The 57671-nt window shown below is 37.6% G+C and carries 52 protein-coding genes, 2 pseudogenes and 1 other annotated feature (1 of these 55 running past the window's edge); of the genes and pseudogenes, 44 read left to right on the forward strand and 10 right to left on the reverse strand.

Translation table 11 applies throughout. The features are described from left to right. Positions 1-151 precede the first annotated feature (151 nt). From FF105_RS07720 to FF105_RS07770, 11 genes are all read left to right on the forward strand, one after another. On the forward strand, positions 152-1306 hold the full coding sequence (locus FF105_RS07720) for an ABC transporter substrate-binding protein (RefSeq protein ID WP_290046569.1): 1155 nt from the start codon (positions 152-154) through the stop codon (positions 1304-1306). Next, positions 1293-2183 (forward strand): carbohydrate ABC transporter permease, encoded by an 891-nt coding sequence (locus tag FF105_RS07725; RefSeq protein WP_147651695.1) that lies wholly within the window; start codon positions 1293-1295, stop codon positions 2181-2183. Before FF105_RS07720 ends, FF105_RS07725 begins: the two co-directional genes overlap by 14 nt. 211 nt (positions 2184-2394) lie before the next feature. Beyond that, positions 2395-2994 (forward strand): carbohydrate ABC transporter permease, encoded by a 600-nt coding sequence (locus tag FF105_RS07730; protein WP_228934287.1) that lies wholly within the window; start codon positions 2395-2397, stop codon positions 2992-2994. A 10-nt stretch (positions 2995-3004) separates the two neighbouring features. Continuing rightward, on the forward strand, positions 3005-4105 hold the full coding sequence (locus tag FF105_RS07735; protein ID WP_228934289.1) for an ABC transporter ATP-binding protein: 1101 nt from the start codon (positions 3005-3007) through the stop codon (positions 4103-4105). A gap of 1 nt (position 4106) precedes the next feature. After that, on the forward strand, positions 4107-4952 hold the full coding sequence (locus tag FF105_RS07740) for a metallophosphoesterase (protein ID WP_147651690.1): 846 nt from the start codon (positions 4107-4109) through the stop codon (positions 4950-4952). Positions 4953-5198: 246 nt separating this feature from the next. Beyond that, a complete protein-coding gene (locus FF105_RS07745) occupies positions 5199-6845 on the forward strand; it encodes a peptide ABC transporter substrate-binding protein (RefSeq protein WP_147651688.1) in 1647 nt (548 codons plus the stop codon). Further along, a complete protein-coding gene (locus tag FF105_RS07750) occupies positions 6835-7662 on the forward strand; it encodes a serine hydrolase (RefSeq protein ID WP_167497537.1) in 828 nt (275 codons plus the stop codon). Before FF105_RS07745 ends, FF105_RS07750 begins: the two co-directional genes overlap by 11 nt. Continuing rightward, positions 7646-8296 carry a M15 family metallopeptidase gene (locus FF105_RS07755; protein WP_290046570.1) on the forward strand — a complete coding sequence of 217 codons (651 nt, stop codon included), beginning with the start codon at positions 7646-7648 and terminating at the stop codon, positions 8294-8296. Before FF105_RS07750 ends, FF105_RS07755 begins: the two co-directional genes overlap by 17 nt. Before the next feature lie 19 nt (positions 8297-8315). Next, positions 8316-9746 carry a Sapep family Mn(2+)-dependent dipeptidase gene (locus FF105_RS07760; protein ID WP_147651682.1) on the forward strand — a complete coding sequence of 477 codons (1431 nt, stop codon included), beginning with the start codon at positions 8316-8318 and terminating at the stop codon, positions 9744-9746. Then, positions 9743-10843 carry a dipeptide epimerase gene (locus tag FF105_RS07765; protein WP_148423879.1) on the forward strand — a complete coding sequence of 367 codons (1101 nt, stop codon included), beginning with the start codon at positions 9743-9745 and terminating at the stop codon, positions 10841-10843. The genes FF105_RS07760 and FF105_RS07765 overlap by 4 nt, the downstream gene beginning before the upstream one ends. Then, positions 10833-11636, forward strand: a complete 804-nt coding sequence (locus FF105_RS07770; protein ID WP_148423878.1) for a serine hydrolase — start codon at positions 10833-10835, stop codon at positions 11634-11636. Before FF105_RS07765 ends, FF105_RS07770 begins: the two co-directional genes overlap by 11 nt. A gap of 6 nt (positions 11637-11642) precedes the next feature. Here the strand turns inward: FF105_RS07770 and FF105_RS07775 are convergent, their stop codons facing one another. The 5 genes and pseudogenes from FF105_RS07775 to FF105_RS07795 all read right to left on the reverse strand — a co-directional run bounded on the left by FF105_RS07775 (position 11643) and on the right by FF105_RS07795 (position 17024). Next, positions 11643-12620 carry a LacI family DNA-binding transcriptional regulator gene (locus FF105_RS07775; RefSeq protein ID WP_147652052.1) on the reverse strand — a complete coding sequence of 326 codons (978 nt, stop codon included), beginning with the start codon at positions 12618-12620 and terminating at the stop codon, positions 11643-11645. A gap of 61 nt (positions 12621-12681) precedes the next feature. Then, the gene (locus tag FF105_RS07780; protein WP_147651675.1) at positions 12682-12924 is read right to left on the reverse strand and encodes a hypothetical protein; all 243 of its coding nucleotides are present in this window, start codon (positions 12922-12924) and stop codon (positions 12682-12684) included. Between the two features lie 11 nt (positions 12925-12935). After that, positions 12936-14348, reverse strand: coding sequence for a glycoside-pentoside-hexuronide (GPH):cation symporter (locus FF105_RS07785; RefSeq protein ID WP_147651673.1), 1413 nt, complete (start codon positions 14346-14348; stop codon positions 12936-12938). A 21-nt stretch (positions 14349-14369) separates the two neighbouring features. Beyond that, a pseudogene (locus FF105_RS07790) lies at positions 14370-16063 on the reverse strand (alpha,alpha-phosphotrehalase). Between the two features lie 364 nt (positions 16064-16427). Further along, positions 16428-17024 (reverse strand): hypothetical protein, encoded by a 597-nt coding sequence (locus FF105_RS07795; protein WP_290046571.1) that lies wholly within the window; start codon positions 17022-17024, stop codon positions 16428-16430. A 162-nt stretch (positions 17025-17186) separates the two neighbouring features. Between FF105_RS07795 and FF105_RS07800 the strand changes: the two genes are divergently transcribed. The 15 genes and pseudogenes from FF105_RS07800 to FF105_RS07870 all read left to right on the forward strand — a co-directional run bounded on the left by FF105_RS07800 (position 17187) and on the right by FF105_RS07870 (position 33549). Next, the gene (locus FF105_RS07800; RefSeq protein ID WP_168441505.1) at positions 17187-20045 is read left to right on the forward strand and encodes a mucin-binding protein; all 2859 of its coding nucleotides are present in this window, start codon (positions 17187-17189) and stop codon (positions 20043-20045) included. A 69-nt stretch (positions 20046-20114) separates the two neighbouring features. Continuing rightward, positions 20115-21488, forward strand: a complete 1374-nt coding sequence (locus FF105_RS07805; RefSeq protein ID WP_147651663.1) for a class II fumarate hydratase — start codon at positions 20115-20117, stop codon at positions 21486-21488. Between the two features lie 15 nt (positions 21489-21503). Then, positions 21504-23111 (forward strand): malolactic enzyme, encoded by a 1608-nt coding sequence (locus tag FF105_RS07810; RefSeq protein WP_147651661.1) that lies wholly within the window; start codon positions 21504-21506, stop codon positions 23109-23111. Positions 23112-23229: 118 nt separating this feature from the next. Further along, a complete protein-coding gene (locus FF105_RS07815) occupies positions 23230-24081 on the forward strand; it encodes an NAD(P)H-binding protein (RefSeq protein ID WP_147651659.1) in 852 nt (283 codons plus the stop codon). Positions 24082-24170: 89 nt separating this feature from the next. Next, positions 24171-24605: an Rrf2 family transcriptional regulator gene (locus FF105_RS07820; protein ID WP_147651657.1), complete on the forward strand. Its 435-nt coding sequence runs from the start codon at positions 24171-24173 to the stop codon at positions 24603-24605. 173 nt (positions 24606-24778) lie between these two features. Then, the gene (locus FF105_RS07825; protein ID WP_148423872.1) at positions 24779-25636 is read left to right on the forward strand and encodes a DUF2721 domain-containing protein; all 858 of its coding nucleotides are present in this window, start codon (positions 24779-24781) and stop codon (positions 25634-25636) included. A gap of 13 nt (positions 25637-25649) precedes the next feature. After that, complete coding sequence (locus FF105_RS07830; protein ID WP_168441494.1) at positions 25650-25820, forward strand: hypothetical protein; 171 nt, start codon at positions 25650-25652, stop codon at positions 25818-25820. Beyond that, complete coding sequence (locus FF105_RS07835) at positions 25816-27123, forward strand: glycosyltransferase family 2 protein (protein ID WP_147652050.1); 1308 nt, start codon at positions 25816-25818, stop codon at positions 27121-27123. The genes FF105_RS07830 and FF105_RS07835 overlap by 5 nt, the downstream gene beginning before the upstream one ends. A gap of 20 nt (positions 27124-27143) precedes the next feature. Then, positions 27144-28292, forward strand: a complete 1149-nt coding sequence (locus tag FF105_RS07840; RefSeq protein WP_147651653.1) for a glycosyl hydrolase family 8 — start codon at positions 27144-27146, stop codon at positions 28290-28292. Further along, the gene (wecB, locus tag FF105_RS07845) at positions 28285-29388 is read left to right on the forward strand and encodes a non-hydrolyzing UDP-N-acetylglucosamine 2-epimerase (protein ID WP_147651652.1); all 1104 of its coding nucleotides are present in this window, start codon (positions 28285-28287) and stop codon (positions 29386-29388) included. Before FF105_RS07840 ends, wecB begins: the two co-directional genes overlap by 8 nt. Positions 29389-29640: 252 nt before the next feature. After that, positions 29641-29763, forward strand: coding sequence for a hypothetical protein (locus FF105_RS07850; RefSeq protein WP_004913832.1), 123 nt, complete (start codon positions 29641-29643; stop codon positions 29761-29763). A gap of 145 nt (positions 29764-29908) precedes the next feature. After that, positions 29909-31282, forward strand: a complete 1374-nt coding sequence (locus FF105_RS07855; protein WP_168441493.1) for a sugar porter family MFS transporter — start codon at positions 29909-29911, stop codon at positions 31280-31282. Between the two features lie 24 nt (positions 31283-31306). Continuing rightward, a pseudogene (locus tag FF105_RS07860) lies at positions 31307-32326 on the forward strand (polysaccharide pyruvyl transferase family protein). 69 nt (positions 32327-32395) lie between these two features. Beyond that, positions 32396-33052: a sugar O-acetyltransferase gene (locus FF105_RS07865; protein ID WP_228934291.1), complete on the forward strand. Its 657-nt coding sequence runs from the start codon at positions 32396-32398 to the stop codon at positions 33050-33052. Between the two features lie 23 nt (positions 33053-33075). Next, positions 33076-33549 carry a GNAT family N-acetyltransferase gene (locus tag FF105_RS07870; RefSeq protein WP_168441492.1) on the forward strand — a complete coding sequence of 158 codons (474 nt, stop codon included), beginning with the start codon at positions 33076-33078 and terminating at the stop codon, positions 33547-33549. 25 nt (positions 33550-33574) lie between these two features. On the opposite strand, the gene FF105_RS07875 is transcribed toward FF105_RS07870, so the two are convergent. Then, a complete protein-coding gene (locus FF105_RS07875) occupies positions 33575-34144 on the reverse strand; it encodes a GNAT family N-acetyltransferase (protein WP_147651644.1) in 570 nt (189 codons plus the stop codon). Positions 34145-34251: 107 nt separating this feature from the next. Next, entirely contained in the window at positions 34252-34782 is a 531-nt protein-coding gene (locus tag FF105_RS07880) for a GNAT family N-acetyltransferase (RefSeq protein ID WP_147651643.1), read from the reverse strand. A gap of 126 nt (positions 34783-34908) precedes the next feature. On the opposite strand from FF105_RS07880, the gene FF105_RS07885 reads away from it, so the two are divergent. After that, positions 34909-36111 carry an ATP-binding protein gene (locus FF105_RS07885; protein ID WP_290046572.1) on the forward strand — a complete coding sequence of 401 codons (1203 nt, stop codon included), beginning with the start codon at positions 34909-34911 and terminating at the stop codon, positions 36109-36111. Positions 36112-36189: 78 nt separating this feature from the next. Here FF105_RS07885 and FF105_RS07890 read toward each other — a convergent pair whose 3' ends face one another. Further along, the gene (locus tag FF105_RS07890) at positions 36190-36870 is read right to left on the reverse strand and encodes a YjjG family noncanonical pyrimidine nucleotidase (RefSeq protein WP_147651639.1); all 681 of its coding nucleotides are present in this window, start codon (positions 36868-36870) and stop codon (positions 36190-36192) included. Between the two features lie 90 nt (positions 36871-36960). On the opposite strand from FF105_RS07890, the gene FF105_RS07895 reads away from it, so the two are divergent. The 3 genes from FF105_RS07895 to FF105_RS07905 all read left to right on the forward strand — a co-directional run bounded on the left by FF105_RS07895 (position 36961) and on the right by FF105_RS07905 (position 39359). Beyond that, the gene (locus FF105_RS07895; protein WP_290046573.1) at positions 36961-37635 is read left to right on the forward strand and encodes a cyclic nucleotide-binding domain-containing protein; all 675 of its coding nucleotides are present in this window, start codon (positions 36961-36963) and stop codon (positions 37633-37635) included. Positions 37636-37697: 62 nt separating this feature from the next. Further along, positions 37698-38207, forward strand: coding sequence for a GNAT family N-acetyltransferase (locus FF105_RS07900; RefSeq protein ID WP_290046574.1), 510 nt, complete (start codon positions 37698-37700; stop codon positions 38205-38207). A gap of 138 nt (positions 38208-38345) precedes the next feature. Beyond that, positions 38346-39359 carry a zinc-binding dehydrogenase gene (locus FF105_RS07905; RefSeq protein WP_290046575.1) on the forward strand — a complete coding sequence of 338 codons (1014 nt, stop codon included), beginning with the start codon at positions 38346-38348 and terminating at the stop codon, positions 39357-39359. A gap of 143 nt (positions 39360-39502) precedes the next feature. On the opposite strand, the gene FF105_RS07910 is transcribed toward FF105_RS07905, so the two are convergent. Beyond that, positions 39503-40837 carry an amino acid permease gene (locus FF105_RS07910; protein WP_290046576.1) on the reverse strand — a complete coding sequence of 445 codons (1335 nt, stop codon included), beginning with the start codon at positions 40835-40837 and terminating at the stop codon, positions 39503-39505. Between the two features lie 106 nt (positions 40838-40943). Here FF105_RS07910 and FF105_RS07915 point away from each other — a divergent pair, with 106 nt between their 5' ends. The 10 genes from FF105_RS07915 (at position 40944) to FF105_RS07960 (ending at position 52092) form a co-directional block, all read left to right on the forward strand. After that, the gene (locus FF105_RS07915; RefSeq protein ID WP_290046577.1) at positions 40944-41849 is read left to right on the forward strand and encodes a LysR family transcriptional regulator; all 906 of its coding nucleotides are present in this window, start codon (positions 40944-40946) and stop codon (positions 41847-41849) included. Positions 41850-42102: 253 nt separating this feature from the next. Further along, the gene (locus tag FF105_RS07920; RefSeq protein WP_290046578.1) at positions 42103-44793 is read left to right on the forward strand and encodes an HAD-IC family P-type ATPase; all 2691 of its coding nucleotides are present in this window, start codon (positions 42103-42105) and stop codon (positions 44791-44793) included. 401 nt (positions 44794-45194) lie between these two features. Beyond that, positions 45195-46382 carry a tryptophan synthase subunit beta gene (gene trpB, locus FF105_RS07925; protein ID WP_290046579.1) on the forward strand — a complete coding sequence of 396 codons (1188 nt, stop codon included), beginning with the start codon at positions 45195-45197 and terminating at the stop codon, positions 46380-46382. Next, on the forward strand, positions 46375-47400 hold the full coding sequence (trpD, locus tag FF105_RS07930) for an anthranilate phosphoribosyltransferase (RefSeq protein ID WP_168441484.1): 1026 nt from the start codon (positions 46375-46377) through the stop codon (positions 47398-47400). The genes trpB and trpD overlap by 8 nt, the downstream gene beginning before the upstream one ends. After that, positions 47397-48185, forward strand: coding sequence for an indole-3-glycerol phosphate synthase TrpC (gene trpC, locus FF105_RS07935; protein WP_168441483.1), 789 nt, complete (start codon positions 47397-47399; stop codon positions 48183-48185). Before trpD ends, trpC begins: the two co-directional genes overlap by 4 nt. Continuing rightward, entirely contained in the window at positions 48182-48757 is a 576-nt protein-coding gene (locus FF105_RS07940; RefSeq protein ID WP_168441482.1) for a phosphoribosylanthranilate isomerase, read from the forward strand. The genes trpC and FF105_RS07940 overlap by 4 nt, the downstream gene beginning before the upstream one ends. Beyond that, positions 48754-49539 (forward strand): tryptophan synthase subunit alpha, encoded by a 786-nt coding sequence (gene trpA, locus FF105_RS07945; protein ID WP_168441481.1) that lies wholly within the window; start codon positions 48754-48756, stop codon positions 49537-49539. Before FF105_RS07940 ends, trpA begins: the two co-directional genes overlap by 4 nt. Further along, complete coding sequence (trpE, locus tag FF105_RS07950) at positions 49517-50881, forward strand: anthranilate synthase component I (protein WP_290046580.1); 1365 nt, start codon at positions 49517-49519, stop codon at positions 50879-50881. Before trpA ends, trpE begins: the two co-directional genes overlap by 23 nt. Further along, positions 50878-51462: an anthranilate synthase component II gene (locus FF105_RS07955; protein ID WP_168441479.1), complete on the forward strand. Its 585-nt coding sequence runs from the start codon at positions 50878-50880 to the stop codon at positions 51460-51462. The genes trpE and FF105_RS07955 overlap by 4 nt, the downstream gene beginning before the upstream one ends. Positions 51463-51555: 93 nt before the next feature. Further along, complete coding sequence (locus tag FF105_RS07960) at positions 51556-52092, forward strand: VOC family protein (RefSeq protein ID WP_233610738.1); 537 nt, start codon at positions 51556-51558, stop codon at positions 52090-52092. Between the two features lie 53 nt (positions 52093-52145). Here FF105_RS07960 and FF105_RS07965 read toward each other — a convergent pair whose 3' ends face one another. Continuing rightward, complete coding sequence (locus FF105_RS07965) at positions 52146-52460, reverse strand: SemiSWEET family transporter (RefSeq protein WP_114667003.1); 315 nt, start codon at positions 52458-52460, stop codon at positions 52146-52148. A 197-nt stretch (positions 52461-52657) separates the two neighbouring features. After that, positions 52658-52900: a binding site (T-box leader), on the forward strand. 207 nt (positions 52901-53107) lie between these two features. On the opposite strand from FF105_RS07965, the gene FF105_RS07970 reads away from it, so the two are divergent. The 4 genes from FF105_RS07970 to FF105_RS07985 form a co-directional block, all read left to right on the forward strand. Beyond that, on the forward strand, positions 53108-54007 hold the full coding sequence (locus tag FF105_RS07970; protein WP_168441477.1) for a methylenetetrahydrofolate reductase: 900 nt from the start codon (positions 53108-53110) through the stop codon (positions 54005-54007). Between the two features lie 42 nt (positions 54008-54049). Next, on the forward strand, positions 54050-56341 hold the full coding sequence (gene metE / locus FF105_RS07975) for a 5-methyltetrahydropteroyltriglutamate--homocysteine S-methyltransferase (protein WP_168441476.1): 2292 nt from the start codon (positions 54050-54052) through the stop codon (positions 56339-56341). A 158-nt stretch (positions 56342-56499) separates the two neighbouring features. After that, a complete protein-coding gene (locus FF105_RS07980; RefSeq protein WP_168441475.1) occupies positions 56500-56940 on the forward strand; it encodes a MarR family winged helix-turn-helix transcriptional regulator in 441 nt (146 codons plus the stop codon). Then, positions 56930-57671 carry the 5' portion of an MFS transporter gene (locus FF105_RS07985; protein ID WP_308738171.1) on the forward strand. It continues 596 nt past the right edge of the window, so 742 of the gene's 1338 nt are visible here — the first part of the coding sequence; its start codon is at positions 56930-56932; its stop codon lies off the right edge, out of view. Before FF105_RS07980 ends, FF105_RS07985 begins: the two co-directional genes overlap by 11 nt.

Genomic DNA, 57671 nt, shown 5'->3' on the forward strand with positions numbered 1-57671 from the left:
TATAAGCCTAACATTTTGCAAAACCAATGTGAAGACATCGGCTTATTTCAGTAGTACTTTATTATCAATTGCATCATAAGAAAAAGAAGCTAAATGCATTGAAACACTTGACTTCTGGTAGAAAAAAGCTGTCAAAATATCATATTGGCATGTGAATGCTCAGACGCAAGGTGGTGCTTCAGTTGACACCCTTGTCAAAGATTTTAACAAAACGCACAAATATATTAAAGTTACAGCTAAATATAATCCAAATATGTATCAAGGTTTGATGCAAAACCTACAATCCGCCCAGGCGTCAGGAAAAGTGCCAGATATTGTTCAAGTGGGTTGGGCTTATACGAATTATTTTGCGGATAATTTTAAATATTTAACACCGACAAGTGCACAAAAAAAATTTGATGCAAAAAAAACTTTTATTAATACAACATTTTCTAAACATACACTATCTTTTGCAAAAGATAGCAAAGGTAACTTGGTTGGCTTACCTTACTCTCTCAGCACGCCAATACTTTATTATAACAAGACGATGCTCAACAAATATGGCGTGGATCCTAAATCCCTGACAACCTGGGAAGGCGTAAGTGCTGCAGCGAAAAAAATCAAATCTGCTAGTGGTAACTATGGTCTCTATATTCAGGAACCTGGAGATACATGGGCACAACAATCGTTAATTCTTAGCAATGGTGGTAAAGTCGAAAAAAATGGGAAAGCTTCATTTGCCAGCAAAGCGGGTATTAAAGCCTATCAGTTTTATCAAGATATGGTAAACAAAGATAAAACAGCTTTACATACACCATGGGCACAAGATGTTGATGATTTTGTTAATGGAAAAGTTGCGATTGCATACACAACGGTGGCGCAAGCGTCTCATATTAAACAGAGTGTTAATTTTGATGTTGCAGCTACTGTGGCACCGCATTTCGAAGGACATAAGTCAGTTGTTCCTGTAGGCGGATCTATGCTGGCAATTACCGCTCAATCATCTGTGCAACAAAAAGCTGCTTGGACTTTTGAAAAATATATGTATAAAAATAGTTCCCTAGTGACATGGAGCAAAGGCACGGGTTATCTTCCACCCACTAAGAGTGCATTAAAATCGACAGCATTTAAGTCATATTTGACTGATAATCCAATGCTGAAACCTGCTAGCAGTCAATTGACAACAGCAGTTGCGTGGACATCGTTTCCTAAAAATGGTCTTGATGCAGAACAAACTATGATTGATGCTAGGGATAAAATTCTATCAGGAAGTGATGTTAAAACGACTTTGAAAGACGCACAGGAAAAAATAAATGCACAACAATAATCAAAAGAACAAACTACTCACAACTGTGTATCTGTTACCAACAGTAGTAATATTGTTGGTTTTTATGATTATTCCTATCATTTACACATTTTATTTAAGCTTTTTTGATTGGAATTTGATTGCACCAAACAAAAATTTTGTCGGACTTGAAAACTATATTACGATTTTTACGGATGCAGTGAATCGCAAAGTTCTCATGAACACGTTTTTTTATATCATACTTTTATTGATATTAAATTTCATAGTGCCATACTTCATTGCGATTATCGTTCAATTTTTTATTGGTAAGATGAAAGGGCCTTATAAAGTTATTTTCTTTATACCAAGTATATTTTCGTTAGTTGTTGGTGCTATGTTGTTTTCTTGGATAATGAATCCTGTTTCGGGTCCATTAGCTGATGTTATGAAAATGATTGGGTTGTCGATTCCAAATTGGACAAATTCTGGTGGAATGGCGATTGTAATCGTTTGTTTGATTACCAATTGGAAAGTATTTGGTTACAATTTTGTGCTATTGCTAACGGGATTAGGTGCTATTCCCAAAAATTTAATTGATGCGGCTAAGATTGATCGTATACCAAAGTGGCGTGTTATCTGGAATATTGTTTTGCCACTCAATAAGAGTATTGCGTTATACGTTTTAATTTTAACAATTGTGCAAGGTCTACAATATGTGTTCACACCAATAAGCGTTATTACGCAGGGTGGACCGTACTATGGCTCATCCAATATCTTATATCATACGTATTTGAATGCTTTCGTGCTATATAAAACTGGAAATGCCTCTGCATTAGCAATTTTAACGTTTATGGTTTTTCTCGTTTTGTTATACATTGAAATGAGATTTGTGGAGGGAAAATCAAAAAAATATGCTTAAAACCAAAAATAATTTATGGCATGTATTGCTGATTATAATATCGATAATTCTCATTTTGCCTGTGATATTTATGGTCTCCAATTCATTTAAATCGTTGCAAGATTCTTATCATTCGATGCTACAAATAATTCCGGATCACTGGACATTAGCGAACTATAAAACACTTTCCAAACAAGTTCATTTAATATCGATAATTTGGAATACTTTTTTTATGGCGACGCTGGTGACTTTAGGAAAAATTATAACCGGTCTGTTGTCAGCCTATGCATTTAAATATTTTTCTTTTTCGGGTAAAAAATGGTTATATTTAATTTTTGTTTCAACCATATTTGTGCCATTTACCGTTGTCATGATTCCGAATTATCTTGTGATTTCAAAAATGAATTTATTAAATACGGCATTTGGTGTTGCCTTACCACAACTGGCTGATGCGACAGGAATTATGTTATTTTTAAACGCTATGGACAAAATTCCGATCAGTTTAACTGAGGCGTTAAAGGTTGATCATATTCCTGCTTATAAAATTTTGAAGGATATTGTCATACCAATTATTCGACCAAGTATTATTAGTATTGGTGCCATATTCTTTATTAACTCGTGGAATGAATATGTTTGGCCAACACTGATTTTAAAGGATAAAAATAGTTTCACACTACCTTTAGCTTTACAAAATTATATATCCAGTGAGGGTGGCACTAATTTTCCATTAGCAATGGCATTATCAACGATCATCATTATTGTGCCGTTACTGATTTACATGGTTTTCCAAAGGTATATTTTAAACAGTATTAGTAATTCAGGATTGAAGTAGGAAAATAATTATGTCAACTAATCAAGCAATTCAATTAAACAATGTAACAAAACGTTTTAAAAAAACGACTGTCATAAATGAACTAAATTTAGTTGTTCAAGAGGGGGAATTTTTAGTGCTATTAGGCCCTTCTGGTTGTGGAAAGTCTACCACACTTCGCCTCATGGCAGGATTAGAACAAGTTACCAGCGGTAGTATTCTGATTAATGGGAAAGATATTAAACAAGCAGATCAATTTGAAAATAATTTTGCAATGGTGTTTCAAGATTACGCGTTATATCCCAATATGACAGTTTATCAAAATTTGGAATATGCTTTGAAAGTTCATAAAGTTCCTAAAGCAGAACGTGAGGTTCGCTTGAATAAAATATTAGCTACTTTGAATTTAACTGACTATCAGGATAGATTACCAGGACAACTTTCTGGCGGTCAAAAACAGCGTGTCGCATTAGGACGAGGTATGGCGAAGAAGAGTAACATTTTTCTACTTGATGAGCCCTTATCGAATATTGACGTTCAACTAAGAGAAAAGGCGCGTGATGAAATTCAAAGTATGCATGATGAAAGCCATCAGACAATTGTATATGTCACCCATGATCAACTTGAGGCAATGTCGTTAGGAGATAGAATCGCTATTATGAATGATGGCATTATTCAAATGATTGATACTCCTGATGAAATATACAACCATCCTGTCAATTTATTTGTTGCAGAATTTGTAGGCGTACCACAAATTAATACATTATTGGGAGAGTACACTGACGGTAAAGTCAAATTTGCTGGACATTCATTAATCAGCGATAGCGATCGCTTACGCCATATAAATCCTACACAATCTAACCTCTTCATAGGAATCCGTCCTGAAAACATCAACGTTTCTGAGCGTGCGATTAATGATAGTGCTATTCCAGCAGTTGTTACTAAAACAGTTGATTATGGGCGCTATCAAGAATTAATTATGCTAGTTGACGGGGACAAGTTGGTTAAAGTTACAACAAATAATAATCGTTTTGACATAGATGACGCAGTGTTTCTGTCTTTAGTAGCTGATAAAATATTGTTATTTGATTGCGATACAAAACAAAACATAGAATACAAAAAGGCAAATTAACATGATCGAACAAACAATTATTCACATTTCAGATACACATTTAACACCAAGTGGTTCACAACCCTCGTTTAATCAAGAGATTGATCCTTATCATAAATTGCAATTGGTTTTTGACGACGTTAAAAAAATGGATACAAAACCAAATTATGCAGTTATTACTGGTGATTTGATTCATGAAGGTCAAGCATCAGATTATGCTAACTTTAAAAAAATTATTTCAAGACAAGAAGAAGAGTTACAAATACCTATTTTCGTAATCTTGGGAAATCATGATCGGACAGAAGCATTTTATAATGGATATTTGTCAGAGCCTGTCAAAGAAAAGTACTACTACAAGCAGCAAATTAATGGTGTTGATAATTATTTTTTAGACACAACTTTTGAAAATTTAGAACAAGGATATCTGGATCAACAACAATTAGCGTGGTTGTCAACAAGTTTGCAAACTTCTCCAGAAACACCAGCATTAATCTTTATGCATCATCCAGCATTTGGATCATCGTTAGAAAATATGAAGTTTAGTATCTTACAAAATGGATTGGAGCTGCAAAAAGCTTGTCAAAAGGGTAACGTAAAAGGTATTTTTTCTGGGCATATTCATTTTTCGACTACTTATTTAACAGGTACAATTTTAAATTGTGTCAGTGATTCAACTGCGTATCATATTGATTGTCGAAAGCATCATCAACACTTTGTCAGTGATGTTATTGGCTATAACATTATTTCAATGTCTACTGAAACAGAAATAGGTGTAGAAAACAGGTACTTATATTGTGGTCAGAATACAGTTAAAAAAATACAGGTAAAATCAACAGATTTTATTGATCCAATTGTGTTTGAAAAATAATAAATTGTATATTCACTTCTAATCGCTGACGATTACTTTTCAGAAAATAAGTAATCGTTTTTTGTGCGCTATGCACAAAAAACTAGTTATAATATAGATGTTTTTCAAAAATGTTTTAAAAACCGTATGCTATTATATTGAGTATCAAATTAAAAAAGTTATATTCAAATGAAAAAGTGCTAATTAAAAAAATATTTATTTCAATAACGCTTTGATGAGAAAATAACAGAGAGATGAGAAATATATATGGTAAAACGGAACACAATCATTTTTGGTACCATTGGTGCTATCGTGGTCATTGCGGCAGGAACGCGAGTTGCCGGTGTGTGGGGAACCAGTGGTAGTTCAAGCGATGCAACGATCAAAACCTATATTAGCACTGACTTAACGACGCAGGATTTGTCAAAAATGACCGATACTTATGCGTTTGAAATTGCCGGGAACACACAAGAGGGCTTGTTAAGTAAAAGCGCAAGTGGTAAACCGATTGCAGGTCTTGCAAAAAGCTGGACCACATCAAAAGATGGTTTGACATGGACATTCCATTTACGTAAAAACTTGAAATGGTCGAATGGTACAAAATTGACTGCTAAAGATTTCGTTTATGCTTGGCGTCGGACGGTTAATCCTAAAACAGCCTCGCAGTATGCGTATATTTATTCTGGCATTAAAAATGCGGATACAATCAGTGCCGGAACGGATAAAGATGTCAATTCATTGGGCATCGTTGCAAAGAATGCTTCAACAGTCGTTGTAACACTAGATTCGCCACAGCCTCAATTTGCTAGTCTCATGTCATTTCCTAGTTTTTACCCACAAAATGAGGCGTTTAATACGAAAGCAGGCAAGAAGCTTGGTACTAAATCAAGTGAACAAATTTATTCTGGACCATACAAATTTGTTGGCTGGAATGGTACAAACACGTCATTTAAGTTAATTCCGAATAAAAATTATTACAACGCCAAAAGTGTCAAAAACGCTGGTGTGGATTATAGTGTTATTAAAAATCCTGCAACAGCTGTTCAAGAATATAAACGTGGTAGCTTAGATTTGGCTGTTTTGAGTACGACTGAACTACAAACGGCCAACAGCAAGCGTAATGATTACAAGGCTGTTCCATTGGCAGCGACATCATATTTTGAGTACAATCAGACGGGTAAGGTTAAAGGGTTGAACAATCAGAAAATTCGTCAAGCATTGAACCTTGCAACAAACCGTTCCGAAATCTTGAGTTCAATTTATAACAGTGTTGGTAAAGTACCAACAGGTATGACACCCGCCGGACTATCAAAAACGGCTAGTGATAAGGATTTCGCATCAACAGCCAAACAAGATTACAGCTACGATCTTGAAAAAGCTAAACAGTTATTTGCAGAAGGTATGAAAGAGGAAGGATTAACCAAATTAAATCTGACATTAGAACTGACTGCTGATGTACCACAAACTAAGCTTGTCGGAGACTTTATGAAAGATTCATGGCAGAAATTACCAGGTTTAACAATTTCAGAAAAATTTGTGCCATTCAAGCAAAGATTAAATGATCAAACTGACCAAAACTTCGATATTATCTATGTCAATTGGTATGGTGATTACGCTGAACCGACGACTTTCTTGAATTTATTCACAACTTCTTCACCAAATAATGATGGAAAATGGTCAAATGCCAGTTATGATGCCGCTATCAAAAAGGCGTTATCGACGGATGCCCAAAAGGGAAGTGCTCGTGATCAAGATGAACAATTAGGTGAGAAGATTTTGTTCCAGGACTCAGCTGTTAATCCAGTAATTTGGGGTCAACAAGTTCAATTATCTAATCCAAAAGTTTCAGGTATTCAATACTTCACAACGGGTGCCGGCACAATTTATAAGAATGCTGTCAAACATGATAAGTGAACCAATTGAGACTTCGGCCCAAGCTTATGTTGTGTTTTCAGTCACTGATGACAAAGTCATTGCCAGTAAGAATGACAATCTAAAATGGCCAACAGCCTCTTTAGCAAAACTAATTATTATTTATCAAACGATGTCAGCGATTCAACAAGGTCAGCTCGATTATCATTCAGTTCTACCAGTCACAGCAAATGTTGCTGCAGTGGGTTCTAACCCTGATTTGGCAGATATTCCATTGACTGTACCACAGGGTTATGAGGTCATTGATTTACTCAACATGATCTTGCTGATATCTGAAAATCAGCCAGCGCTTCAATTGATGCTGACCTTATTTGGTTCTTTTTCAAATTGGCGTCATCAAACACAATTATTATTGGCGGCGATGAAAATTGATGGCGACATTAGTAATCCAACTGGTCTAGATGATGAGGACCTTGCTGGATTTTTCATTAGTCAGCACGTTAGCGACAAAAAAGTCACAAAAATGTCGGCCAATGCGTTGCTATTATTGACAAAGAAGCTTATTTTGCAATTTCCTGATGTCTTATCATTAGCGCAACAAGCGCAAATGGTGATTGCAAATAAAATTTGGTTAAATCGAAATCCCAAAATTGCTAATCCTTCACCTGATATGACTTGGGCAGGGTTGAAAACCGGCTTTACTGACCGTGCGAAGCAGAACCTTATTGCAGTTATTACACATCAGCATAAGCGATATATTGTGGTGCTTTTAGGCTTTGATGGGGCTAATCATTTTGCCAAGTTCGATGAAGTTGAAAGGCTCATAAGGGAGGCAACAACGAATGAATTTTCCAAATAGCGGTGCTTTAGACAATCCAAATTTGATTGTTGTTAATCAGCAACATCCTATTCAAGAAGAACTCAAATTTGAACGGTTTTTAATTGGGAAAGAAACGATTAATACTAGTATTGTAGATAGCTTATCTAGGTTGTTTTCCGAGGCTGAGAAAAATGGGCTTCGTTTTACATTAGTTTCTGGTTATCGTTCGATTGCGTATCAAAAAAGCCTATTTGATCAATCTGTCCAGCGCCACCGCGATGCTGGTTATTCACTGGAACAGGCGCAAAACATGACTTTAGCTTATTCACAACTGCCTGGTTCAAGTGAACATCATACTGGTTTAGCTGTTGACATAATAGACACAGCGTTTTTAAATGACAGACAGGATTTGTATGATGATGTTGATCAGCTTATTTCACAACAGTGGCTGATAAATCACGCTGTTGACTATGGTTTCATTTTGCGATACCCCAAGACAAAAGTAAACTGGACGGGTATTAATTATGAACCGTGGCACTTTAGATATGTTGGTCAAGAAAATGCCGTTTATATGACAAAAAATGGGTTATCGCTAGAGGAGTATATCGAACGCTTAACAACTAATTCAAAATCACATTTGTGGTTTCGGACTCAGTATAATGATCAGCGATAAAATAAAGTAGAGGTTTAAGATGAGCGAATCTTCTTGGCAAGAAATGGTGCCAAACTATTACGAGCAGTGGCTAAAAGATCTCAAAATGTTAGTTAAAATTCCCTCAGTGAAAAGCACACAAACAAGTGACAAAAGTCATCCATATGGTGTTGCAGTTAAACAGTCATTGGATCAAATGCTGAGTTTTGCTGCGCGTGATGGTTTGCGCTTTGGATGTGTTGCGGATCGTGTTGGGTATATTGAATATGGTCCAGTGGCAGCGTCAGAAACCGTTGGTATTCTTGTTCATGTCGATGTTGTTCCGGTGGGAGATGGCTGGACGTCATCACCATTTGAACCAGAACAACAGGGACATTTTCTGACTGGTCGTGGTGTTGATGATATGAAGGCCTCGACAATGCTGAGTTACTACGCTATCAAACTGATTGCTGATCAACAGCTTGCTGTTAAAAATAAAATAAGATTAATCATTGGCACCGATGAAGAAAATGATTGGTCAGATATGCCTTATTATTTTCAAACAGAGGGGGTGCCAGACATAGGTTTTTCCCCTGATGGGGAATTTATTGTTGAAAATGCTGAAGCAGGTATTGCCAACTTTATGGTGTCATTTTCAGATACCACGCAAGGTCAAGATAATTTAACATTATTAAAATTTGACGCCGGAGTTGCTGGCAACGTCGTACCCGGCTTGGCTGTTGCTACAATAACTGGGATTGACGAGACTATTGTAACCGAAAAACTTGACTATTTTTTGAAGCAAAATGCTGATGTTGGCCTGAAAGCTACTGTCCAAACGCTAAGTAATGGCCTTGAAATTAAAATGATAGGGAAACAAGCGCATGGCTCAACACCTGATGTTGGTTTAAATGCTGGGACTTACTTGGCTAATTTTCTGACGCAATTGGACTTTACTGGTGAAGCCGCTTCTTTTTTACAAATTTTAGGTCATACAGCACATTTAGATTATTTCGGCAAAAAAATGGGCTTGGCCTTTAATCAAGCTGAAATGGGACCTTTGGTCGTGAATTATGGTTTACAGAAATTTGTCAGTGGCGAGGATGGTTACTTTAGTATCAATATCAGATATCCAATTGGTATTACTGAAAAACAAATGCTTGCCATTATTCAACGAAGTGTCAAAACCTTGCATAGTAGCGTGACAGTCAAAAAGGATGAATTGTTGCCACATTTGACGCCCAAAAACGATGCTGTGATTGAAACTTTGTTGGCCAGTTATGAAACAGTGATGGGTCAACCCACGGTTCTGCATTATTCAACTGGTGCATCTTACGGTCGATTAATTAAGCGTGGTGCTGCTTTTGGAACACGATTTGCGTGGCAAACAACAACGGCGCATCAAGCAAATGAAAAATATGATTTAGAGAATTATCCAAAAGCAATGGCTATTTTAGTGGAAAGTATCTACCGATTGGGAAATATAGAATGATTATTGTTAGCGACATTAAATTAAAAAAATACACTGTTCAGCTAAGACGGCCATTTGTGACTAATTTGCATCGGCAGGATAATGCAGAAGGTATCGTGATTGCAGTGTCAGCGAAAACGGAAACCGGCATTATTTTTACAGGTTATGGTGAAGCGGTGCCATCACTGAAAGTAACTGGTGATACTTTGACAAGTATTGTGGCGGTCATCAATGACATTGTAAAACCAGCCATTGTTAATCAAACCTTTCAAACACCGGCAGAAGTTGATGAATTTATTCATGGTCTAATTGTGTTTAATTCTGCAGCTCGTCTGGCAGTCAGTGAAGCCGTCTATGACATTTTTGCTAGTATTGCAGACTTACCGATTGCTGAGTATTTAGGTGGCACGAGTCAACCGGTAGTGACCGATTACACACTGAGTATTAGCCAAAAAAATCAGATGTTACAAGACGCTGATAATATTGTCAGCCGAGGTTTCTCAGCTTTAAAAATTAAGGTTGGCGGCGATACTATTGTGAATGAAATTGATAAAATTGCACAATTAAATCATCGATATCAAAAAATACATTTTCGAATTGATGCGAATCAGGCTTGGACAGTTGCACAAACAATGCAGTTTATTGAAATGGCACTTACCAAAGAATTGCCAATTGATTTTATTGAACAGCCATTGAAAGTCGGCTTTGAACACCAGCTTAAAGCGCTAGTTGTCAAGTCTAAGATACCGATCATGCTGGATGAAAGTGTCTTTAATCATCACCAAGCGTTTCAATATATGCATGAAACCGCTGTCCGTTTGATTAATGTTAAGCTGGAAAAAGCAGGCAGTATTACTGAAGCGCAAAAGATATTTCAAACTGTTAATGATTTTAACGGACAAGCTATGATTGGTTGTATGATTGAATCAAAAATCGGTATTGCATTTGCTGTCGCTTTAGCTAACACAAATAAAACTGTCAAATACGTGGATTTAGACGCACCGTTTATGTTTAACTATGACCTTGTTCCTGATGGCTTGCGGCTTAATCAAACGCAATTGATACCTTCAAATCAGTCAGGATTGGGTATTGCGCAGAGGAGTTTTGATGACATTTAAGATACAAAAAATTGAACAATTGCTGTCGGATTTTGAAGGTCAGACTGCAATTGTTTTGTCACTTGATGGCAGTGTTTTGTTGTCGTTACGGCCAGATTTATCTTTTCCATCTGCTAGTTTAATAAAGTTACTGATTTCAGATTATATTATGACTGAAAAGCCAGAAGCCTTAGCAAACAAAGTGTCGCTAATCAATTCAGATTTTGGGTTAGCGGAGGATGATGTTTGGTGGACGAAACGAAAGCTAACGCATTTTGGAGCAGGTATTTTAGACGTATTGTCGGGCAATAATCAGACTGTCACGGTGGCGCAATTGCAAGCGCTAATGTTGACGATTTCAGATAATTGGGCCGCAAATGCGTTGATACGTTATTTTGGTATGGCAGAAATCAATCACTTTGCGAGCTCTCGTTATACAAACACTCACTTGCGTCGCCAATTCATGGCACAAACCAAGTTAGATAATGAAACAACGGTCTCTGATAGTTTATCAATGTTAAAAAATGTTCTGGAACATTCGGCTACCAACTATTTATTGACGCGTCAGCAATCGCAATATAAGTTGCCGGGGACGTTTATTGAAAACACCTCAGCGTCATTTCAAGAATTAACCATTTTCAATAAGACTGGTGAAGGTGCAACAGTTGATCATGATGTTATGAGTATCGTATTTGATAATCACCAATTAGATGTTGCGCTGTTAACAAAAACAAGCGCCAGTCACAGATTTCAGCGACTGGCGTTGTTTAACAATATAAGTCATGTTTTGTGGGAAGAAATGACTATGTTTTAGAAAGTGTTACGATTTTGTTGTAATACCCTGTGTATAGCTGACGGGTAAAATGGTGATCAAATTTTCCTTATCTATTTTTTCGGATTTGAACTGAGTCAGCAATTTTTGAACAGCAATTGCTGCCATCTTTTCTGTTGATTGACGTATTGCTGAGAGAAAAATTGGTTGTCTGGGATATATTTTTGCAGCATCAAATCCAATGATTTGAACATCTTTTGGAACTAACACCTGGTGTTTGACTAAAAGATGCCAAAAGTCACTTGCATATTCATCAGTGTCTGAAAAAACACCATCAAATTGAAATTTGCCATTGATAAGGTGATTATCTATGAAATGATCATAGTCTGAGCTGAAGTCTCGCTTATCCTCTGCTAACATTATGTCATATCTTAAATTGTTTTCTTGGCAATAATCGATAAAGCCTTGTCTGCGTCTTTCAGAGACATCTTTTATGGGTGCTTTTGAAACAAAAAGCAGTTTTTTTGCACCACGTTTATGAAGTTGTTCAGCGCCAAGATGTCCGCCAGCGTAATTATCGGAAACGATTGTTGGAAATTGATTCGAAATTTTCTTCTCAATAGCAACGAGGGGAATTGAGGGCGCAACAAGTTCACTGATATCTGAATATGACATCGTAATAACACCAGCAACTTTTTGCGTGTTAGCCATTTCGATATATTCAATTTCTTCTTGATAATTGCTGTTAGAGTTACATAAAATCATTTTATAGCCAAATTTATTCAGCTCAATTTGTATAAAATAACTTAATTCAGAAAAAAATGGGGTATTCACAGTTGGCAATATGAAGACGACATAATTAGAACGATTCGTTTTAAGTGCACGAGCGGTAGCATTAGGAATATAATTCAGGTCCCTAATTGCTTGTTCTATTTTATGTTTAATTTCAGGTCGGTTAGGTCTGCCATTGATGTAGTTTGAAACAGATCCCCTAGACACGCCTGCCAAAGACGCAACATCATTCATATTAGCCATTGATAATCACCACTATATTAAAATAAAAAAGCGCCCAAAGGCGCTCAAACATTTAAACATTAAACCTTCCTGATAACATTTTATCAAATAAATCAGAAATTTGCTGTTGTTTCATTTGCTCTAAGTTGCTAACCTCAAGATGATTAAAATCATCTATCAAGTAATATGCTTCCAAATAAAGGGTCAAATTTTTTTTAATAAGTGCAGAGTTAGAAAGATTTGTGTCTGCATGACTTGTTGCAATGACTTGCATTGCAAACTCATTAGGATCGATTTGTAAATAATTGTCTGACATATTTTGTTACCTCAGTTTTCCAATTCACGTGCTAATGCTAAATCTTCTTGTTCTTCACGATGGTGTTTGATTGCTAAGTCATGATTCATTATCTTTTCTTTATCAGTTGTCAGATTGTAGAATAATACAAGTACAAATCCAATAAAGAGCGCAATCAATGGAATCCAAACATAATTGAATTCAATACTCAACAAAGATGATGCTTTTTGTGTTTTATTGGGGACATAATTTCCTAATGCTAGCAACCAGCCTGTTATAGCACCACCTAATCCCATGCCAAACTTTGCCGTAAAGCTCGATGCTGAAGTGACTATTCCTTCGGCACGAACACCATTTTTCCATTCACCGTAATCCACCGCATCAGATAACAAGACAGCTGGTAGTGCACCAACGAACCCGTTTCCGAAATTACCAACAATAATACCAATAATGACAATGGGGATGTTTAGCATGTGTGCACCAAGTCCTAGAATTGCTTGACCTACAATTCCAATCATTAGTCCTGCTAACATGGTCTTTTTCTTGCCTAATTTACCTACCACTAAGGGGGTAAGGAAGACTGACACGATACCGGCAGCGTTGAAGAACAAAGCTAGAGGAATTAATCCAGGTGCGTCTAAGTTGTACTTGAAGAAGTACATTGTCACTTGACCCTTAGCACTCATACCAATCCAATAAATAAATATTTCCATGACAACAATTAGCCATGGCCAGTTGTTTTTCAACGCTTTGATTGATTGCTTTACAGGCAGAGGCTTCTGCGATGAACGCGTTTGAACATGTTCGCGTAAGTTGAAAAATGCAATCAGATATAAGACAAAGAAGACTGAGGCGCCTAAAACGGCCACCCAGAAAAAGCCTTTGCTTTCATCTTTACCGCCAATTAATGCGACAAGTGGTAAAGCAATAACAGAAATTAATGTACCGCCAAAATTGGAAAATAGAGATCGAATTGTCGATAACAACACACGCTCATCTGGATCGGTGGTCATGCTTGGCAAAATTGACGTTAATGGAATATTGATCGCTGAATATAAGACATCCACGCCAATATAAGTGACATAAGCCCAGACAATTTTCCAAGTCATTGGCAAGTCAGGAGTTGTGAAACAGAGTATGGAGAAAAAGGTAAAGGGAGCGTTAAACCATAAGAAAAAAGGTCTGCTCTTTCCCCACTTAGTATGAGTGTGGTCAATTAATATTCCCCAAATAGGGCCGTCAATAGCATCAATCACACGTGCGACTAACATTAACGTTCCGACAGCACTTGCTGTAATACCGAATACGTCAGTGTAAAAGTACATTAAATAGGTGCCGACTAAATTAAAACTAAAGCTACAAGCAAAATCACTAATACCATAGCTTAGCCGTTCATTCCAAGGTAATTTACCATTTTTTTGCGTAACAATTGCATTACTTGCCATACGTTTAACCTTCTTTATTACTCATTTTTTTAGGGATTTAGTGGGATATTGATAAACTTTAACTTCATACGGACGGATAGTTGTTTCTTGGTCGTCTGTATAATTTTGAATCAATAATTGAGCGGTTTTGGGAACATCATAATTTCTAGTGATGGTGTCAGATGTGAAATTGGCAATAATCAATAAAGTCGTTTCAGAATTGGTTCTGGTGTAAGCAAAAATGTGATCATCCTGCTCATTGTCAGGCAAAAGCTTAAACGTACCATCAGTAATGACTGGTAGTTGGTGCCGAAGTTTGATCAACTTTTGATAGAAATAGAATATTGAATCAGGATTGTCGAGTGCTGCTTTGGCATTGATGGCTTGATAATTAGGGTTAGTTTCTAACCAAGGTGTGCTATCAGAGAAGCCGGCATTTGAACATGTGTCCCATTGCATTGGGGTGCGGGCGTTATCGCGAGAATGAATACGCAAATAATCTAACATTTCTTTTGACGATGTCAATTTTTTTTGTTCAACTGTTTGTCGATAGAGATTTAATGTTTCGACATCACGGTATTGCGTAATAGATTGAAATGCATCATTATTGGTCATACCTAGCTCTTCACCTTGATAAATATAGGGTGTTCCTTGCAGAAAATGAAGTAATGCTGCTAACATTTTTGCTGACAATTCTCTATATTCAGGTGCTTTGTTTCCAAACCAAGAAACTGCTCTTGGTTGATCATGGTTACTCCAGTAGAGGCTAGTCCATCCGGTACCATCAAAAGCATGCTGTCCCTAATGTCCTTTAACTTTGGCGTATAGCCAGAAAAATGACCCTGAGCCGCATTCGTATCGCCATCGTATCCGACATGTTCAAATTGAAATAGCATATCTAGTTCAGAACCATCAATATTGGCATACTTTTTAGCATCGTTGACACTCATACCCGTTGTCTCACCAACAGTCATCCAATCATGTTTGGAAAGAACTTTATTGTTCATTTCACGGATATATTGATGAACGCGAGGGCCATTAGACACCACAGGTCCTGGATTACCAAATATTGAATCACCGGTGATTGGTGCGTCGGGTAAGCCATCAGGTTTTGAAATAAGGGAAATGACATCCATTCTAAAACCGTCAATACCTTTGGCAGCCCACCAATTCATCATGTTAAAAATGGAATGGCGAACTTTAGGATTATCCCAGTTGAGATCGGGCTGTTCTTTGGCAAAAAGGTGGAGATAATATTGACCTGATTGCTCATCGTAAGTCCAAGCAGGACCAGAAAAGAAAGATCCCCAATTGTTGGGTTCGTGACCATCAACTGGATCGCGCCAAACATAATAATCACGGTAATCATTGTCTGGTTCTGCAGAAGCTAGGCTTTTTTGAAACCAGTCATGTTGTGATGAACTGTGATTAACAACTAAATCCATGATGATTTTCAATCCCATTGCATGGGATTTTGATAATAGTTCGTCAAAGTCAGCCATTGAACCAAAAGTAGGATTAATATCTTGATAATCAGAAATATCATAGCCACCGTCAATGTCAGGGGACTTGTAAATGGGATTAAGCCAAATCACATCAACGCCTAACTGTTTAATGTAATCTAATCGTTGAATGATACCGCGGATGTCCCCGATACCATCATGGTTACTGTCTTGAAAACTTTTGGGATAGACTTGGTAAACGACAGCCTTTTGCCACCATTTTTCTGTTTGCATACTTTTCTCCTTTTTGGAACGTGTCGTTTTGTACTGATTTACAAATATTAAAAATGAAATAAATGGAACGTTCCAAGTTACGTTGATTATAAAACGTCTATTTCAAAAATGCAAGCGCTTACATTTTGGGGTAGATCAATTAAAGTAGAAAATTAATGTACGCTAGTTGATGCACAATGCTTTTAACGATAAAAATTAAATTTTATATAGAATTCATTTTTTTCTTTTTTAATTAAAAAACCGAAGTCAAAAAAATTAGTTGACTTCGGCATTAGTTATATTTAGTACAGGTTAATGGAAAAAATATAATGATGTTGCTGTTTTAAATTTTCGGTGATTTTTAAATGGTAATAACTTCACTCAATTATGGCCAAACCATCTGATTAGCCCACAAGTTTTCAATAACTTTGATAAATTCCTCGGGTGTTTCTGGATTCTCGCTTGTAATCCAAGTGCAGATTAAAGCGAATAGTTCATTTTTGAACAAGACTGCTTGTCGCTCTGAAATATATGATAGTCCAGGAACGTGTTCTGATTGCTGTTCAATACGATAAATTGTGAAGTCCCGACTCTGTATTCCTAATTTTAGCTGGTGAAAGAAATAGGCGGCTGTATGGCCACAGTATATAAACAACTGACGTAGTTCGTTTTGAAAATCAAACAGAACGCGCAATTGGTTGAGCATTTGAGAATGTGAATAAATGTTGGGATCATACCATTTCTCTGGACCAATTTGATAAGCTAAGTGGACTCTCTCAAGTAATTCCTTTTGAAATTCTTCAAAAAAAGCATCAGGTGTTGCATCAGGCTGAATATATTTTTTAATGGTGGCGCGATTCAAATCAGTCATGGTTGCTAAATCAGTATTTTTAATTTTGTTAATCGGGGTATCACGTGACAAGTTAATGATTGCTAAAAAAATCTTCCGTTTTGTCTGCATAACTTTTAAATTACGATTCATAATTTATTTCCTTAAGTTAATCTATTAAACAACTACTACACTCAACGATAGCAAGTATTTGTGAATAATTGTCTATCAATCTATTGAAGAATTGATGACCGAAAATAAATATTATGGGGAGATAATACCAACTGTAATAAAGAAAAAAGGGGATTATGAGCAATGAAGGACAAGCGACAACTATTAAGTAAAAGATTCAAGATGTTTAAGGCAGGAAAGCTATGGATCGTAGCTGGACTTTCTATCGGATTCATGGGAGGCACAGTGGTGTTAAACAGCAATATTGCCCATGCTGACACTGTGAGCAGCAATGATTGTTTGACAGTAAACAAAAATGTCAGTGATAATCCGGACTCTAATCAGTCTTTAAAACAAGACAAGGTAACTCAAAATAGTAGTTTTCAGTCTAGTGAGACGAGCGCAAACATGCCATCTCAGGGTACATCTCCGATTAGTGACGACAGCGAGATAGTAAATGACACTAGTGACACAACTAAAAACAAAATGGCTGATGAGTCGCTAACTAACGCCCAAGATACAGAAACTGGCACACAGAATAATGATGGCAATACTGAACGTGGACAAATAACTGATGCTTCGGAGCCAGATAAGTTATCAAAAACTGACGAACCTGATAAAAATGCAGCTACTGACAACTCAGAGACAACTATTGTACCTGCCCCATTAACGCCGGAACAAAAACAAGCCGTTACGACAATATCACCAAATAAGATTAATGATTATCCCATCCAAATTCAGGACTCAAATGGAAATGCGTACCGCGTTTTTTCAGATATCCAAGGATATAATGGGATGCAATTTAATTCAAATCCGGCGACTAAGCATCTATATGTCGGAATTAGCAAAGACTTGAAAAGCATTGTATTACAACAAATTAATACTAAAAACCAACTGATGAAGACATATGTCATTAACAATTCGGAAACTTCTGATCAAGGTGTAGCGCTTGATTTTGCATTTGATAATGAATTTAGATATGCAATTAATAGTCACGGTGTAATATCGTTTATATCATTACCTCATAGAATAGAGATGACGCTACCAAAACAAACTGAACAAGAAGTTCATTTTTCAGTCGACACGAAACAAAAAGATGAAAATGGAAATGAAATTTATGCCGATTTGACAGAACCAGTCATTACTCCAGCAGTAACTAAAATTGATGCTTATCATACAACTAATGTCATTGACGGCAAGCCACTTGACTTCCCAGGTTATTATTACGTTAAAACGATTGGTGCAGAAACAGGTGAGGTATCCGAACAAAGTAAAGCCTATACTGAATCACAACTAAACGATGGCTTCAATGATTTTATAAACGGTAAGATTGATACAAAAAATATCCGGCAAGATGCCCATGGTGCTTATGCATTTGCTGTTTGGCGCGTGATTCAAAATGAGAACGGCGACTCAAAATCTTATGTTGCAAACTTAAATCAACCAACCACGTCATTAGATGAAGCTGTTAGAGCCTTTAATCAAGGTAATTTCTACTGGTTAAAATCTAAAGATGGACAGAATCAATTTGATGACAATGGGCGACCATTTGTTTACCAAACTGTTGGACAAATTTACCACTACACACTCTTAGTATCTGATCCTAATGATCCTGGGTTGATCAGCGCACACAAAAATGGCGGTAATGCAAACTTTAGTTTGAGTAATAAATTTGTTCCCTCTACATTAGTACGATACGTTTATGCGCCTTATGAGCGTCCAGAGACACCAGGATTAAGTAGCTGGACAATTGTGAACACGCCATATAATCCAGGCAATCCTGGGACGATCATTGATCCGAAGATACCAAATGATCCTAAGCAACCAGATGGGACAGATAAAGCCAGTTTGGAAAAGGTCATTACAAAGACGATTCACTATGTGGACGAACAAGGCAAGCAGTTATTAGCCGATAAGACATATCAAGTGACGTATACCCGAACAGCCACTTACCATGTGAATAACGCCGGTGAAGTGTCAGCGGTTGAATATAGCGATTGGCAAACCGATAATGATGATTTGGGAAATAATGGTGAACCAAGTATTAGTGATTATTATGTCAAGACAGCGGAACCAGACGCGATTACAGATAATCATGTTCAGTTAAACGCAGCAAACATTGAGACGAAGATTGTTTATGCTCAAGTTCAAATTAAGACAGCCGTTGATGTACCCGAGGCACATGGTTGGGCAGTTGACGTACCAGAACCAGTCTACGTGAAGACAGCAGTTGACGTACCCGAGGCGCATGGTTGGGCAGTTGACGTACCGGAACCAGTTTATGTGAAGACAGCCGTTGACGTACCCGAGGCGCATGGCTGGGCGGTTGATGTACCCGAGCCAGTCTACGTGAAGACAGCAGTTGATGTACCCGAGGCGCACGGCTGGGCGGTTGATGTGCCAGAACCAGTCTATGTGAAGACAGCCGTTGACGTACCCGAGGCGCATGGTTGGGCGGTTGATGTACCAGAACCAGTTTACGAGAAAACAGCTGTTGACGTACCCGAGGCGCATGGTTGGGCAGTTGACGTACCGGAACCAGTTTATGTGAAGACAGCCGTTGACGTACCCGAGGCACATGGTTGGGCGGTTGATGTACCAGAACCAGTTTACGAGAAGACAGCTGTTGATGTACCGGAAGCACATGGTTGGGCAGTTGACGTGCCAGAACCAGTTTATGTGAAGACAGCGGTTGATGTACCTGAGGCGCATGGTTGGGCAGTTGACGTACCAGAGCCGATCTACATTAAGACAAAAGTTGATGTACCAGATCCTGCTAAATTAACCAAAACAGAAACTAAAATTAGCAACAAAAAAATTGTCAAAAACGATTTTGAAAGGCCAACTCTTCAATCACCGATTGACCAAAACAATTTTAAGGAGCAACTACCACAAACGTCTGCAACACCTAAAAAGTCAGAAAGTTCTATAATTGCAGTAAGCATAACGCTAGTTTGTTCACTTTTGATGATGTTCAAAAAATTAAATCACAAATTTTTTTAAAAAATGAAAAAAAACGTAACATTGTTATTTAGTAAAACGGTTACAATAAAATAAAAAGGGGGATTTAGCATGGCATATCATATTGAAGAAGACGCCATTGGTCCAGTTAAGGTTCCAAATGATGTCTTGTGGGGACCACAAACACAACGGTCACACGAAAATTTTAAAATCGGTGGGCGAATGCCATATCCAGTCATTAAGGCAATTTTGCACATCAAAAAGGCAGCTGCTTTAACGAATGCTAAGCTTGGTGAATTATCACAAGCCAAAGCTGATTTGATTGTTAAGACTGTCGACGAATTATTGACGGGTAAATACCAAGATCAATTTCCATTAGTCGTTTATCAAACAGGGTCGGGCACGCAAACTAATATGAACGTGAATGAGGTCATTGCGCATCTGGCCGCTAAAATACAACCGGATTTGCCTTTACTACCAAACGATGACATCAATCATTCGCAAAGTTCAAATGATACATTTCCTACTGCAATGGCGATTGCCGCGTTCTTGGAGACTGTCAAATTGTTGCCCATTCTCAAACATGTCAAAGCAACATTTGATCAGAAAGCGCAGGACTATAAAGATGTCATTAAAATTGGTCGCACACATTTACAAGATGCAACACCGATGACTGTCGGACAAGAAATTTCTGGCTGGGCATCGGGTATCCAGCATAACATCGATTATTTAGAATTAAATTTACCAACATTGCTTGAATTGCCCATTGGGGGAACAGCGGTAGGGACAGGATTAAATACGGCGCCAGATTATGATGTTGAAGTCGTTAAAAAGCTTGCTGAACTTTACGGCGTTTCCTTTGTGAATGCACCGAATAAATTTCAAGGCATGGCTGAACATTCCGGTCTCAATATGGTTCACTCAGTCTTAAAAACGTTGAGTGCTGACCTAGTCAAAATCGGAAATGATATTCGTTTTTTGGCGTCAGGACCTCGTGCCGGATATGGTGAATTTAATATTCCAGCCAATGAGCCGGGTTCTTCTATTATGCCTGGTAAAGTAAATCCTACACAAATTGAAGCGCTAACAATGGTTGCTGCTACCGTGTTTGGACATGATGCCACAATTAACTTTGCCGCATCACAAGGTAACTTTGAAATGAACGTCTATAAGCCTGTCATCATTGCAACGTATCTTGATTCTGTGAGTCTGTTACAGGAAAGTATTCAATCATGGGACGATAAATTAGTAGCTGGGTTGACCATTAATCCAGATAGAATGAAGGCTTTAGTGGATCAGTCGTTAATGACTGTTACGGCATTATCACCGCATATTGGTTATGAAACATCAGCACATATCGCTCAAAAAGCACAAAAAGAGGGAACTACACTGCGTGAAGCGGCAATTGCTTCTGGTAAAATTACGGCCGCGGATTTTGATAAATGGGTTGTGCCAGCTGACATGACACATCCGCGTATAAAGTGAAAAGGAGATCAGGACATGACAAATATTTTAAATGATGCTTTTAAAAATAAAGGTACAGCCTTTACACAGGCAGAACGTCAACAATATCATATTGTTGGTCAATTGCCACCGGTTGTTCAGACAATTGCACAACAAGCTGCGCAGGTATACGCACAATATCAAACTAAGACATCAGATATTGAAAAACGCAAATTTTTAATGCAAATTTTTGACACGAATCGCGTGTTGTTTTACAAAGTTTTTTCGCAGCATGTTGTTGAATTTATGCCAATTGTTTACGATCCAACAATTGCTGAGTCAATCGAGAATTATTCGGAAAATTATGTTGATCCACAAGAGGCAGCATTTTTGGATGTCAACCATCCTGAAGCGATTAAAGAAACTTTACTTGGTGCAGCAAATGGCCGAGATATTAAATTAGTTGTTGTCACCGACGCTGAAGGTATTTTAGGTATTGGCGATTGGGGCGTTAACGGCGTTGATATTTCAGTCGGCAAGTTGATGGTATACACTGCTGCAGCTGGTATCAATCCAGAAAATGTGTTGCCAATTGTGATTGATGCTGGTACAAACAATCAAAAATTGCTTTACGATCCACTATACTTAGGAAATCAGCATGAACGTGTTCGTGGTTCAAAGTACGATGATTTCATTGCAAAATTTGTTGATGAAATTGAATCCGCATTTCCAAATGTTTATTTGCACTGGGAAGACTTTGGACGTTCAAATGCAGCACGTATTTTGAAACAATACCAAGATAAAATTCTAACATTTAATGATGATGTTCAAGGCACAGGCATTATCGTTTTGTCAGGTGTTTTGGGGGCAATGAAGCTGACAGGCAAAAAACTAACTGATCAAACTTATGTCACTTTTGGGGCCGGATCAGCGGGCGCTGGGATTGCAAACCAAGTTTATACTGAAATGGTTAAACAAGGATTGAGTGAAGACGAAGCCCGCAAGCACTTCTACATGGTTGATAAGCAAGGATTGTTGTTTGATGATGATGATACCTTGACGCCTGCGCAACAACCATTTGCTCGTTCGCGCTCAGAATTTACTAATGCTGACGAACTCACCAATCTCACTGCGGTGATTAAAACAATTAAGCCAACCATTTTGGTGGGCACGTCAACCCAACCAGGGACTTTCACCGAAGAAATTGTTCGTGAAATGACTAGCTATGTTGATCGACCAATTATTTTCCCATTATCTAACCCAACCAAGCTCGCTGAAGCAAGTGCACAAGATTTGATCAAATGGAGTCAAGGTAAAGCATTAATTGCAACTGGTATTCCAGCCGCTGACGTGACTTTTGAGGGTGTAACTTACCAAATCGGGCAAGGCAATAACGCTTTAGTTTATCCAGGTTTGGGATTAGGCGCGATTGCAGCACGTGCAAAAGTATTGTCGCAGGGCATGATTTCAGCAGCTGCGCACGCATTAGCTGACACTTTAACAGACGATAGTACGGCTGTTTTGCCACCTGTTTCTCATCTGGATGAATTTTCAGAAATTGTTGCTGTTGCCGTAGCGCAAGTTGCCATTGATGAAGGCATCGCACAAGGCGTGACTGATGCTAAGGCAGCGGTTGCAGATTTGAAGTGGTTACCAGAATATTAGATAGATCATATTAAAGACCATTATGGTCTTTTTTTGTTTTTTAATAACTTGTTGTTTTAAAAACAACAAGTTGTGTTATAATAAATTATAAACTTTTTTATTACGAAAGGAATTTATCATGGTTAAATATGCAATTACTGCTGCTACTGGTCGATTTGGCCGCGCAGCTGTGTCACACTTACTAACGCTTGTTGATAAAAAAGACATTGTACTAATCGCGCGGAACGCAGAAAAGGCTAAACAAGCTTTCAAGGATATCGAAGTACGTGAGGCATCTTATGATAGCGAATCAGCTATGACGAAAGCGCTGTCGGGTATTGATCGGGTGTTATTTATTTCGTCGCAGCCGGGTGGAGAAGTGCCACGGTTAGTACAACATCAAAATGTTGTCAATGCTTTAGCAACTAATCATGTGTCATTTGTTGTTTATACTAGTTTTCCGCATGCTGACGAATCTGAGAATTTCTTAGCGCAAGACCACCGTGGGACGGAACAAGCCATTGTGTCGGCCAAATTATCGCACGCATTTTTGCGAAACAACTGGTATTTAGAAAATGAAACGAGTTTTTTGCAAGCTGCTGCTAGTGATGCTTCTGCTTATTATTGGGCAGACAAAAAAGTAGGGTGGGCATTAGAACGTGAATATGCAGAAGCTGCAGCGAACGTCTTAGCTAATGGTGCTGAACGAGAAATTTACGAATTATCTGGTCCTTCGATTAACTTTGCAACACTTGGTGAGACAGTTAAGAGCGCTTTCAATGCGTCATCTAGCATTCAGCAAGTTTCTGAAAGTGAGTATACGTCACAATTAGAAAAAAATGGTTTAGATCATGACACAGCACTTATGGTAACATCATTTCAAACACCCATTGATGATGGCTCATTAGCACACCCTAGTGATGACTTGCCTCAAATTTTGGGACATGATTTGACGCCTTTATCTGAAGCAGTGAAAGAGATTATCAGATAATTAGCAAGTTGTCTAGAAAAAATGACATAACAACCTGTGTAATGTCATTTTTTATGCGATACTTATTAGGAAGGAAGTGAGGTCAGCTGATGCGATTTTCATATAAATTAAGTGATGCAATACACATCTTAGCTTTCCTGGATATTTATCGGGATGGCGATTTATCTAGTAAAATGATTGCGGCCAGCATTGGTGCCAACGCTAGTGTTGTCCGAAATTTAATGAGTGAGTTACGAGAAAGTGGGTTTATTACCACAAGACAGGGCGCGGTAACACCGATGTTAGCCAAGTTACCATCAGAAATCAGTCTGTATGATGTCTATATTGCGATTAGTATTGACCATAATTTATTACATATTGATCCAAAAACTAATCCAGACTGTATTGTTGGTGGCAATATCCAACAAACACTCAATGGTATTTATTCCGAAATAGAAACGACAGCATATGATCGCATGAAGAGCGTCAACATTAGTGATGTGATAAAAGATATTTTGGTATTACAGCAACACAAAACGAAATAATATTCTAAATAAAAAACACATATTGTACCTTTGAATGCACAATATGTGTTTTTTGTTTCCTTTTTAAATAAGATTATTGACCATATATCGTATATATTATATAATGTTTTCAGTAATATATAACGCGATTAAAACTATTATATACAGATACGACGGATTGACTGGAGCATGTGATGAAACGAATAAAAATGATTAGATTTGGGACATTAACGATTTTTTTAATCGCTATGACCATAGTGAGTTTTATGCTTTTGGCCGATATGAGCACTAATAACATCACTGTTGCAATGGCGGCACTGATTCTATTGGCCGTTGCTTCAGGTCTCTTCATCCCCAGTGTTTTATTGTCTTGGATGGTGGTACTGATTTTAGCAGCAGGTATATTTACACTGACAATTGGGTATCCATTAATTTCTAATTTTACCCGAATTGTTGTGATAGCTGCATATCCAATATTAAGTTTTGTCACCATTTTAGGTCGTCATTTTATCGGTGATTTGGGCTGGATTGCAACGAATCGTGCCAACATTGAGGCTTACGTTGAACATTATGATCCAGCCGTCAACTTCCAAACCTTGCACACCGCCAGCAATACTTTTTCAAAATCAGCTGAGTTTATTCAAAAACAAAATAAATTAGAGGTTTGGATTGATGTAACGGCTGTTCAATGGTCGCATCATGAACAATATAAACAGTTTCATGCATCTGAGTATGCTGAAATACTATCAGCTATTCAAACTATTTTAAAACAAGATCGTTTGCCGGGTGAATCAATTTATTACGTTGACAATGCCACATTTTTGATTATTTCGCATACTGTGTCGGAAACCAATTTAATGCAACTGAATAATAATGTCAACGACCAATTAGCAACAATCATGGTTGACGGGTTTAAACCACAATTTAAAACGGCGACAATGCATATTAATGAAAAAAATATTGATAAATATTCTAGTTTAGATTTAGCTATGAACAAACTTTACCGTCAAATGGAGACAGACATTATCGTTGAATATATGCAAAAGCATTAACAGGAGACATGATATGATTAACTTTTTTTATTTCTTTTCAATTGCTGTGAGCATTATCTTTTTCATTATAATGTTAGTTTTATTGTACTTCATGTGGATTATTTATGATCGTGTTGAGACCACGAAAGTGAATTTGCATTTGCGCGAGTTAAAGGCCAGAGGTGACTTGAATGCAAACGATTAATCAGCTATTGATGATTGTGACTTTGATGTTAATTTGGTTGTCACTGTTCATTTCATTTGTCATGTTAAGTGGGGCAATTCATTTTTGGTTTAAAAATAGCCATCGTATTATCGAGACACCAGCGTTGTCACGCTATCCACTTATAACAGTTGTCGTACCTGCGCATAACGAAGAAATCGTGATTGAAAATACAACACGAGCATTGTTAGCACTTAATTATCCAAAAGATAAAGTTGAATTGTTACTATACTCAGACAATTCCACGGACCACACAGCAGATCGCATGCGTCAGGCTTTCGCCGATGAGCAGCACGCAGGACGCAACTACAAAATAATTGAGCGAACGGGTACAGGTGGTAAGGCCGGGGTTTTGAACGATTCTCTCAAAATTGCCCGCGGTGAATTTATTGCCGTTTATGATGCAGATGCCATGCCAGAAAAAAATGCATTATACTTCCTAGTTCAAAAAGCACTGGAAAATCCGGACCGGTATATGGCCGTATTCGGACGTAATAAAACTAGAAATGCTGATCAAAATTACTTAACTCGCTTCATTAATCAAGAAATTATGGTCAGCCAACGTATTCAACACATTGCTATGTGGCACATGTTTAAAATTGGTCGAATTCCAGGAACCAATTTTATTATTCAACGTGATTTTGTTGACAGCATTGGTGGTTGGAGTGACGGTGCTTTAACAGAAGACACCGATATTTCGTTTAAAATTATGCAAAGTGGTAAACTAATTGCTCTTGCATACAACTCTGAAGCCTTTCAGCAAGAACCAGAGCATCTTAAAGATTATTATTTTCAACGCCTTCGATGGGCAAAAGGTAACTATCAAGTCGTTCTTGATAACTTTAAAAATTTGTTTAACAAGAGTAATTGGCGCGTTAAGTTTGAAACATTCTACTTTACATCGACATTTTTTATCTTTAATTCGGCAGTCATTCTATCAGACATCATTTTTTTGGTTAATTTTGGATTTATGATTTGGAGTTGGTTTGATCCCAACACGCAAATGCCATTTACATTTACACAAGGCAATACGCAGATATCACAAGTGCTCGTTTTTAATTGGCTTTTGATGATCCTACTGTATATGTTACAAATCAGTATTGCTTTGGCTTCGCAATTTGGTCAGACTACGGCTAAATCAGTTCGAATTGCTTTGGCATCATATTTCACATATTCGCAACTGTTTATTATTGTTTCTGTACACGCTGTATTACAGGTTTTGATGGATAAGATATTTAAAAGGAATGGCACACGTTGGGTTAAAACAAAGCGATTTGAAGATTAATCAAGTAGGAGGTTATCAAAATGAAATCCAACAAGTATCCAGTTATATTAAGCCTTTTAATTATTTTGGCTTATATTGGTGTCCTAATTGCATTAAGAATAAATCACGAAACAGACGTGAAATACAAAGCATATCAGGATTGGCAACATCAATTTATTGTCAAGTATAATTCAAAACAAGACTTGATTAATACGATTAAAAACAAAAAGAAACCGGTAGCTTTGTCGGAGGGACAAGGTTATGGCATGCAAATTATCGCTAAAGCGGGCCAAAAAGGTTGGGCGAAACAATCGCAATTTGAACGATTACTAGCCTATTATTTGGAAAATCGTATTACAGTAAAAACTGATAATAATAAGGCTGAAAAAACCTACTTAATGTCTTGGCAACAACAATATAACAAATCTCAAAAGTGGGTGGGCTCCGACCAATCAGCAACTGATGGCGATTTATATATTGCGCAATCATTATTAACGGCCGCTAAAACATGGCCACAATCTGCTTCAAAGTACCGTAACTTAGCAAAAAAGATAGCTGATGATATCTTGAAATATGAATACAACCAGAAAGATAAATTTTTAACAACAGGAAGCTGGGTAACTAAATCTTCTGATTATTATCAAATCATGAGAACTTCCGATGTCATGCCGAGTGTATTTGACAATTTACACGAAGTGACCAAAGATTCAACTTGGCAGACAGTCAATACCAACATGTTGCAATATTTGTCTGATTTAAGTGCTAGGAACCAGAGCGGTTTGTTACCGGACTTTGCGGTAGTGAGCCATTCAAAAGCAAAACCTGCTAAAGCCAATAGCGTTGCGGGTGCAAATGACGGAGATTATTCTGCCAATGCTTGTCGAGTACCGATGATGTTGGCCGATTCGTCGGATAAGCAAGCAAAAAAGGTACTGACTAAGCTCATGAATTTTTTCAAAAAACAAAGTACCATTAGCGCTGGATATACGTTAAAGGGTAAATCCTTAAATAGTCAAACGATGGCTAGTTTCAACGCACCGATTTATTATGCAGCCTCTGTTAATCACGACTATGGCTACGATATTTTATTTAAGAATCAGAAAATCATATTATCTGATTCAATGGCAGATTTGCATTATTACGACGCAACACTCACAGTTCTTTCAATCTTAGGAGGATTAAATGATTAAAGTTATGTCCGTCTTTGGCACGCGACCAGAGGCAATCAAAATGGCACCAGTTATCAAAGAAATCGAAAAGACATCTGGTATGAGCTCAATTGTTGTTGTGACTGGACAACATCGAGAAATGTTAGATCAAGTTTTGGATTTGTTTGATCTGCATGCAGACCATAATCTCGACATTATGGAAAAAAACCAAACATTGACGACGATTACAACTAAAATTTTGTCTCGCTTAGATGTGGTAATCGACCAAGAAAAACCAGATTTTGTTTTAGTCCATGGGGACACAACGTCAACAATGGCAGCTAGTTTGAGTGCGTTTTATCACCAAATACCTATTGCGCACGTCGAGGCCGGCCTAAGAACATGGGATAAATATTCGCCTTATCCTGAAGAAATGAATCGACAACTCACAGATCGTTTGTCAGATATTTATTTTGCGCCAACAACTTTGAGTGAAGAAAACCTGTTAAAAGAAGGCATTCAATCGTCTAAAATTGCTGTGACGGGTAATACTGTCATTGATGCCATGCAATATACGATTGACAAAAGCTATAACCACGATGTCTTATCCCAAATCCCATCAGATCATAAAATAATTTTATTAACGATGCATCGTCGTGAAAATCAGGGACAACCAATGGCTAATGTTTTCCAAGCTGTTAATGAACTGACGCAATTACGTCCTGATGTGGATGTGATTTACCCAGTTCATTTAAGCCCAGCCGTTCAAACCTTGGCTCATGATGTTTTTGATAATAATTCTCAAGTGCATTTAATTGACCCTCTGAATGTTGTTGATTTTCACAATCTAATGTCACGAAGCTATTTTGTGATGACTGATTCGGGTGGTGTACAAGAAGAGGCGCCTTCATTAAATAAACCAGTTTTGGTGTTACGTGATGCCACAGAGCGGCCTGAAGGGGTTGATGCGGGAACGTTGAAAGTGATTGGTACAGATAAATCCGTTGTCTTATCCAATATGTTAGCATTACTGACTGATAATGTCCTTTATCAGAAAATGGCAATTGCCAAGAATCCATACGGCGATGGTAAAGCCAGTCAACGAATTGTGTCAATTTTACAACACTATTCGGATTGAAATTAAACCAACAGATTTACAGAGGCTCGAAAATTGTTAAACCAATTTTTGAGCCTTATTTTATTGCTTATTTAACCAAAGTGGTATTATTAATGTAATCGCTAATACAAGTGGAAGGAGACATGAGTTTTATTTGAAACACGAATTGTTTTGGTGACTTAATAAATGGCCGTGAACGCGATCACCGCTAATTATTCAGTCACCTGTTACAAGAATTATTGATTTCAAACTGGATGAATGGAGAATATTTGTATGTCTGAAGAAGAAAAAATTGATGTTAAATCACAAAACAAGAAGGATGATCCTGAGTCAACTGACAAAGAAAATGTCTTTGACCATAATCCTAAAAACGCTGATTACAAAAAGGCGGATTAAGCTTAATTCGAATAAATGAGTAACTAAGTCTTTAATTTGTTTCATACAAATGAGGCTTTTTTATAAACACTTTTTGACATCTCGCTGTTATTAAAGTGGTTAGATAGGAAAAAGCGAAAACAAATAAAGGACAGAATTGATAAGTATGCAAAACAAAACAAATAAAAAAGTTAAACTTAATTTTTTGAATTATTGTGTTTATGTTATTTCCTTAGGTGGCTTCCTATTTGGTTATGATACTGGTGTGATCAACGGTGCCTTAGCTTTTATGAGTCGATCAGACCAACTAAATCTAACACCATCATTACAAGGCATTGTTTCAAGTTCACTAGTAATCGGTGCCTGTATTGGTGCACTAGGGTGTGGTAAAGTAGCTGACAAATTTGGTCGTAAAAAAACGTTGCGATTGATTGCGATTATTTTTACGGTGGCAACTGTACTGTGTGCAGCGGCTATAAATTTTTGGTCTATGTCAATCTTTCGGTTTGTTCTCGGTATTGCAGTTGGTGCTGCATCGAGTTTGTCACCAATGTATTTGGCAGAAATTTCGCCGGATAACTTACGAAGTGCAAATGTTAACAAAAATGCTATTTTTATTGTTCTTGGGCAACTTTGTGCCTTTGTTGTTAATGCCATTTTAGGCAATATTTGGGGTGATTGGGGACCTATCTGGCGTGTGATGGTTCTATCGGCGGCCGTCCCATCTGTGATTTTATGGATTAATTCATTTCGTATTAGCGGTAGCCCCCAATGGCTATTATTCAAGCGACGTTTCAATCGCGCCAGACAGTTGTTCCGTCGTTTGGGATTTAAGAATACAAATTCACTTATTAAAAGTGAAACTGAAGCGATTGAAGAATCAGATGACCAGGAATTTAGCTGGTCGCGCGCACTGCAAAATAAAACATTACTGTACCTGTTAATTACTGGTATTGTAATAGCATTAATTCAGCAAATTTCAGGTGTTAATACGGTCATGTATTATGGCACTATTTTACTTGAAAAAGTTGGTATGGGTGAAGGGGGATCACTTTATGCAAATATCTTAATCGGTGTTGTGTCTGTGATTGCAAGTATTTTTGGTACTCGAATGATTGAAAAAACTAATCATCATCGGATATTGATTATCGGTTTAATTGGTAACGTAGTCTTTTTGGCATTGTTAGGTGCTATTCTGAAATCGACTATATTCTCTCAAACTGTCACAAATGCATTAGTATTGATTGCATTGACGCTGTTTTTGGCGAATCATCAAGGTATCGTCAGTCCTGTCACTTGGTTGTTGTTGGCGGAAATGTTTCCCGGAAAAGTTAAAGCACAATTCATGTCCGTGGCAACCGCGACAACATGGATTACTAATTTTTTCATTAGTTTGATTTATCCGCAGTTGATTGCGTGGTTAGGCACAGCGGTTGTCTTCTTTGTGTTTGCAGTAACAAATGGCATCAGCATAATATTATCGATTCTATTTGTTAATGGTCGCAAAATGTCTCATGCTTATCAAAATGCTAAATTATAATATATCAAAGGAGTAGTTAGTCAAATGGCAAATTTTTATGTTGATACAACCGCAGTTGTCCACGAAATTCCTGACAATGATCGGCCAAAATTTTATATGTTTGGTGTGCCTAGTTATACTAACATGGGCGATCAAGCTGTTTCATTAGCAGAACGACGATATGTCGAAAATTAATTTCCAGAATATCAATATATTGAAATTATTGAAGAAGATGACGATTACGCTATTCCAGTCATCCAAGAACATTTACAGCCCAAGGATATCATTGCTTTTACTGGTGGTGGTAACATGGGAAATTTGTATCATAATCATGAAGAAGCGAGACGTAAAGTCTTTTCAACTTTTGTCAATAACTTGACGATTTCATTTCCACAGTCAATCCATTTTGAAGAAAATGAGGACGGTGAGGTTGAAAAGAAAAAAAGCCAAGCAGCATATCGCATGAATCCCAATCTTGTGCTTGTTGCACGTGATGCACAAAGTTTTCATCGCATGCAAACAACTTTCGATAATCCAGTCATATTTACACCTGACATGGTGCTATATATGAATGCTGTTGATCTAAAATTCAAACGTCACGGCGCCTTGTTTGTGCTACGTCACGACTCTGAGAAAGTGGTTAAGCAAAGTACAATTGATAACATCAAAACAATGCTTGGGACAGAACGTCCAATTGACCGTGTTGATACTGTTTTAGACGATCCACAAAAAATAACACCAGTTACGCGTGAAGCTCTCTTTGACGCAGAACTAGAGTTGTTTTCACATCAAGAAATGATTATCACCGACCGTTGGCATGCGATGGTTTTTTCTGTATTAACAGGTACGCCGTGTTTACTATTTGGTAATAGTTATGGCAAAGGTAAACATGCATACATTGACTGGTTAGAGCATGTGAACTGGATTGATTATACTGATGAAACTGACATTGACCGCATTAAAGAACTCATGCGTTATCTCGTAGCACAAAAACGGCATGATTATGATGTTAAAAAGGATTTCAGGCAGCTACGCGATTTGATTGAAAATTATGCAAAAAAGTAGGTTCAAATCGTTCAGTGAAGAAATGAAACGACAAGGCAATAAGCAGACGTGATGAAAGGCGATTAATTTATGAATGAAAAAGATGATATTCAATATCAACGAATGATTAGAGGCGATTTATATCATCAAGATGAAGCTTTGTTTGAACTGAATATGCGTGCAAGAGATAAAATTTTTGAATATAATCAGCTCAGACATCGTGACTTAAAGAAACGTCAAGATATTTTAGAAAGTTTATTAGGTGAGACGGGTAAAAATATTTTTATCGAAATTCCGCTACAAGTTGATTATGGTTTCAATATTCACGTTGGTGACAATTTCTTTGGTAATAATAATTTGACGTTGGCTGATGCTGCACCAATTCACATTGGAGACAATGTTTTAATTGGACCTTACACAGGCATTTATACTGGTGGTCATAGCATTGATCCAGATTTAAGGACTAAGGAAGGCGCCGAGTATGCATTTCCAGTTACAATTGGTGACAATGTCTGGATTGGTGCTAATGTCACAATTACACCAGGCGTCACAATTGGTGAAAATTCAGTTATTGGCGCGGGCAGTGTCATCACAAAAGATATTCCTGCCAATGTAGTCGCTTTTGGCAATCCTGCTAAGGTTGCGCGTGAGATTAATGAAAATGATAAAACCTATTATTACAAAAAACACAAAACGCCTGAAGAGTTTCTTGATAAATTAAATCGTGGTGACTATTTTTATCGTTGAGTATGATAAAATGGTGGCATCAAATGATGAAACGGGGCACTAATACTGTGACTAACCAACCATTTTTTCAAAAATTTACAACTGCAAATAAGCAACTTTATCAACAAAATATTGATTTGAGAAATGCTGTTTTAAGGGGGCCTCTCGGCAAATTAATTACACCTGAAGAAATAGTGATTGAGCAAAATAATCAGTTTTATGGCATTACGGTCGCTGATGTGTTGGTGGCAACATTTTCAACTTACCAAAAAAATACCGCTACCGTGCGTTTAGTATCTTTTGCTGTCGATATGTCATATCAACAGCAGGGACTCGGATCACGATTGTTTCGCTGGGCACTTGATGATTTCAAAAAGCAAGGCTATCAACAAGTCAGCTTATCAGCGCGTGCCTCAGCGCATAAATTCTATTTAAAACAGGGGTTTAAAGACGTAGGGAACCCAACGACAAATCAATATCTTGGCGTAATAGACTTTGATATGCAGTATATGATTTAAACACGAAAAAAAGCAAAGAATGAAATTATTCTTTGCTTTTTTTATCGTGTTTTTCCCACTCTGAACGTAATAATGACCATTCGTTCATATCTGCAAATTTACCATTGTTGTATAAGATGTCGTCACGTTTAGTACCATCCAAATGACAGTTTAATTTTTGAGCAACGTGATTACTAGCGTCATTATTAACGTCGACATTTATAATGATCTTGCGTAGGTTGTATTCTGTGAAGCCAATTGTTAGTAAAGCCGTGACGGCACGATGCATGATGTTTTTGTGGTGCCATTGATTGCCTAGCCAATAGCCGATTTCTGAATGTTGATGTGCTTTATCAATTCGATTAAAGCTGACCATACCAACTGGCTGATTACGATAACGGATCACACAATTTAAAGAATCCCCCGTACCGAAGTGCGTTAGCGTTGTTTTTAGAAACTGTTTTTCATCATCTGCAGAGCGGAGCTGATCAGCCCACGGCAACCATTGGGACAGGGTAGTACGGCTGTCTTCGACTAGCGCGTACAATGCTTCTGAATCCTGATCTGGTAAGGGCAATGATAGACTAACATCATCGTCATATTTAAAGCTGAACACAAATAAATCTCCTTAAATTAAAATTTTATTTGAAATACATAATAGATGACATTATAAACTAATAAAAGTTGCTTGTAAACTTGAAAATAAGAGGTGACGGACACTCTCTATAGTTCGTTTCTCAAAATACCGTACTTAACTGAATCATAATACTGATTATGCCAATACCTTACTTTTCTAATCACACCTTCTTTTGTCATGCCCACTTTATCACCCAATTTTTGCATACCGATGTTACCAGACCATGTTGTGAAACCAATATGTGGTAAGTAATCAAAAAGCGTAAACATTTCATTAAGCCACTGCTTTAAAGCAACGCCACCAATGCCCAACCCCCATTTATTGGCGTCATAAATCACAATACCAACTTCTAACCACTGTTTTAGTTTACCATCATCCCAATACGCTGAAACCAATCCAACAATTTCACCGTTATAAATAATCAGTTTTACCATCGGGTTATTAATGTTGGCCGGATAAAAGCGCTGATAAAAATCTTCCCAATTCAGGACTGGATCGTGGAAGTACGGACCGTTTAGGCTCATCCATTTCAAGTCAGCCGATGGACCATAGCTGATTTGCCAAAAATCTTGCAAATCGTGTGTTTCAATTGTTTTTAATGTGATTTCAGAAGCCATAGGTTAATTCTCCACTCCTTAGTACTGTTATCTATTTTACACTATCTCTGAAAATAATCGTTTGCTGTTTTTTTTTATGGCATATAGTGGTACGATTACCTTGTTTTAAACTAAGGGGGATAACAAGTGGAAACAAGATTTGAAACATTATTTTTTAATCGCGTTAATCAACAATATGAACCGGTTAGATTGGACAGTTTGTTGGCGCAACATCTTTTGATTACTGGTGTAACTGGTAGTGGCAAGTCTACAACGGCACTAGCGATTATGATGGGCATGAAGACATTTCACCAAAATCTAATCATTCTTGATCCAACGGGAGAATATCAATCAATTCCAGATTCAAGACGTGTTGTACTTGGAAGGGATAGTTTTTTGGATATTAATCATTTGAATGCCAATGAAATTGGCAAAATGTTAAATATCACTCATCCCCAATTATTGTCAAAATTACCACTTGCGATTGAAAGCTTGCAAATTTCACGTAATGTGTTAAAGTCGACGGCAGTTTATAAAAAAATTAATAGAACAAGGGACAGTCATCAATTTAATCTCAAACGTTTGAGCATTGCTAATAAGGACTTCGATCTCAATCTGATTGCTGATCAGTTAGTTGAAGAATTTGTCATCCCCAGAAATGATGATAAAGCCGATTTCACGTTGCTTGGGCAGCAATATGATCAAGACATGATACAGCGTGTTTGGTCTGACTTGGAGACACTACGTCTGACGTTACGCGCAATGAAGGTGACTGAATTGCCGGAAGACAGCAGTGATAATCATGTTGTTCACTATGATGTCGGCTATTTAATTAATTTGTTTGTAACCCACCGAGCTTCAGAACAAAGCCTAATCATTGATTTATCTGAATACGCAAACGACATACATTTTAGCCAAACTTTAATAGATATTTTAACGCGTGAAGTGATGATTAATCGGCAACGCTTCCCGCAGCAATTTCCGGTTGTGGTTTTTATTGATGAAGCACATCGGTACTTGCCTAAGGTAATCGCAGTGGACAATGGCATTTTTTCAATTTTACGTGAAGGCCGCAAAGTTGGTGTCGATTTGATGATGAGTACACAAAGTCCACTGGATTTATCCGCAAAACTAATCGGACAATTTGGGAGCCTAATTTGTCATCGATTAGGTAGTCCAGAGGAAATTGACGCGCTGCCACCAGCAATACAGAATTCTCGCCTAGCGTTAATGGCATTGCCAGTTGGGGAAGCCTTTTTAAAAATTGCGAATTCATCTGCTGTTAAGTTAGTTCAAATTACACCGGCTAGTGTCGAGCATAATACAAATAATATTTCATTTGACATTTAAAAACAGCTATTGGTGGAACGCGCAAAGACGTTCCGCTACTAGCTGTTTTTGATAGAAGATAACTATTTTGGCTTGCAATCACAATATTAAGTCTAAAATATCCTGATAGTCATTTGCGATGTAGGTGGGAGCTGATTTGCTGGTGGTTTGATTTTGATGGGGATTGTACCAGATACTTTTCATACCAACGGCATTAGCGCCAACAATATCGGCTGAAAGGCGATCACCAATCATCACAGTGTTGCTGATGTTTCGGTCAGGATTATTGTCTAAGATTGTTTCGAAAAATTGAGGCTCCGGTTTTCGGTAACCGATTTCTTCAGAAATAAAAATTTCATCAAAATAATTGTTGATTCCTGAACCAACTAATCGCTCATGTTGTGTTTTTGCAACACCGTTTGTCCCCACAATTAGTCTAAATCCATTTGATTTGAGTTGTTTTAATAGATTTGTGGCGCCGGGAATAACGTGAAAATTATGGTTAAGATGCTCACGATAAATTTGCTCCAATTGTTGACCGTCGGACTTAATATTTAATTGATTTAGGGTATCAGAAAACCGGCGATTCAATAGTGGTTGTGCTGCATCACCGGATTCAATTTGCTGCCAAACAGCAGCATTGACTCGGCCATATATTTTGAAGGCTTCTTCTATATCGGGGGCACCGGCATTTTTTAAAATACTACGAACACCTTCATATTCACCACGTTGAAAATCTAGTAAGGTGTCATCTAAATCAAAAATGATGTTTTTAATCATGATTATTCTCCTAAATGATTGATGTTATTCTTAGTATAACCAATGTGATATAATCCAAATATGCTAAATCGCACATTAGGGAGGTGAATTATGATTACATCAACCATGATTGAACAGTACAATTTAAAAAATTTACCAAAGGACGTGTACAAAAATAGTGAAATTCATTATTTTAAGAATGGCGATATTATAACTAGTTCTGAAGAAAATCAAACACAAAAAAGGCTTTTATTATTACTTAAAGGACGAGCCAAGGTTATTTTTTTATCTAATGACGGTGAGAGCACACTGCTGGAATTTTTGAATAGAAATGATTGGATTGGTGAGTTAGAGTTAGTCGGAGTCACTACTAGCTACAAACAGGTAGTATCTTTAGGAAGCAGCGTTTGTTTAGCAATTCCGCAAGCAATAGTAACTAAATATTTGATTAATGATGTTGCTTTTTTACAACAATTTAATCATTATTTGGCTAATAAAATTATTAAACGTACTGATTTGATGTTGACTGCTAAATCGTATTCATTTAAGGAAAGATTAGCGACTTTTATGCTGAATGATGCCTATAACTCTGAATATAGTGAACCCCATCAACTGGTGATGGAATATTTTGGCATCAGTTATCGACATCTTTTGTACACCTATAACCAACTTGTAGACGAAGGATTCATTGATAAAATTGGGCGTAATAAGTACAAATTAAACATGCAACGTATAGAATCACTCATTATTACTCCAACAAAAAGTGATCGCGCCGAGTTGCAATAATTCAAAATGGTAATTTTAGTAGCAGAATTGTGACACAATATAAAACATACGAAAGGGACGCCATGTCAAATATAACAATTAGAAGCGCAAACATAATTGATGCCTTGCCTATAACTAACGTGCACATTAAATCGTGGCAGGAGACATATCGCAATATTTTTTCGAGTTATTTTTTAAATCACTTAAATTCGGAAACACGAAAGACCGGGTGGCAAGCAACGTTAGCTGACGAAGAAAAGCAGGTTTACGTTGCTGAAGTTGAAAATCAAATTGTTGGATTTTGTTCCATTGAGGTTAGAGAATATCATGAGGAAAATTGTGCTTTTTTAGCAACACTTTATTTACTGCAACAGTATCAAAAACAAAGGATTGGGGAGCAATTATTTTTAGTAGCAAAAAATAATGTACGCAGACTTGGGTACCAAGATATGTACGTCGAGGTATTAGCTGAAAATAATGCCTTGTCATTTTACCGTAAATACGGTGGCGAGATTGTTGACAGCTGTGATATTAATAGTGCGCATCAGGATAAAATAAAAGCATATATACTAAAATTCTCGATTTTTGAGTAAAACCATGACAACATCAGGTGTCATGGTTTTTTGGTGTAGAAAAAGGACTACTAGTTCAATTAATTGACAATAGCTAATGCTTGGTATATATTCTATTTGTAATTACGTAAGCGCTTACATAGAAAAGGAGAATTTTTGATGAAAGCAATCGTTATTTCTGGCAAAGAAACCATTGATTTGAAAGACTTACCCATACCTGAAAAGAAGTCGGGAGAAGTAATATTTAGTCCCAAATACATTGGCATTTGTGGCTCGGATCTTCACTATTTAGCTGACGGTTCGGTGGGGCAGTCAGTTATTCGCGAACCGCTGATCCCAGGACATGAAATCAGTGGGGTACTTGATGAATTAGTTACGATCGATGGTAAGACTATTCCGGCGGGTACCAATATAACAGTCCATCCAGCGACGTTTGGTGACAAACAGGCCCAGCTTGCAGAACGTCCTGAAATTTGGCCAAATGGGCGGTACTTAGGATCGGCGCAATATCTGCCACATACACAAGGCGGGATGGTTGAAAAAATGGCTATTCGTCCAGATCAAATTCGTATCGTGCCAAACAACGTGTCATTAAAATCAGCTGCTTTGGCAGAGCCATTGGCTGTTGGGTTGCATGCTATCAAGTTGGCGGGTGGTGTGAAGGATAAACGCGTCTTGGTTTCAGGTGCTGGTCCGATCGGTTTGTTAGCTGCCGGGGGCGCAGTTGCATTAGGTGCTAGTAATGTCACCATGTCTGATGTTTTAAACGCGCCGTTAAAACGTGCTGAAGCTTTAGGTGTGAATCACACGATTAATGTTGCGACAGATAATTTACCAGATAATGAATTTGATTTAATTTTAGAATGTTCGGGCGCTGCACACGCCATCAGCGCTGCTTTTAAAGCAGCGGCTTTAGGTGCAACGATTATGCAGGTTGGCATGATGATTGATCAAAATATTTCGGTGAACATTTCCGCAATTAATGGGAAAGAATTAACCTATAAAGGTAGTTTTCGTTTTAATGACGAGATTGACTTAGCGCTTGATATTTTGTCTCAGAATCCTGCAATTCAGACTGTTGTGACGCAAATATTCCCAGCGAGCGACTTCAGAGAAGCATTTGCGATTGCTAAAGATAGTAACCAATCAGCAAAAGTTTTAATCGAAATGTAAGAAGCAAAAAGGTGTTCGCCGCAAAGAAAAGAATTGTGGCGAACACCTTTTGTGTATGGTAAATTATGTGTTCGTAACCGAGACAACAATCACGCGATGAGTGAATACCGTCCGTCAACGATACGGTTGCAACTGTTTGAAAATTATTTTTTTATTTTGACAAAACTGATTGTGAAAAGTATTAGGAACCAGCAAACTGCCAATAAAGTTGTTAACATGGTTGCATTTGAAAATAATAAAATCAAAAATACAAACAACAAAAACAATATGGTGAGATAACTTGAGAATATGCCCCCCGGCATTAGAAATTTTTTGCCACCATTCAAAAAATCCTGAGAGTGTCGGTATTTGATGTGGGTAAGTAAAAGAAAAATATAGATAATAATAAATGTCGCTGACGCAGTGGCTGTGACTAATCCAAAAGCATCTTTTGGGAAAATCATGTTAACTAAAATGACAGAAGCAACTAAAATTGCTGATATGGTGATACCGCGCATTGGAATGAAATGTTGATTCAGTCGATTAAAAAAACTTTGTTTTGGTGATAAAGAAAAGATCATACGCCCAGTTGTGAACAAAGCACTATTCAGTGAAGAAGCAGCGGCTGTCAAAATGACAAAATTAATGATTCCGGCTGCTGCAGGAATACCTATTCCTGAAAAAACTTGAACGAAGGGTGACATGCTTGCAGTGTAATTAGTCCATGGTTGAATTGTCATAATAGCGAGTAAGGCACCCACGTAGAAAATGAGAATTCGAATAATAATGGCGTTGATAGATTTTGGTATTGTTTTAAGCGGATTTTTCGTCTCTGCGGCCGTTATGCCAACAAATTCAACACCTAAAAATGCGAAAAATGCCATCTGAAAAGCCGACAATATGCTGTTACCATGACTAGCTACCAAACCATGCACCCATAAAGTTGATAATTTAGTTGTGCCTACTTCACTATGAATATGAAAAACAACCATAAATATGCCAATACCAATCATTGATAAAATGGCAATTATTTTTACCAGAGCAAACCAAAATTCTGTTTCACCGAAAGCCTTAACTGCGAAAATATTCATGCTATACAAAATGACAAGAAATATCAATTCCCACAACCAAGCTGGTGATTGCGGTAACCAAAATTGCATGTACTTGCCAATCGCTGTTAATTCTGCCATGGCAATAATGATCCAACCTAACCAGTAGGTCCATCCCATAACGAATCCCACGCGATTGCCCAAATATTTTTTCATAAAACCAATAAAAACCGTTTGATTTTGATCGGTTAGCAAGAGTTCACCCAGTGCCCGCATCATTGAAAAAATAAAAAAGCCGGTAATCATATAGATTAAGATAATAGATGGTCCAGCTTTTTGAATCGAATCACCAGCACCCAAAAATAGACCAGTGCCGATTGTGCCGCCCAGGGCAATCATGTTGATATGACGACCAGATAATGTACGTGATAATTTGTTAGTTTGTGCCAATTTATTTTCCCCCAATCACTATGTTATATATTAAAGTATCTTGTATAATTAATAAAATTAAACTTTTTCAATTTTACATGAAAAAAAGTATTCTAAGGAGTTTATCATGTCAACCTTTTCTTATCACGTTTTTGTTTCGGTAGTGCGTTATGGGTCTTTTTTTCATGCCTCACAACAGTTAAATGTAACACCGAGCGCCGTAAGTCACTCTATTAATCAATTGGAGGAGCAGTTAGGCTTTCCGCTTTTTTTGAGGAGCCGTTCGGGCATGACTTTGACCGCTGAAGGTAGTCAAGTGCTGCCATACATTCAGCAATTACTGTCGGATGAGGCAACGTTAATGCAAATTAGTGATGACATTAAAGGATTACAATCAGGTTCAATCAAAATTGGCGCTTTTAGTAGTGTCTGCATTAATTGGTTACCTCACATTTTAGGCGTGTTTTCCAAAAAATACCCGGAAATAGATATTTCAATTGTGCAAGGTAGTTTTGAAGAAATTACGCAATATATCAAATCTGGGGAATTGGATGTCGGCTTTACAACGTTGCCCGTCAGTGAAAATCTTGACGTTATACCACTCTTAGATGATCCAATCTATTGTGTGACACCAGAAGGATTTGTACCAAAGAATGACCAAAGTATGACGGAACAAGATATCGTAAATCACAAGTTTATTTTACAGAAAGTTGATTATGACAGAGACACAAAGCTAATTTTAGATTATTATCGTGTCGGGCCAAATGCTATCAATTTTTCAATTGATGATCAGTCGATTATTGCAATGGTTGAAGCAGGAATTGGATTAGGTATATTACCAAAATTGGCATTGCAAAAGAATCCTGGAAACATAGCAATATTTCCCTTTGAAAAGCCAGCCAGCCGAAAAATTGTGTTAGTCACCAACAAAAGTAAAGCAGCCTCACCATCTGTGATTGAACTCGTGACTGAAATCAAACACTTTATTGAAAAAACGTACAACACTAAGGTAACTCCGAGTGATGAAAAGTAGATGTATTTTTGTTGATGCTAGCTTGCGAGTACGCAATACAAAAAACTCGTGATCGGCGTGCATTAAATTTGCAATAAAAAAAATGACATGATAAAATTTAAGAACAATTAACAGTTCGTTCATTTTGATTTCACACCCTTGCGGGAGTAGCGGCGCATATGCGTGGGAAACTGACTAACTAGGTATTTAATACCTAGCGGCCAACCTTAAACAGCAAGACGCAAAGATTTTTTCTCTTAAAGGAGTGTGTCAAATGAACACGAAAACAAATGAATCGGACGACGTTCCGTTATCGCGCACGTCGAAATTTCATCATCAGGAATGGACAGAAATTGTTGATGATTTGCAGGCCAATTATCCTGATGGTCTTGACAGTGAGGACGTTACACAGCGAATTCAAAAATATGGTTACAATGAGGTTGCTGTTAAATCAGTACCTAAGTGGCTTATTTTTCTACGCCAGTTTAACAATGTGATTATTTATATCCTGTTAATTGCTGTTGGTTTGACACTTTTAATGGGTCACTATTCTGACGCCACTGTTATCGCTTTGGTTGTCTTTATTAACGCGATGATTGGTTATTTTCAAGAAGTTAACGCCAGTAACGCACTTGATAAAATAAAAAATATGTTGTCGGTTGAGGCAACTGTTATAAGAAATAGTGACCGTTTTGATGTTCCTGCCCGTGAATTGGTTTTGGGCGATTTAGTTTATTTGGAAGCTGGCGACAATGTCCCGGCTGATCTACGTCTTATTGACGTTGATAATTTACGTATTCAGGAATCTTCATTGACAGGCGAGGCAGACTCTGTTTTAAAAAATGAACATATTTTATCAGCATCTGTACCTTTAGCTGAGCGTAGTAATATGGCTTATGCTTCGACGGCTGTCACTAATGGTAGTGCAACTGGTATTGTTGTTGCAACAGGCGTTGATACACAAATTGGTCAAATTTCTCAGAGTGTGGCTGATGTTTCAGGTAACAAGTCACCATTGACCAAAGAGTTAGATGCCCTAGGGCGTGGCATTTCATGGCTCATCATTGCCGTAGCTGCAGTCATGTTTGTATTGGGTTGGGCGCTTAATATCTATGATTTGCCAACTTTAGTAATGGCGATTATTGCAATGATTGTTGGTTCAATGCCTGAGGGCCTGCCGGCGGCAACCTCAATTATTTTGGCGACAGGCGTGCAAAAGTTAACTAAAAAGCATGCAATTGTTAAGACATTACCAGCAGCTGAAACGCTTGGTGCCGTTGATATTATTGCTTCTGACAAAACAGGTACACTGACCAAAAATGAAATGACTATCCAAGATATTGTCATTGATGAAAAACATTATACGGTTACTGGAACAGGCTATGCACCAGAGGGTGATATTCAAATCGATGGGCGAGTGGTTGATGCCAAAAAAATAAGCAAGTTAGAAATGTTTCTGACTATGGGTCAGCAGGCTAACGATACGTTCTTAACGGAAGAAAGTGGTTCGTGGGAAATTAATGGTGAGCCAACCGATGCAGCCTTTTTATCCGCGTACTATAAAGCTTTTGGTCCAAAAGCACCAAAATTAAATGAAATTGACCGTATTCCTTTTGATTCAGATTATCGTTATATGGCACGTTTATCTGAAAATCAACAGCAGCACCGATTTATTGCCATTAAAGGATCCCCTGACAAATTATTTGATTTGGCAGAGAATAGTACGACATTCCGAAGAAAATATTGGTCTGATTTAGCAGCAACATTTGCGCAATCTGGTAAAAGAGTCATTGCTGTCGGTTATGCTGATGTTGCAGATGATGTCAATGAAGTGACACACGAAAGCTTAAAAGCCAGTGGTATCACGTTCTTGGGGTTAGCCGCAATTATTGATCCGCCACGTCCAGAGGTTATTGATGCTATAAAGGATATGCGTCAAGCAGGTATTCACGTTAAAATGATTACCGGTGACAGCCCTGACACAGCAAAAGCAATCGGGCAGCAGTTGGGATTGGCTAACAATATTCAAACCATTACAGGATCTGAAGTTGAAGCAATGACTGATGACATGTTGGCTAGCGTCGTGACAAAGTATGATGTTTTTGCTAGAACAACGCCACAAGATAAATTGCGTATTGTTGCGGCTTATCAGGCAAATGGACTAGTGACAGCCATGACGGGTGATGGCGTTAACGATGCACCCGCATTAAAACGGGCTGACATTGGTGTTGCGATGGGTGTCAAAGGCACCGATGTTGCCAAAGATTCAGCAGACATGGTTTTAGCAAATGATGATTTTTCAACCATTAAAACAGCGATCGCTCAGGGGCGCCGTTTGTACGACAACATTCGTAAAACGATCTTGTATCTATTACCAACAAGTTTTGCTGAGGGATTGATTGTTGTGTTCAGCATTTTGTTACAACAACCAATGCCGCTAACAGCTACACAACTTCTATGGATTAACATGGTTTCTGCGCTGACATTACAACTGGCATTTATATTTGAACCCGCGGAACCCGGTTTAATGTCCCGTCCGCCACGTAAAACATCAGATAAATTAATGAGTCGATATGATGTATTTCAAATGGTATATGTTAGTGTCATTATTGCTGCCGTTGCACTCGCAGTATTTGAATACTTAGACAGTATGACTGGTTTTGCCGTGGCCAGTACTATGGCGGTTAACGTTATTATTTTTGGAAAGATTTTTTATCTGTTTAATATTCGTACCGCTGCGCCAGCACTTAGCCGATCATTTTGGACAAACCCTATGGCATTTGGCGCGATTGGCGCGATGATTTTCTTACAAATTATTTTCACTTATGTCCCTTTCATGCAAGGTGTTTTCTCAACGTCAGATCTTTCATGGCAACATTGGGTTATTATTTTGATAACAGGTTTGATTGTTTTGGTCGTGACAGAATTGGACAAATATCGACGTATGCTTAGAAGTAAAGCATGACAAAAATATGAAACATTATAAAAGTGTTGCATAATTCTAATAAAAGATTTACAATGTATTTAATCTAAAAAACGTCATAAACCGTTGAGATGGAGATCAAACCATGTGTGCACGTACAGGGAGCCCTTGTTACTGGAAGTAGGGCCGAACGCAACATGGCAAATGGACCATTGAGGGTTGGTTGAACAAGAGAAATCTTTAGTACTGCCAAACGTGAGATCTACGTCAGTGATCAGGTTATTGTTAGATAACTGTTGAGACGCGTTTTAATTCGAGTGGTTTTTTAAGTACCATTTGATTTGGACGAAATCAGGTGGCACCGCGGGAAACCGTCCTGAAATTTTTGCAAAAGCAAATTTTTCAGGGCGGTTTTTTGTTTGCTTAAAGAAAAGAGGAAAAGAATGACAAAAAAAGGATACTACGGTGAATATGGTGGACAATTTGTTCCGGAATTATTAATGCCTGCAATTAATGAGGTCACAGAAGCCTTTAATAAATATAAAGAGGATCCAATTTTTAATAACGAATTGAAAGACTTATTTGACAACTATGCAAATCGACCATCTATGTTGTATTATGCAAGAAATATGTCTAATGATTTGAGCGGTGCACAAATTTATTTAAAAAGAGAAGATTTAAATCACACGGGCGCACACAAAATCAACAATGTTTTAGGTCAGGCATTAATTGCAAAACGAATGGGTAAAACGAGATTAATTGCTGAAACAGGTGCTGGACAACATGGGGTGGCAACAGCCACAGCTGCTGCTTTGTTTGGCATGGAAGCTGAAATATTTATGGGTAAAGAAGATACCGAACGACAATCATTAAATGTATATCGTATGGAATTGCTTGGCGCTAAAGTTCATGCCGTTACAACGGGAACACAAGTTTTAAAAGATGCAGTCAATGCTACATTCCAAGATTGGACTAAAAGAATTGATGATACATTTTACGTACTCGGTTCGGCCGTTGGACCACATCCATTTCCAGAAATGGTCAAATATTTCCAGTCAATTATTAGTGAGGAAGCTAGAAGCCAATTCTTAGAGCAGACGGGGCGATTACCAGATGCAGTTCTCGCCGCAGTTGGCGGAGGATCGAATGCGATTGGGGCATTTGCCAAATTTATTGATGATCCGGAGGTTGAATTAATAGGTATTGAAGCTGCTGGTAAAGGTGTTAATACTCAGCAAACAGCAGCGACAATGGCACTTGGAACAACTGGGATTTTTCATGGTATGAAATCACAATTTTTGCAGTCTGCTGATGGTCAAATTGATCCTGTATATAGCATTTCAGCGGGATTAGATTACCCAGGGATTGGACCGGAACACGCTTATTTAAAAGATATTAATCGGGCAAAATACGTGCCAATTACAGATGAGGAAGCAGTAGAGGCATTTGAATATATTGCCAAAAAGGAGGGTATTATTGCGGCAATTGAGAGTGCGCACGCTGTGGCGTATGCAATGAAAATCGCGCCAAAAATGAGAAAAGATCAACAAATTATGGTTAATTTGAGTGGACGTGGTGATAAAGATGTTGCTGCTATTGTGCGATACAAGGGAGTGGACATTCATGAGTAATATTCAAAAAGCGTTGTCAAAATTAATCAAATCGCAAGACTTGAGTTCTGAAGATGCGTTTCAGGTTATGAATGATATTATGGACGGAAAAGTTTCTGATCCAGAAATTTCTGCCTATTTAATGGGATTAGCAATCAAGAAAGAATCAGTTTCTGAAATTGTTGGTTCTGCAAAAGCCATGATAGCACATGCAACTAAAATTGAGCCGGCTTTTGACGCAATCGATATTGTTGGTACTGGTGGTGATTTGTCGGGCACATTTAATATTTCGACAACTGCCAGTTTCATAGTCGCTGCAGCTGGTGTGCCAGTTGTGAAACATGGTAATCGTGCTGCCAGTTCTAAGTCAGGGACAGCCGATGCCTTAGAGGCATTGAATGTTGCAATTGATTTGAAACCTCAACAGGCCACTGATGTTCTATCTCACGCCGGGCAAACTTTTTTATTTGCTCGTTCATATCATCCAGCTATGAAGTATGTGGGTGCAATTCGAAAGTCCCTAGGTTTTCGTACAATATTTAATATTCTAGGACCACTGACAAATCCCGCACGACCCCAAACAATGTTGATTGGGGTATATTCAAAAAAACTCTTAGTTCCGTTGGCAAAAGTTTTTTCCGAGTTAGGTGTCAAAAAAGCGATATTAGTTCATGGGCAGGACGGATTGGATGAAGTCACTTTAACGACGAAAACAGATTTGGTCGTATTAGCTGATGGTCAAATAAAAGAAAAAACTTTTAACCCGACAGAGTATGGCTTTGATTTTGTATCAATTCAAACTTTGCGTGGTGGTACACCTGTTGAAAATGCTCAAATTACTCGCAATATTTTATCTGGCATTATCTCGGGACCAATGAAAGACGTCGTGATTTTAAATGCTGCGTTAGCATTATTGATAGCTCAAAAAGCAGCAACAATTGACGAGGCAATTCAATTGGCTGAACACATATTGGATAGTGGAAAAGCATTAAGACAATTAGAATTACTACAACAAACGACTAAGGCGGCCACTACATGATATTAGATAATTTAGTTAGTGCTTCACGACAAAATATGTTAAAGCGACAAACAAAAAAAACACTTGTTGATTTGAAAAAAGAGGTTAAGAGTCTACCAAATTCCAATACGTTTTCTTTTGAAAATAATTTGTATAGTGACAAAATTTCTGTAATCGCCGAAATTAAACAAGCCTCACCCTCAAAGGGACAAATTGTGTCTCCTGAAGCGTTCGATTATCAACAAATTGCTGATGAATACGAAAAAGCCGGTGTGGATGCAATCAGTGTTTTGACTGAAGAAACTTACTTTAAAGGTTCTCTTGATATTTTGAAAAATGTCGCAGCGAAAAATAATATACCAACACTTCGCAAAGATTTTATCATTGATCCTTATATGATTTATGAAGCTAAAGCGGCAGGGGCGCAAATTATTTTGTTAATTGTTGCAATTCTAACTGATGACGAATTAGGGTCATATCTGTCTTTAGCAAATAAATTAGGGCTTTCCGCTATTGTTGAGGCACATAATGATGAAGAAATTAAACGAGCAGTAAACGCAAAGGCACGAATTATTGGTGTTAATAACCGAAATTTAAAAAACTTTACTGTAGATTTTAATAATACAATTCGTTTACGCCAGTTAGTGCCTGCTGATGTACTCTTTATTTCTGAGTCAGGAATCAAAACCCGGACAGATGTCGAGGTTTTGGAACAGAATGGCGTGAATGGTATTTTAGTTGGTGAAACTTTCATGCGTGCTACGAATAAAATAGCAAAGATTAATCAATTAAGAGGTGATGAATGACACGAATTAAGTTATGTGGCAACTTTCGTTTACAAGATGTTGATTATTTAAATGAAGTTAAACCAGATTTAGCTGGTATTATCCTGGTTCCAAATCGGCATCGTTCGGTAACTTTTGAATTAGCCCAAAAAATGCGAAATACGTTGAATATAGATATCCCCTTAGTGGGCGTATTTTCTAACCAAAACACCAGTGAAATTCTCGCGTACAAGGATATTATTCAAGTAGCTCAGCTCCATGGTCAAGAAACTGAGCAACAGGTTGATGAAATTCAAAGTTCGGGTCTGCCAGTTATTAAGGTTATGAAGCCAGACTTTCAATTTAAAACATGCGCGAAAAACCGTATGATTGATGAAGGCGCAGGCACAGGGAAAATATTTGATTGGCGCAAATTTAAACCTGATGACCCTTTAGATTTTCTGGCTGGCGGTTTAACAACGCATAATTTACAGAGAGCAATCTCTTTATTGAATCCCAAAACAGTTGATATTAGTTCAGGATCAGAGGTTAATGGTATAAAAAACTTAGAAAAGATGCGAGAGTTGGTGCGTATAGCAAGGAGTAATAAATGAATGACATTATACAAGCGTTAAAACATAAAAATGCTTTTATTGGATTTACCGTAGCCGGATATCCTGATTTTGAAAAAAGTGCTAAATATATAGTTGATATGGCAAATGCTGGAGCGGATTTAATTGAAGTTGGCATAGCTTTCAGTGATCCTAGCGCCGATGGGCCAACAATAATGAATGCTGATCAAAAAGTACTTGCAAAGGGCACAACAACAGAGGACGTGTTCAGATTAATGACTGAGGTTCGTAAGCATACCAATGTACCTTTGGTGTTCTTGACATATACCAATCCTGTTTTTAAATATGGTTATGAAAAATTTTTGAGTAAGATGAAGTCTTTGAATATTCAGGGCATTATTATGCCAGATATGCCTTTAGAAGAACAAGAGGTATTTCTAAATATTGCGCAACAATACGGACGTGCATTTATTCAACTTGTGACATTACAATCCGGTAATCGATTGGCTAAAATTGTGTCACATGCTTCCGGATTTATCTATGTCGTTAGTTCTTTAGGAATAACTGGGTCACAAAATGAATTGTCTAACGAAGCAGACAAAATTGTCACTAGCATAAAGGAATTGACAGATATTCCAGTTGCGGTGGGATTTGGTATTACTACCTATGATCAAGCTAAATTATTTTCCTCTGCAGATGCGATTATAGTTGGTTCAGCACTTGTTAGGATAATCGAAGAGCATCCTGATGATGCCACGATATACTTAATTGAATTTATTCAAAAAATGAAAGGAGCACGCAATGCGACAAATCAAAACGATTGATGCAGACACTTTAACCGTTATTAGCGCCTATTTTCGTTTGCGCGGTGAACACAGCTTTCTACTAGAGTCAGTACCGACTGATAGTGAAAAATCTCGTTATTCAATTATTGCAGTTGATCCGGTACATGAGTTTAGCACGGTGGGTCATTCAGTGACAATTGATGGGCAAACGACTGAGCATAATGATCCATTAATGGCTTTACAAGATTTGGTGGTTACGGAAGATGAATGCCTGGACGAATTGCCTTTTCAAGGAGGCGCTATTGGTTACGTAGGATTTGATATGATAGCCACGTATAAAAAATTAAACAATCTGCCTGAAAACGATTTAGGTATGCCAGATAGTCATTTGTTTCTATATGAAACGTTTATTATTTTTGACCATCAGTTGGAAAAAATTCAAATCGTCGTTGATAACGTTTATTCAGGCCGTGGCAATTTAAATGAAATCAGTATGGCTATCGAAAATAAGTTAAAACTACCAATCGCTGATGAACTCGTACCTGTGCAATTACACGATTTAAAACCAAAATCAAACTTAACGCCAGATCAGTTCGAAGCGATTGTTAACCATACAAAAGAGCTAATTCAAGACGGTGATATGTTTCAAATGGTGCCCTCTCAAAGATTTAGCTTTGCGTTTGATGATAAGCCGTTTGATTTTTATAGGCAATTACGACGCACTAATCCATCGCCATACATGTACTATATGGATTATGGTGACTATCAAATCATTGGTTCATCTCCTGAAAGTTTGGTCACGGTCCGTGGTGAAACAGTAACGACTAATCCGATTGCTGGGACTAGAAAAAGAGGACAAACGGTTGAGGAAGATATTGCAATTGCCCAAGAGCTAAAAAATAATGAAAAAGAACTGGCTGAACATCGTATGTTAGTTGACCTTGGTCGTAATGACCTTGGAAAAGTATCTCAATTTGGTAGTGTACAAGTGACCACACTGCTTGAAATTCAAAAGTATCGTTACATTATGCATTTGGTCTCTGAGGTTAGTGGTAAATTAAATGAACATACGCCTGCAATTTCTGCGTTGAAAGCGACTCTACCAGCTGGAACAGTCAGCGGAGCACCTAAAGTACGGGCACTACAGCGCATTTATGAAATGGAATCTGTCAGTCGCGGTGTTTATGCGGGGGCAATTGGGTATTTATCTCGCGACAACCAAATGGATTTTGCAATAGCAATCCGCACAATGATTGTTAAAAATAAAAAAGGATATGTTCAAGCAGGTGCTGGCATTGTGTATGACTCTGTGGCAGAAAATGAATATCAAGAAACATTGAATAAAGCTAAGGCATTACTAAGCGTGGGAGTGAACAGATGATTTTATTAGTAGATAATTATGACTCGTTTACCTATAATCTAGCACAAATTATTGGCACTAAAACTTCATTAGTTGTCCTGAGAAATGATGATGAACGACTTTATACGATTGCTAACCGTGCCAATGGGATTATTTTTTCCCCAGGTCCTGGACAACCCAATCAGGCTGGTGAGATGGAAAACATGATTCGTCACTTTGCTGATAAAAAACCAATGTTAGGTATATGTTTAGGCCATCAGGCTATCGGAGAAGTTTTTGGTGGCAAAGTGAAAAAAGCTAGTGTCATCAAACATGGTAAAACCTCAAATATGGTCACTGTCCATCATTCGGACTTATATGGTGGGAAAATATTGAAAGTCATGCGATATCATTCGTTAGTCTTGGATGCACATCATGTCCCAGAACATTTTATCGTTACTGGACTATCGACAGACGATAACGAAATAATGGCGATTCAACACGAATCATTACCGATATTCGGACTACAATTCCATCCTGAGTCAATTGGAACACCTCAAGGAAACCAGATGATTGAAAATTTTATTGAAATTGTTCATAACAATAAAATAATTGACCGGTAAACAAATAGCATTACAACCTATCACCAAAGTGATAGAATACCTTTAATGTCTAGTACCACTATTTCAGTATCATTCGTTTACGGAGGTTATCTATTGCAAAACGATAAAAATATATTGGGTATTAATCACATAGGGATAACAGTGCCAAGTATTGATGAAGCGACCCAATTTTTCAAGGCTGCTTTCAATGCTAAAATAGCTTATGATGGTTTATCTCATGATGACCAACCTAGAACAGGTGAAACAACAGCACGTCAACTGGGTATTGATGAGACAACCAAAATTGTCAGACAAAGGATGTTGGTTATTGGGCAACAAGGACCAGGTCTTGAATTGTTTGAAATGCAAGCGAATAGTCAAAGTAAACCCGTTGGCTTACAAGATCTTGGTATCAATCATATTTCAATATTTGTAGCTGATATTGAAAATGCCTTAAATAAGGCCCAACAAGCGGGTGCTAGGCCACTATCAGAAATTCATGGTAATTCAAAATATGAGGATACAAAAGGCAACGGCAGTGTATACGTTCTTGCGCCTTGGGGTACTTTAATTGAGTTACAGTCCATTCCAAATGGTCATTATTATCCAGATGACAGTGAGCGTAAAGTATGGACGCCGAAAAATCATTAATATTTTCGGAATTAAAACGCTACTTTTTCATTTTTTTGAAAAAGTAGCGTTTTTTAATGAATGTAAATTGTGATGACAGTTACTAAGCCAAAAAAGATGCCGGGGACATTAGCAATAATTACTGGCCAGTCTTTATAGGTTTTGTTCCAACCATAACCGGTCCACAAAGACGCGTTAATCATGGCTACAAAGGGTTGCAAAAAACCAACTGGATGTCCTGAAAAATTACTCATGATTTGAGGAATATAGGATATATACATTGCTATGCACATCAATGTTGCTAATCGACTGAGTAGTTTGAGTCGTTTAATTCTGTCAGATGAAATTGCCTCGTCACCTTCTGGATATTTTGATGTATCAATTCGCATGTAAACTCCTTTTTTTCTGTTAGATATAAATAATATAATACCATTCTTGAAAAATATTGCAAAAGACGGCACTATTTTCTTTAACTTGCATGACGTTTTCTGAAAATAATAATCGTAAGTGAAACGGATTATTCAAGAAAATTAGTCAAATATGGTATTGCAATAAAATGATAATAAGAGTATAGTGATTACAAATAGATGAGACATTGAAGAGATAAGTAAACTTACTGTGTGATTAAAGAGAACCAACGTTTGGTGAAAGTTGGTATTACAACGAAGTTGAAAATGGTCTTGGAGTCGTAAGTAGTATGAGCTCTTAGTAAATGCTACTCGGGTGCGCCCGTTAACGCGTCAGGGTATCTCATCAGATGTACCTGTTAAGTGTCAAGCAGTAATGCTTGGCAGAATTTGGGTGGTAACGCGATTCAATCGTCCCATAATCTTTGCCTGTTAGGTGAAGATTATGGGATTTTTTTTAATTTCTAATCAATACTAGGTAAATCAATATGCGAGTTAATTTTCAAAAAATATATTACTTACATGCTAACAAAATGACAACGGCTGTTTATCTGAATGGTAGTGGGGCAGTGGATGCAGTCATGTCTTTTTAATTGAACAGACAGTTAGTTTAATTAAAAGGAAAAATTATGACGAAAATTAATCAAATTTACAAAACAAAACCTGTTCCGGTTTTATCATTTGAAGTTTATCCACCGCACCAGGAAGAAAGTGTGACCTCACTTTTTCAAACACTAGAGGAATTGAATCCAAGACAAGCGGGAGTTGACTTTATTAGTGTTACATACGGTGCCGGGGGCAGTGCAAATCATGAACGCACACAACAAATTGCCAGCTACATCCAAAATCACTTTGGTGTAACGGCGCTTCACCATTTAACTGGCATTAACCAAACACCAGCAACTTTGCATCAGAATTTGAGTGAGATGAAAGCCGCTGGAATTGAAAATATTTTGGCGGTTCGGGGCGACTTGCCGTCATCGGATTATGATAATAGTTGCTATCCATTTGCAAAAGATCTCATTACGGATATAAAAAAAGAAAACGATTTTAGCATTGGTGCTGCAGTTTATCCCGAGGGACATGTTGATAATCCAATTACTGGAATCAGTGTCGGTGGTGTGAGAGAAAAAATTAGTGCAGGCAGTCAATTTCTCATTTCACAATTGTTTTTTGATAATCATGCTTTTTACAAAATGCAAGAAGAGCTAAAAAATAATTACATTCAGATTCCAGTATCAGCGGGCATTTTGCCTATTATTAGTCAAAAACAGGTTGAAAAGCTAACTTACATGATTGGTTCCTCTTTACCAGCCAAACTAGCTAAAATCGTGCATAAATATCAAGACAATCCAGAGGCACTTCGACAAGCTGGCATGGCTTATGCTATGGAACAGATTTATGATTTATTAGATCATGGGGTAGATGGCATTCACCTTTATGCAATGAATCAAGCAGACATTTTGACAACGATGTTACCAAAAATAAACGACTATATTCAGTGCAAAAATAAAAGATACGCTGTTTAAAAAATCACATTTAGTAAACAATACAAAATACAGGAGTAAGACATGAGCAATATTGTAAAATCTTCAAATTTAGGGTATCCCCGCTTAGGTGAACATAGAGAATGGAAAAAGTTATTAGAAGCCTATTGGCGTGGTGAAATTGATGATCAAAAATTCCATGAAACTGCTAAGTCATTAAGACTTAATAATTTAAAAAAGCAACGCGCATTTGGATTAGATATCATTCCGGTTGCTGACAACTCAGATTATGATCATGTTTTGGACACTATCGCGGCATTTAATCTCATTCCAACACGTTTTGGTAGTTATGACCGTCCGCTAACGCTATCAGAATATTATGCTGTTGCTCGTGGTAATAAGGAAAATGTGGCGGCGGATATGACAAAATGGTTTAATATTAACTACCATTACACTGTTCCCGAATTTGACAATACTAAACCACGCCTTTTAGATAATCGTTGGTTACGCTATTGGCAAGAGGCAAAAGAAGAATTAAATATCAACGGTAAACCAGTTATTCTGGGGCCAGTCACGCTAATAAAGCTTGGTAAACTTAACGGTGAATATGTATCATCACCAGAAGATATCAATCGACTTTTGGATCAAATATTACCACTTTATGGTCAGGTTTTTCAAGAACTACAGGAAGCAGGTGTTCAGTGGGTTCAATTGGACGAACCGAGTTTGGTCAAAATTGACGACGATTCAGCTATTGCGCCTTATCAGCGTGTGACAGCTTATTTACACGAGATTGCACCCAAGCTAAATATTGAATTACAAACGTACTTTGATTCACTCGACACTTATCAAGCTGTGGTGGATTTGCCAGTACAGGCGATTGGTCTGGACTTTGTGCATGGCAATGACGAGAATTTAAAAAGCATTCAACAGTATGGTTTCCCTGAGAATAAGATATTAGCCGCAGGTATAGTCGATGGTCACAATATATGGACAGCTAATTTGCAAGAAAAACTTGACTTAGCGAAAACATTGCAATCTTTGGCGCCAAATTTGTGGTTACAACCCAGCAATTCTTTGCTCCACGTCCCAATCACAAAAAAATACGAAACAGCAGCAAGCGCCGCGTTATTTGGCGGTTTAGCATTTGCTGATGAAAAGCTTCAGGAATTAGTCACACTTACAAATGCTTTAAATGGCAACCAAGATGTTGATACTTTTGAGGACAACAAACGTGCTTTGAAAGTGCTAAAAGATTCAGAGGCTCGTAACAATGTCAATGTTCAAGCGGCAATAAAGAATTTATCCAAACAACGATTTGAACGTCAATCACAATATGCTATCCGTTCAAAAAAACAAGATGATATTTTAAATTTGCCGCTTTTACCCACGACAACTATTGGCTCATTTCCCCAAACTGCCGTTGTGCGGGCAAAGCGTGCCGCATGGCGTAAAAAGGAAATATCTGATTTGGAGTATCAAGACTTTGTTAAAGCAGAAACAAAACGTTGGATCGAACTACAAGAAAAACTTGGGCTAGATGTCTTGGTGCATGGTGAATTTGAACGGACCGATATGGTGGAATACTTTGGTCAAAAGTTAGCTGGCTTTTTTGCCACGCAAAACGGATGGGTGCAGTCTTATGGCTCACGAGGTGTTAGACCACCAGTTATTTATGGGGATGTTGATTATTTAGAACCAATTACGGTTGCTGAATCGACTTTTGCACAAGAACAAACAGATAAACCGGTGAAGGGCATGATTACTGCACCCTTGACCATTGTTAATTGGTCATTTGTAAGAGATGATGTGCCACGCGCGACAGTTCAGAATCAAATTGCTTTGGCGTTGAGACAGGAAGTCATTAATTTGGAAAGGGCTGGCATTAAGATTATTCAAGTCGATGAACCCGCATTACGTGAGGGATTACCGCTAAAAAAACGTCATTGGCAAGATTATTTGAATGAAGCTGTTTATTCATTTAAAATTACGACAACAGGTGTTCAAGATGAAACACAGATTCATACACACATGTGTTATTCAGACTTTGAAGATATTATCGACACAATATCAAACTTAGATGCTGATGTGATTTCGATTGAAACATCACGTTCACACGGCGAAATCATTGCTGCTTTTGAAAATGCTAAATATGACAAACAGATTGGTTTGGGTGTTTATGATATTCATTCACCAAGGATTCCCACAACGACTGAAATTGAAGAAAACATTCGACGAGGATTAAAAGTAATTGATGCGAAACAATTCTGGGTTAATCCGGACTGTGGCTTGAAGACAAGAACTGAGGAACAAACAGTCGACGCACTACGACATTTGAAAGTAGCGCGAGATGTTGTACTCGCAGAACTGAGTTAATCAATTATTATTTAGTAATGAACAATTAAAAGAAAAACCGTTTACCACACAATTCAAGGTAAACGGTTTTTAAATAACCCCAAATTATAATTTGCAAAATAATATTTCTTTTGCTATATTTAATTAGTTAGCTAACTATCTAAAAAGGAAATCTATTTATGACTGAAAATATGGGAAAACTGTTAAAAGAGGCTTATTATGCTCTGAATAATGCTCTGGATAGCGTGGCGCGGCGGTATGATTTGACTGCAGCACAAATGGCAATGATTGATTTCTTGAGATTATCATCTGGTAAAAAAACAGTTAATCAAAGAGAAATTGAGCAAGAATTTAATATCAAAAGTTCAACTGTTACGCTATTAATTGACCGTATGGTAGCCAAAAATTTTATTGTACGCCGTGAATCAGCAAAAGATAAGCGAGTAAAAGAAATTTTTTTGACGACAAAGGGATTTGATATTAGTGATGTGATTAAAACTATCATCCAAAGTCATGATAGTTATGTACTTAATGGCTATTCAGACGGGGAAAGAGATGTCATTGTGTCATTTTTAAAGCATGTATCAAAAATAAGTTGGGATGGTCATGATGATCAATAACAAAAATAAATTAAGCATTATTGCGGTTGCTATTTTAGCGGCCGGCGGTATTATGGTGGAAACCGCGATGAATGTTACTTTTCCGGAACTAACAGCAATTTTTCACACATCTTTGAATAATATTCAATGGATAACGACTGCCTATTTGTTGGCCGTAACCGTAACAATGACAATAAGCGCCTATTTAACGAAAAGATTTGGCGTGAGGTTGATGTGGATTTTGGCTAATTTGCTTTTTGTTATTGGTTCTTTATTCGCTGGTTTGGCAACTAATTTAGGTATTTTACTATTAGGAAGAGTTTTAGAAGGCATTTCCGCAGGAATTGCGATGCCTTTAATGTTCAACTTAATCCTGATGCTAATACCAAGGCATAAAATAGGTGTTTGGATGGGAATTGGATCGATGGTCATTAGTTTAGCACCCTCATTTGGACCTAGTTATGGTGGTGCTTTAATTAGCAGTTTGGGTTGGCGTTCTATTTTCATCACACTACTAATTATTCCGGTGGTGTCCTTATGCCTTGGATGGTTTACGATACCTAAAAAAACTGCGAATCATCAAACGCCGTCATTCGACCTGATTGCTTTTATCCTACTCAGCATAGCTTTAATCTCAGGTATTTTGACGATCAATCAATTTGAGAGCGGTATGATTAACCCTGTAACGCTAAGCATTACAGCTATCACACTTTTACTCTTTATTTATCGTTCTCTGAGAAGTGAAAAAACAT

It is taken from the genome of Leuconostoc sp. UCMA20149 (assembly GCF_030400235.1).
Classification (GTDB): Bacteria; Bacillota; Bacilli; order Lactobacillales; family Lactobacillaceae; genus Leuconostoc; species Leuconostoc pseudomesenteroides.

What these genes read in the sequence shown, in the direction of transcription:
- FF105_RS07725 (WP_147651695.1), top strand. Translation starts at nt 1,293, where the DNA reads ATGCACAACAATAATCAAAAGAACAAACTACTCACAACTGTGTATCTG.
- FF105_RS07730 (WP_228934287.1), top strand. Translation starts at nt 2,395, where the DNA reads ATGGCGACGCTGGTGACTTTAGGAAAAATTATAACCGGTCTGTTGTCA.
- FF105_RS07735 (WP_228934289.1), top strand. Translation starts at nt 3,005, where the DNA reads ATGTCAACTAATCAAGCAATTCAATTAAACAATGTAACAAAACGTTTT.
- FF105_RS07740 (WP_147651690.1), top strand. Translation starts at nt 4,107, where the DNA reads ATGATCGAACAAACAATTATTCACATTTCAGATACACATTTAACACCA.
- FF105_RS07745 (WP_147651688.1), top strand. Translation starts at nt 5,199, where the DNA reads ATGGTAAAACGGAACACAATCATTTTTGGTACCATTGGTGCTATCGTG.
- FF105_RS07750 (WP_167497537.1), top strand. Translation starts at nt 6,835, where the DNA reads ATGATAAGTGAACCAATTGAGACTTCGGCCCAAGCTTATGTTGTGTTT.
- FF105_RS07755 (WP_290046570.1), top strand. Translation starts at nt 7,646, where the DNA reads ATGAATTTTCCAAATAGCGGTGCTTTAGACAATCCAAATTTGATTGTT.
- FF105_RS07760 (WP_147651682.1), top strand. Translation starts at nt 8,316, where the DNA reads ATGAGCGAATCTTCTTGGCAAGAAATGGTGCCAAACTATTACGAGCAG.
- FF105_RS07765 (WP_148423879.1), top strand. Translation starts at nt 9,743, where the DNA reads ATGATTATTGTTAGCGACATTAAATTAAAAAAATACACTGTTCAGCTA.
- FF105_RS07770 (WP_148423878.1), top strand. Translation starts at nt 10,833, where the DNA reads ATGACATTTAAGATACAAAAAATTGAACAATTGCTGTCGGATTTTGAA.
- FF105_RS07775 (WP_147652052.1), bottom strand. Translation starts at nt 12,620, where the DNA reads ATGAATGATGTTGCGTCTTTGGCAGGCGTGTCTAGGGGATCTGTTTCA.
- FF105_RS07780 (WP_147651675.1), bottom strand. Translation starts at nt 12,924, where the DNA reads ATGTCAGACAATTATTTACAAATCGATCCTAATGAGTTTGCAATGCAA.
- FF105_RS07785 (WP_147651673.1), bottom strand. Translation starts at nt 14,348, where the DNA reads ATGGCAAGTAATGCAATTGTTACGCAAAAAAATGGTAAATTACCTTGG.
- FF105_RS07795 (WP_290046571.1), bottom strand. Translation starts at nt 17,024, where the DNA reads ATGAATCGTAATTTAAAAGTTATGCAGACAAAACGGAAGATTTTTTTA.
- FF105_RS07800 (WP_168441505.1), top strand. Translation starts at nt 17,187, where the DNA reads ATGAAGGACAAGCGACAACTATTAAGTAAAAGATTCAAGATGTTTAAG.
- FF105_RS07805 (WP_147651663.1), top strand. Translation starts at nt 20,115, where the DNA reads ATGGCATATCATATTGAAGAAGACGCCATTGGTCCAGTTAAGGTTCCA.
- FF105_RS07810 (WP_147651661.1), top strand. Translation starts at nt 21,504, where the DNA reads ATGACAAATATTTTAAATGATGCTTTTAAAAATAAAGGTACAGCCTTT.
- FF105_RS07815 (WP_147651659.1), top strand. Translation starts at nt 23,230, where the DNA reads ATGGTTAAATATGCAATTACTGCTGCTACTGGTCGATTTGGCCGCGCA.
- FF105_RS07820 (WP_147651657.1), top strand. Translation starts at nt 24,171, where the DNA reads ATGCGATTTTCATATAAATTAAGTGATGCAATACACATCTTAGCTTTC.
- FF105_RS07825 (WP_148423872.1), top strand. Translation starts at nt 24,779, where the DNA reads ATGAAACGAATAAAAATGATTAGATTTGGGACATTAACGATTTTTTTA.
- FF105_RS07830 (WP_168441494.1), top strand. Translation starts at nt 25,650, where the DNA reads ATGATTAACTTTTTTTATTTCTTTTCAATTGCTGTGAGCATTATCTTT.
- FF105_RS07840 (WP_147651653.1), top strand. Translation starts at nt 27,144, where the DNA reads ATGAAATCCAACAAGTATCCAGTTATATTAAGCCTTTTAATTATTTTG.
- wecB (WP_147651652.1), top strand. Translation starts at nt 28,285, where the DNA reads ATGATTAAAGTTATGTCCGTCTTTGGCACGCGACCAGAGGCAATCAAA.
- FF105_RS07850 (WP_004913832.1), top strand. Translation starts at nt 29,641, where the DNA reads ATGTCTGAAGAAGAAAAAATTGATGTTAAATCACAAAACAAGAAGGAT.
- FF105_RS07855 (WP_168441493.1), top strand. Translation starts at nt 29,909, where the DNA reads ATGCAAAACAAAACAAATAAAAAAGTTAAACTTAATTTTTTGAATTAT.
- FF105_RS07865 (WP_228934291.1), top strand. Translation starts at nt 32,396, where the DNA reads ATGAATGAAAAAGATGATATTCAATATCAACGAATGATTAGAGGCGAT.
- FF105_RS07870 (WP_168441492.1), top strand. Translation starts at nt 33,076, where the DNA reads ATGATGAAACGGGGCACTAATACTGTGACTAACCAACCATTTTTTCAA.
- FF105_RS07880 (WP_147651643.1), bottom strand. Translation starts at nt 34,782, where the DNA reads ATGGCTTCTGAAATCACATTAAAAACAATTGAAACACACGATTTGCAA.
- FF105_RS07890 (WP_147651639.1), bottom strand. Translation starts at nt 36,870, where the DNA reads ATGATTAAAAACATCATTTTTGATTTAGATGACACCTTACTAGATTTT.
- FF105_RS07895 (WP_290046573.1), top strand. Translation starts at nt 36,961, where the DNA reads ATGATTACATCAACCATGATTGAACAGTACAATTTAAAAAATTTACCA.
- FF105_RS07900 (WP_290046574.1), top strand. Translation starts at nt 37,698, where the DNA reads ATGTCAAATATAACAATTAGAAGCGCAAACATAATTGATGCCTTGCCT.
- FF105_RS07905 (WP_290046575.1), top strand. Translation starts at nt 38,346, where the DNA reads ATGAAAGCAATCGTTATTTCTGGCAAAGAAACCATTGATTTGAAAGAC.
- FF105_RS07915 (WP_290046577.1), top strand. Translation starts at nt 40,944, where the DNA reads ATGTCAACCTTTTCTTATCACGTTTTTGTTTCGGTAGTGCGTTATGGG.
- FF105_RS07920 (WP_290046578.1), top strand. Translation starts at nt 42,103, where the DNA reads ATGAACACGAAAACAAATGAATCGGACGACGTTCCGTTATCGCGCACG.
- trpB (WP_290046579.1), top strand. Translation starts at nt 45,195, where the DNA reads ATGACAAAAAAAGGATACTACGGTGAATATGGTGGACAATTTGTTCCG.
- trpD (WP_168441484.1), top strand. Translation starts at nt 46,375, where the DNA reads ATGAGTAATATTCAAAAAGCGTTGTCAAAATTAATCAAATCGCAAGAC.
- trpC (WP_168441483.1), top strand. Translation starts at nt 47,397, where the DNA reads ATGATATTAGATAATTTAGTTAGTGCTTCACGACAAAATATGTTAAAG.
- FF105_RS07940 (WP_168441482.1), top strand. Translation starts at nt 48,182, where the DNA reads ATGACACGAATTAAGTTATGTGGCAACTTTCGTTTACAAGATGTTGAT.
- trpA (WP_168441481.1), top strand. Translation starts at nt 48,754, where the DNA reads ATGAATGACATTATACAAGCGTTAAAACATAAAAATGCTTTTATTGGA.
- trpE (WP_290046580.1), top strand. Translation starts at nt 49,517, where the DNA reads ATGCGACAAATCAAAACGATTGATGCAGACACTTTAACCGTTATTAGC.
- FF105_RS07955 (WP_168441479.1), top strand. Translation starts at nt 50,878, where the DNA reads ATGATTTTATTAGTAGATAATTATGACTCGTTTACCTATAATCTAGCA.
- FF105_RS07965 (WP_114667003.1), bottom strand. Translation starts at nt 52,460, where the DNA reads ATGCGAATTGATACATCAAAATATCCAGAAGGTGACGAGGCAATTTCA.
- FF105_RS07970 (WP_168441477.1), top strand. Translation starts at nt 53,108, where the DNA reads ATGACGAAAATTAATCAAATTTACAAAACAAAACCTGTTCCGGTTTTA.
- metE (WP_168441476.1), top strand. Translation starts at nt 54,050, where the DNA reads ATGAGCAATATTGTAAAATCTTCAAATTTAGGGTATCCCCGCTTAGGT.
- FF105_RS07980 (WP_168441475.1), top strand. Translation starts at nt 56,500, where the DNA reads ATGACTGAAAATATGGGAAAACTGTTAAAAGAGGCTTATTATGCTCTG.